The 57,671-nt window shown below is 50.0% G+C and carries 55 protein-coding genes (1 of these 55 running past the window's edge); 31 read left to right on the forward strand and 24 right to left on the reverse strand.

The window, feature by feature from the left end; translation table 11 throughout:
* The coding region (locus F566_RS0110955) for a transposase domain-containing protein (protein ID WP_020407030.1) at positions 1–283 on the forward strand (283 nt) is incomplete at its 5' end.
* A gap of 140 nt (positions 284–423) precedes the next feature.
* On the opposite strand, the gene F566_RS0110960 is transcribed toward F566_RS0110955, so the two are convergent.
* The 3 genes from F566_RS0110960 to F566_RS0110970 all read right to left on the reverse strand — a co-directional run bounded on the left by F566_RS0110960 (position 424) and on the right by F566_RS0110970 (position 2,485).
* Entirely contained in the window at positions 424–1,029 is a 606-nt protein-coding gene (locus F566_RS0110960) for an outer membrane beta-barrel protein (protein ID WP_020407031.1), read from the reverse strand.
* Positions 1,030–1,180: 151 nt separating this feature from the next.
* The gene (locus F566_RS0110965) at positions 1,181–1,513 is read right to left on the reverse strand and encodes a chaperone modulator CbpM (RefSeq protein ID WP_020407032.1); all 333 of its coding nucleotides are present in this window, start codon (positions 1,511–1,513) and stop codon (positions 1,181–1,183) included.
* A gap of 3 nt (positions 1,514–1,516) precedes the next feature.
* Positions 1,517–2,485: a DnaJ C-terminal domain-containing protein gene (locus F566_RS0110970; RefSeq protein WP_020407033.1), complete on the reverse strand. Its 969-nt coding sequence runs from the start codon at positions 2,483–2,485 to the stop codon at positions 1,517–1,519.
* A 264-nt stretch (positions 2,486–2,749) separates the two neighbouring features.
* On the opposite strand from F566_RS0110970, the gene F566_RS0110975 reads away from it, so the two are divergent.
* From F566_RS0110975 to folE, 3 genes are all read left to right on the forward strand, one after another.
* Positions 2,750–3,595: a 23S rRNA (adenine(2030)-N(6))-methyltransferase RlmJ gene (locus F566_RS0110975; RefSeq protein ID WP_020407034.1), complete on the forward strand. Its 846-nt coding sequence runs from the start codon at positions 2,750–2,752 to the stop codon at positions 3,593–3,595.
* A gap of 104 nt (positions 3,596–3,699) precedes the next feature.
* A complete protein-coding gene (gene folM / locus F566_RS0110980) occupies positions 3,700–4,446 on the forward strand; it encodes a dihydromonapterin reductase (protein WP_020407035.1) in 747 nt (248 codons plus the stop codon).
* Positions 4,447–4,459: 13 nt separating this feature from the next.
* Positions 4,460–5,026 (forward strand): GTP cyclohydrolase I FolE, encoded by a 567-nt coding sequence (gene folE / locus F566_RS0110985; protein WP_020407036.1) that lies wholly within the window; start codon positions 4,460–4,462, stop codon positions 5,024–5,026.
* Positions 5,027–5,134: 108 nt separating this feature from the next.
* Here the strand turns inward: folE and F566_RS0110990 are convergent, their stop codons facing one another.
* Positions 5,135–5,809, reverse strand: a complete 675-nt coding sequence (locus F566_RS0110990) for an SIMPL domain-containing protein (RefSeq protein WP_020407037.1) — start codon at positions 5,807–5,809, stop codon at positions 5,135–5,137.
* Positions 5,810–6,621: 812 nt separating this feature from the next.
* Between F566_RS0110990 and F566_RS0111000 the strand changes: the two genes are divergently transcribed.
* Positions 6,622–7,620, forward strand: a complete 999-nt coding sequence (locus F566_RS0111000) for an AraC family transcriptional regulator (RefSeq protein WP_020407039.1) — start codon at positions 6,622–6,624, stop codon at positions 7,618–7,620.
* A gap of 71 nt (positions 7,621–7,691) precedes the next feature.
* Here F566_RS0111000 and F566_RS0111005 read toward each other — a convergent pair whose 3' ends face one another.
* The 4 genes from F566_RS0111005 to F566_RS0111020 all read right to left on the reverse strand — a co-directional run bounded on the left by F566_RS0111005 (position 7,692) and on the right by F566_RS0111020 (position 10,759).
* A complete protein-coding gene (locus F566_RS0111005) occupies positions 7,692–8,618 on the reverse strand; it encodes a hypothetical protein (RefSeq protein WP_020407040.1) in 927 nt (308 codons plus the stop codon).
* Positions 8,619–8,728: 110 nt separating this feature from the next.
* On the reverse strand, positions 8,729–9,526 hold the full coding sequence (gene znuB, locus F566_RS0111010) for a zinc ABC transporter permease subunit ZnuB (RefSeq protein ID WP_020407041.1): 798 nt from the start codon (positions 9,524–9,526) through the stop codon (positions 8,729–8,731).
* The gene (gene znuC / locus F566_RS0111015) at positions 9,519–10,283 is read right to left on the reverse strand and encodes a zinc ABC transporter ATP-binding protein ZnuC (protein ID WP_020407042.1); all 765 of its coding nucleotides are present in this window, start codon (positions 10,281–10,283) and stop codon (positions 9,519–9,521) included. The genes znuB and znuC overlap by 8 nt, the downstream gene beginning before the upstream one ends.
* Positions 10,280–10,759, reverse strand: coding sequence for a Fur family transcriptional regulator (locus tag F566_RS0111020; protein ID WP_026179925.1), 480 nt, complete (start codon positions 10,757–10,759; stop codon positions 10,280–10,282). The genes znuC and F566_RS0111020 overlap by 4 nt, the downstream gene beginning before the upstream one ends.
* A 325-nt stretch (positions 10,760–11,084) precedes the next feature.
* Between F566_RS0111020 and F566_RS0111025 the strand changes: the two genes are divergently transcribed.
* The 5 genes from F566_RS0111025 to malE all read left to right on the forward strand — a co-directional run bounded on the left by F566_RS0111025 (position 11,085) and on the right by malE (position 15,061).
* Positions 11,085–11,513 carry a hypothetical protein gene (locus F566_RS0111025; protein ID WP_020407044.1) on the forward strand — a complete coding sequence of 143 codons (429 nt, stop codon included), beginning with the start codon at positions 11,085–11,087 and terminating at the stop codon, positions 11,511–11,513.
* A gap of 291 nt (positions 11,514–11,804) precedes the next feature.
* The gene (locus F566_RS0111030; protein WP_020407045.1) at positions 11,805–12,278 is read left to right on the forward strand and encodes a helix-turn-helix domain-containing protein; all 474 of its coding nucleotides are present in this window, start codon (positions 11,805–11,807) and stop codon (positions 12,276–12,278) included.
* A gap of 191 nt (positions 12,279–12,469) precedes the next feature.
* A complete protein-coding gene (locus F566_RS0111040; RefSeq protein ID WP_020407047.1) occupies positions 12,470–12,922 on the forward strand; it encodes a hypothetical protein in 453 nt (150 codons plus the stop codon).
* A gap of 116 nt (positions 12,923–13,038) precedes the next feature.
* Positions 13,039–13,491: a GNAT family N-acetyltransferase gene (locus tag F566_RS35405; RefSeq protein ID WP_020407048.1), complete on the forward strand. Its 453-nt coding sequence runs from the start codon at positions 13,039–13,041 to the stop codon at positions 13,489–13,491.
* Positions 13,492–13,825: 334 nt separating this feature from the next.
* Positions 13,826–15,061, forward strand: coding sequence for a maltose/maltodextrin ABC transporter substrate-binding protein MalE (malE, locus tag F566_RS0111050; RefSeq protein ID WP_020407049.1), 1,236 nt, complete (start codon positions 13,826–13,828; stop codon positions 15,059–15,061).
* A gap of 88 nt (positions 15,062–15,149) precedes the next feature.
* Here malE and F566_RS0111055 read toward each other — a convergent pair whose 3' ends face one another.
* The 8 genes from F566_RS0111055 to pilG form a co-directional block, all read right to left on the reverse strand.
* Entirely contained in the window at positions 15,150–15,620 is a 471-nt protein-coding gene (locus tag F566_RS0111055) for a chemotaxis protein CheW (protein ID WP_020407050.1), read from the reverse strand.
* An 87-nt stretch (positions 15,621–15,707) separates the two neighbouring features.
* The gene (locus F566_RS0111060; RefSeq protein WP_020407051.1) at positions 15,708–16,757 is read right to left on the reverse strand and encodes a chemotaxis protein CheB; all 1,050 of its coding nucleotides are present in this window, start codon (positions 16,755–16,757) and stop codon (positions 15,708–15,710) included.
* On the reverse strand, positions 16,757–24,877 hold the full coding sequence (locus tag F566_RS0111065; protein ID WP_020407052.1) for a hybrid sensor histidine kinase/response regulator: 8,121 nt from the start codon (positions 24,875–24,877) through the stop codon (positions 16,757–16,759). The genes F566_RS0111060 and F566_RS0111065 overlap by 1 nt, the downstream gene beginning before the upstream one ends.
* A gap of 11 nt (positions 24,878–24,888) precedes the next feature.
* Positions 24,889–25,782: a CheR family methyltransferase gene (locus tag F566_RS0111070; RefSeq protein ID WP_020407053.1), complete on the reverse strand. Its 894-nt coding sequence runs from the start codon at positions 25,780–25,782 to the stop codon at positions 24,889–24,891.
* A 69-nt stretch (positions 25,783–25,851) separates the two neighbouring features.
* Positions 25,852–27,948 (reverse strand): methyl-accepting chemotaxis protein, encoded by a 2,097-nt coding sequence (locus tag F566_RS0111075; protein ID WP_026179926.1) that lies wholly within the window; start codon positions 27,946–27,948, stop codon positions 25,852–25,854.
* Positions 27,949–28,032: 84 nt separating this feature from the next.
* Positions 28,033–28,575 carry a chemotaxis protein CheW gene (locus F566_RS0111080; RefSeq protein ID WP_020407055.1) on the reverse strand — a complete coding sequence of 181 codons (543 nt, stop codon included), beginning with the start codon at positions 28,573–28,575 and terminating at the stop codon, positions 28,033–28,035.
* A gap of 80 nt (positions 28,576–28,655) precedes the next feature.
* Positions 28,656–29,018 carry a twitching motility response regulator PilH gene (pilH, locus tag F566_RS0111085; RefSeq protein ID WP_020407056.1) on the reverse strand — a complete coding sequence of 121 codons (363 nt, stop codon included), beginning with the start codon at positions 29,016–29,018 and terminating at the stop codon, positions 28,656–28,658.
* 59 nt (positions 29,019–29,077) lie between these two features.
* On the reverse strand, positions 29,078–29,464 hold the full coding sequence (gene pilG / locus F566_RS0111090) for a twitching motility response regulator PilG (protein ID WP_020407057.1): 387 nt from the start codon (positions 29,462–29,464) through the stop codon (positions 29,078–29,080).
* Between the two features lie 604 nt (positions 29,465–30,068).
* Here pilG and gshB point away from each other — a divergent pair.
* The 8 genes from gshB (at position 30,069) to F566_RS35410 (ending at position 36,641) form a co-directional block, all read left to right on the forward strand.
* The gene (gene gshB, locus F566_RS0111095; RefSeq protein WP_020407058.1) at positions 30,069–31,019 is read left to right on the forward strand and encodes a glutathione synthase; all 951 of its coding nucleotides are present in this window, start codon (positions 30,069–30,071) and stop codon (positions 31,017–31,019) included.
* A 207-nt stretch (positions 31,020–31,226) separates the two neighbouring features.
* A complete protein-coding gene (locus F566_RS0111100) occupies positions 31,227–32,129 on the forward strand; it encodes an energy transducer TonB (RefSeq protein WP_020407059.1) in 903 nt (300 codons plus the stop codon).
* Positions 32,130–32,282: 153 nt separating this feature from the next.
* Positions 32,283–32,840 carry a YqgE/AlgH family protein gene (locus F566_RS0111105; RefSeq protein WP_020407060.1) on the forward strand — a complete coding sequence of 186 codons (558 nt, stop codon included), beginning with the start codon at positions 32,283–32,285 and terminating at the stop codon, positions 32,838–32,840.
* 29 nt (positions 32,841–32,869) lie between these two features.
* Positions 32,870–33,304, forward strand: coding sequence for a Holliday junction resolvase RuvX (gene ruvX / locus F566_RS0111110; RefSeq protein WP_020407061.1), 435 nt, complete (start codon positions 32,870–32,872; stop codon positions 33,302–33,304).
* Between the two features lie 8 nt (positions 33,305–33,312).
* Complete coding sequence (pyrR, locus tag F566_RS0111115; RefSeq protein ID WP_020407062.1) at positions 33,313–33,825, forward strand: bifunctional pyr operon transcriptional regulator/uracil phosphoribosyltransferase PyrR; 513 nt, start codon at positions 33,313–33,315, stop codon at positions 33,823–33,825.
* A gap of 93 nt (positions 33,826–33,918) precedes the next feature.
* Positions 33,919–34,923 (forward strand): aspartate carbamoyltransferase catalytic subunit, encoded by a 1,005-nt coding sequence (locus F566_RS0111120; protein WP_020407063.1) that lies wholly within the window; start codon positions 33,919–33,921, stop codon positions 34,921–34,923.
* Positions 34,920–36,212, forward strand: coding sequence for a dihydroorotase (locus F566_RS0111125; RefSeq protein WP_020407064.1), 1,293 nt, complete (start codon positions 34,920–34,922; stop codon positions 36,210–36,212). The genes F566_RS0111120 and F566_RS0111125 overlap by 4 nt, the downstream gene beginning before the upstream one ends.
* A 24-nt stretch (positions 36,213–36,236) precedes the next feature.
* Entirely contained in the window at positions 36,237–36,641 is a 405-nt protein-coding gene (locus F566_RS35410) for a ComEA family DNA-binding protein (RefSeq protein WP_020407065.1), read from the forward strand.
* A gap of 64 nt (positions 36,642–36,705) precedes the next feature.
* On the opposite strand, the gene F566_RS0111135 is transcribed toward F566_RS35410, so the two are convergent.
* Positions 36,706–36,987: an HU family DNA-binding protein gene (locus tag F566_RS0111135; protein WP_483788246.1), complete on the reverse strand. Its 282-nt coding sequence runs from the start codon at positions 36,985–36,987 to the stop codon at positions 36,706–36,708.
* Positions 36,988–37,428: 441 nt separating this feature from the next.
* Between F566_RS0111135 and F566_RS0111140 the strand changes: the two genes are divergently transcribed.
* Positions 37,429–38,442 carry a hypothetical protein gene (locus tag F566_RS0111140; protein WP_245555226.1) on the forward strand — a complete coding sequence of 338 codons (1,014 nt, stop codon included), beginning with the start codon at positions 37,429–37,431 and terminating at the stop codon, positions 38,440–38,442.
* A gap of 118 nt (positions 38,443–38,560) precedes the next feature.
* Positions 38,561–40,645, forward strand: a complete 2,085-nt coding sequence (locus F566_RS0111145) for a TRAP transporter large permease subunit (protein WP_020407068.1) — start codon at positions 38,561–38,563, stop codon at positions 40,643–40,645.
* Between the two features lie 74 nt (positions 40,646–40,719).
* On the opposite strand, the gene F566_RS0111150 is transcribed toward F566_RS0111145, so the two are convergent.
* From F566_RS0111150 to yrfG, 4 genes are all read right to left on the reverse strand, one after another.
* On the reverse strand, positions 40,720–42,255 hold the full coding sequence (locus tag F566_RS0111150; protein ID WP_020407069.1) for a phosphoenolpyruvate carboxykinase: 1,536 nt from the start codon (positions 42,253–42,255) through the stop codon (positions 40,720–40,722).
* Positions 42,256–42,541: 286 nt separating this feature from the next.
* Positions 42,542–43,399, reverse strand: coding sequence for an Hsp33 family molecular chaperone HslO (gene hslO, locus F566_RS0111155; RefSeq protein ID WP_020407070.1), 858 nt, complete (start codon positions 43,397–43,399; stop codon positions 42,542–42,544).
* Between the two features lie 94 nt (positions 43,400–43,493).
* Complete coding sequence (gene hslR, locus F566_RS0111160; protein WP_020407071.1) at positions 43,494–43,910, reverse strand: ribosome-associated heat shock protein Hsp15; 417 nt, start codon at positions 43,908–43,910, stop codon at positions 43,494–43,496.
* 48 nt (positions 43,911–43,958) lie between these two features.
* Entirely contained in the window at positions 43,959–44,639 is a 681-nt protein-coding gene (yrfG, locus tag F566_RS0111165) for a GMP/IMP nucleotidase (RefSeq protein ID WP_020407072.1), read from the reverse strand.
* Between the two features lie 200 nt (positions 44,640–44,839).
* Between yrfG and cysQ the strand changes: the two genes are divergently transcribed.
* Positions 44,840–45,676: a 3'(2'),5'-bisphosphate nucleotidase CysQ gene (gene cysQ, locus F566_RS0111170; protein ID WP_020407073.1), complete on the forward strand. Its 837-nt coding sequence runs from the start codon at positions 44,840–44,842 to the stop codon at positions 45,674–45,676.
* 87 nt (positions 45,677–45,763) lie between these two features.
* Here the strand turns inward: cysQ and F566_RS0111175 are convergent, their stop codons facing one another.
* Both F566_RS0111175 and mutM read right to left on the reverse strand, forming a co-directional pair.
* A complete protein-coding gene (locus F566_RS0111175; protein WP_020407074.1) occupies positions 45,764–46,099 on the reverse strand; it encodes a hypothetical protein in 336 nt (111 codons plus the stop codon).
* Between the two features lie 154 nt (positions 46,100–46,253).
* Positions 46,254–47,072 carry a bifunctional DNA-formamidopyrimidine glycosylase/DNA-(apurinic or apyrimidinic site) lyase gene (gene mutM, locus F566_RS0111180; RefSeq protein ID WP_020407075.1) on the reverse strand — a complete coding sequence of 273 codons (819 nt, stop codon included), beginning with the start codon at positions 47,070–47,072 and terminating at the stop codon, positions 46,254–46,256.
* Between the two features lie 380 nt (positions 47,073–47,452).
* Between mutM and F566_RS0111185 the strand changes: the two genes are divergently transcribed.
* Positions 47,453–48,649 carry a DesA family fatty acid desaturase gene (locus F566_RS0111185; protein WP_020407076.1) on the forward strand — a complete coding sequence of 399 codons (1,197 nt, stop codon included), beginning with the start codon at positions 47,453–47,455 and terminating at the stop codon, positions 48,647–48,649.
* 102 nt (positions 48,650–48,751) lie between these two features.
* Here F566_RS0111185 and rsmD read toward each other — a convergent pair whose 3' ends face one another.
* On the reverse strand, positions 48,752–49,336 hold the full coding sequence (rsmD, locus tag F566_RS0111190) for a 16S rRNA (guanine(966)-N(2))-methyltransferase RsmD (RefSeq protein WP_020407077.1): 585 nt from the start codon (positions 49,334–49,336) through the stop codon (positions 48,752–48,754).
* A 189-nt stretch (positions 49,337–49,525) separates the two neighbouring features.
* Between rsmD and ftsY the strand changes: the two genes are divergently transcribed.
* From ftsY to F566_RS0111235, 9 genes are all read left to right on the forward strand, one after another.
* A complete protein-coding gene (gene ftsY, locus F566_RS0111195; RefSeq protein WP_020407078.1) occupies positions 49,526–50,848 on the forward strand; it encodes a signal recognition particle-docking protein FtsY in 1,323 nt (440 codons plus the stop codon).
* 108 nt (positions 50,849–50,956) lie between these two features.
* Entirely contained in the window at positions 50,957–51,613 is a 657-nt protein-coding gene (gene ftsE, locus F566_RS0111200; protein WP_026179927.1) for a cell division ATP-binding protein FtsE, read from the forward strand.
* 31 nt (positions 51,614–51,644) lie between these two features.
* A complete protein-coding gene (gene ftsX, locus F566_RS0111205) occupies positions 51,645–52,670 on the forward strand; it encodes a permease-like cell division protein FtsX (protein ID WP_020407080.1) in 1,026 nt (341 codons plus the stop codon).
* Positions 52,671–53,056: 386 nt separating this feature from the next.
* Positions 53,057–53,911, forward strand: a complete 855-nt coding sequence (gene rpoH / locus F566_RS0111210; protein ID WP_020407081.1) for an RNA polymerase sigma factor RpoH — start codon at positions 53,057–53,059, stop codon at positions 53,909–53,911.
* 84 nt (positions 53,912–53,995) lie between these two features.
* Complete coding sequence (locus F566_RS0111215) at positions 53,996–54,889, forward strand: NAD(P)-dependent oxidoreductase (protein ID WP_020407082.1); 894 nt, start codon at positions 53,996–53,998, stop codon at positions 54,887–54,889.
* Between the two features lie 69 nt (positions 54,890–54,958).
* Positions 54,959–55,735 carry a hydroxypyruvate isomerase gene (gene hyi, locus F566_RS0111220; protein ID WP_020407083.1) on the forward strand — a complete coding sequence of 259 codons (777 nt, stop codon included), beginning with the start codon at positions 54,959–54,961 and terminating at the stop codon, positions 55,733–55,735.
* A 291-nt stretch (positions 55,736–56,026) separates the two neighbouring features.
* Positions 56,027–56,839 carry a co-chaperone DjlA gene (gene djlA, locus F566_RS0111225; RefSeq protein WP_020407084.1) on the forward strand — a complete coding sequence of 271 codons (813 nt, stop codon included), beginning with the start codon at positions 56,027–56,029 and terminating at the stop codon, positions 56,837–56,839.
* 41 nt (positions 56,840–56,880) lie between these two features.
* Positions 56,881–57,561: a winged helix-turn-helix domain-containing protein gene (locus F566_RS0111230; RefSeq protein WP_026179928.1), complete on the forward strand. Its 681-nt coding sequence runs from the start codon at positions 56,881–56,883 to the stop codon at positions 57,559–57,561.
* On the forward strand, positions 57,548–57,671 hold the beginning of the coding sequence (locus tag F566_RS0111235) for a sensor histidine kinase (protein ID WP_020407086.1). The gene runs 1,322 nt beyond the window's last position; only the first 124 of its 1,446 coding nucleotides appear in the window; the start codon lies at positions 57,548–57,550; its stop codon lies off the right edge, out of view. Before F566_RS0111230 ends, F566_RS0111235 begins: the two co-directional genes overlap by 14 nt.

Raw genomic sequence — 57,671 nt, forward strand, 5'->3', positions numbered from 1 at the left:
ACTGACACGCTACCTGGAGGATGGCGCCGTGCCCATCGACAATAATTGGGTGGAAAACCAGATCCGGCCTTGGGCGCTGGGTCGTTCCAACTGGTTGTTTGCCGGATCGCTGCGCAGTGGTCAGCGGGCAGCGGCAGTAATGAGTCTGATCCAATCGGCCAAACTGAACGGACATGATCCCTATGCTTATCTGAAAGATGTACTGGCGCGTCTGCCGACGCAGAAGAACAGTGCCATTGCTGAATTACTGCCTCACAACTGGAGCGGTCCGGTCAACCTGTGATAGCCGGACGCTTACAGATTAACAGCTAATTCAGAATATGGAACTGTTGAACGTGAAAGGCGGTGGAGGGAAGAGCGTTGTTAAGAGAAGAACATCTAACCACCCTCCCGCCGTGCGGGAGAGTGGCTTGGGATTTTCGATCAGAAGCTCAGTTTTGCTCCGGCGCTGATGAAAAACATATCAGAGGTTCCTGTTTCGTCTTCGTCACCGGCATCCACAACATAGTCCATCTGACCAACCAGGCCAAAGTTGTCGGTCAATGGGACGTGGACTCCGACACTACCGATAGCAGCCAATCCGGTACCACTGTTGCTGACTTTTCTGAATGGGCTTTCTGCGCTGATATCAACTCGAGTCAGTGCAAATCCACCTTTGCCGTAGAATTCGGCATATTGAGTTGGCAGCATGATACCGCCCATGCCATAGAGGGCCGTGACTTCAGCCTTCGCATCAACATAGTCAGAAAAGTCGTAGTTCACCTCACCGAAGTTGATAAACCCTACTTCCAGAAAGCCTTGTTGATTCAACTGGTAGCCGAAAGCCAGGCGAAGGCCGGTATCCTGATCATCACAAATGTCATCACTGACGCCGTCACAACCATCAAGTGCTGTCGCTGAACCAGCGGTTGCTTCGACATAAACGTGAGGCGCGAAGGCCTTAGGGCTTTGTGAGTCGCTGCTCTCGTCAGCGTTTGCATATGGCGTGAGAACGAGGGCCAGAGCGGCCAGGGAAAGATACTTCTTCATTGAATCAACCTTAATACAACCGTGTTTATTTCACTCGGGGAGGACAAAAAGAGACGAGTTGTCTCGTCAAAAAGCGCGCGATTGTACAAAAAACAACACCCGAAGCCTAGCAGTTTTCGTCATAAAACTATCTGGGTGTTTGGGGAGGAGGTTAGGAGGATGGCTTATCCTGGTTGAAGCCCATCAATTGGTGCAGAGTCTCTACCTCACTTCGGAGTTGTTTCACTTCTTCCAGAAGGTCCAGGCACATCGCAACTCCGGGGAGATTGACATCCAGATCCCTGTGCAGTCGCCTGGCGCATTGCAGACGCGTCAGGGATCTGGCCTCAAATTGCATGGGCTTACTTTTTGTCGGCTTTACCGATGGTTCCAGCACGCCCAGGTCAACAAGTTCAAGGATAAACTCCGGGCTGACACCGGCTCGTTCGCTGAGTTCGCCAAGGGTAAAAGAGTAAGTGATGTCGATCGTGATTTCCCTCGCCATGGCTCAGACTCCCATCTTGTTTCTTGGGTTGTAGCTTTTTTCCTGTTCTGCCAGCTTGGCATACAGCTCTTCCGCTTCTTTTGAGTGCTGCGAAGGAACTGAAATCTGGAGAATGACAATCTGGTCTCCCTGCTTACCCCCTTTAAGGCCTCTGCCTTTAAGTCGGAGTTTTTGCCCTTGAGTGGCACCTTTAGGGATTTTGACATTGACTTTGCCCGACAGCGTGGGGACCACAACCTGTGTGCCCAGTGCTGCTTCCCAGGGGGTGATGGGCAAGTTGATCAGAATGTCATTACCTTGAACGCTGAATACGGGGTGCGGCGCTAGCTCAATTTCCAGGAACAGATCTCCACTATCAGCACCTCCGACGCCAGGTGCTCCCTGTCCCCGCAGGCGAATATGCTGACCGGGTGCCATGCCGGCAGGGATTTTGACATTGAGTGTCTTCCGTTTGTGGGCAAGCATTCCCCGTTCGTCCACTTCTGGGATATTCACGGTGATCTGCTTGCTGACCCCAGAGTATACTTCTTCCAGAAACAGCGGCAGTTTATGATGAATATCATCTCCCCGCATCTGGAAGCCATACTGACGTCCTCCGCGACCATACTGCCGGTGGGCGGTACCGCTACGCCCGAAAATCGCTTCGAAGAAATCACTGAAATGCTGTGGATCGGCATCGGTGAAGCCGCCACCAGAAAAGTGTGAAGCTGACTCCCAACCCGGTGGTGGCTGGAAGTGACCGTCACCACTAAACGCCCCCATTTTTCTTAGCTGATCATATTCAGCACGTTTCTCGGGGTCTTTGAGGACCTCATAGGCCTCGCCCAGTTCTTTGAAACTGGCTTCAGCGTCTGCTTCCTTGCTGACATCCGGATGGTATTTACGTGCAAGCTTACGGTAGGACTTTTTTATCTCCTCGGCGCTGGCAGACTCCTTTACGCCCAGGATCTTGTAGTAATCTTTATACTCCATTTGATCTTGGCCCTCTAAAGTGTGGACGCCATCTGTCATTGTGTTCGGTCGAGCAGGTAGTTTTTCAACAGCCAGCTAGTTAACTATAGCGTCAGTACCAACAAGAAAGTTGCTTTGAATCAGATATATTGGCTTTCTCCGTTATTTCAAGCTCGTTGGTGTGGCTACAGGCTTGGTAAACTGGTGATCCGGTCGGGCAGGCCCTACAATGTCGCACTTTATGAGTCCTGACCGCATTATTATTCGCAACGGGAAAACAGATTTATGCTGAGTTACCAGCACGCCTATCATGCAGGGAATTTTGCTGATATCCACAAACACTGGTTGCTGGTGTTGCTGATAGAAGCTTTGAGCCGTAAGGATAAACCCTGGTGTTATCTGGATACACATTCCGGACGGGGTAAGTATCCTCTGGATTCCGATATAGCCAATAAAACCGCTGAATGGCGTGAGGGAGTTGGCCAGATTTGGAAGCACGCTGGAAAGGCGCCGGAAAGCCTGCAATCTTTCATACAGCTACTTGGTGTTTCGGATGGCATCGGAGGGCAAGAGTATCCCGGTTCACCGGAAGTCGTCAAAAAACTGATGAGGCCCAATGATCGGGCGGTGCTTTGTGAGCTTCATCCTCAGGAATTTGAGTGGCTGAAAAAGCACTATCGGCATTGCAGCAATATCCATCTTCATTTTCGCGATGGCTTCGAAGGTGTATTGGGTATGGTGCCACCTCCCGAAAAACGGGGTTTGGTTCTGATTGACCCCAGTTACGAGTTAAAGCAGGATTACCAACGAATACCGGCCTATCTGGAAAAATTGAGAAAGCGCTGGGCGGGTGCCTGCGTGGCAATTTGGTATCCCGTATTGGCTGAAGCACGTCATAACGTACTTCTGGAAGGTGTTCGGAAGAGTTCGGTGCATAACGTGCTGCGCAGCGAAATCCGGAAGAAGAATGTTGCCAAAGGCATGGTAGGAAGCGGAATGCTCATCATGAATCCACCTTGGAAGGTGGATCAGACTATCGAGGCGGGATGGTCCTTTTTGGTGGAAAGTCTTCAACTGGATGACCGTCTCTCTGTGGCTGTCGATTGGCTAAAGCCTGAACAGAATGCGTAATCAGATAACGCATTCTGTTCAGGTCTGAATCGGCAGCAATATCGTAAAACAGCCGTCTTGTGGTAAATCAGTTACTATGTGGTAAAAGATAAGTAGTAGGGAATATGGTGGAAGATAATACGAAGGAACTATGGACCCGGGAGGGAAGAATACTCATCACAGGGGCCGGTCAAAGGGTTGGGCTCCATTGTCTGCGTCGTTTGCTGGAGAGAGGCGAGCGATTGGCCATGACTTATCATACCGAACGTCCGGTAATAGGCGAACTGCGAGAGCAGGGAGTGATTTGTCTCAAGGCTGACTTGTCCCAGGCTGAATCAGTCGAAATGCTCGCGCGTCAGATACATGATGAAGTTGGACCACTGAGAGCCCTGGTTCATAATGCTTCTGCATGGATACGGGATAAAGAGTCAGATACTGAATATGCTGCTGTTATGCAGGATATGATGCAACTCCACATGATGGCACCTTATTTACTGAATATGCGATGCCAGAATCTGCTGCTGAAAGGACGTTCACCGTTGGCAGACATTATTCACATTACAGACTACGTAGTGGAAAAAGGTAGTGACAACCATATTGCCTATGCTGCATCGAAAGCAGGTCTGGCAAATATGACCCGATCTTTCGCCAAACGCTTTTCCCCGGAGATTAAAGTGAATACCATTGCCCCTTCATTGTTGATGTTCAATGAGGGCGACTCGGAAGAGTACCGTCAAAAGACCCTGAAAAAGTCAGTGATGGGTGTGGAGCCTGGCCCGGATGTGGTCTATCAGGCCTTGTGCTTCATAATGGACAATGCCTATATGACCGGGCGTGAAATTAAATTGGATGGCGGTCGCCATATTCGTTAGTTGAGGATAATCGATGTTAGATAAATTGGCCGAACATTACCGGGCGATTATTGAAGGTCTGGGTGAAGATGCCAACCGGGAAGGGTTGGTCGATACACCAATGCGCGCTGCCAAAGCCATGCAGTTTCTGTGCAAAGGTTATGACCAGGATCTGGAAACCATCGTCAACGGGGCAGTGTTTGAGTCTGACACTGACGAAATGGTGATGGTGAAGGATATAGAGTTGTATTCGATGTGTGAGCATCACATGTTGCCCTTTATCGGACGGTGTCATATAGCCTATTTGCCTCGTGGCAAGGTATTGGGGCTTTCCAAGTTTGCCCGGATTGTAGATATGTATGCCCGACGGATGCAGATTCAGGAAAACCTGACCAAGCAGATTGCTGAAGCTGTGCAGTCAGTCACGAATGCACGTGGTGTCGGCGTCATTGTTGAAGCCCGTCATATGTGCATGATGATGCGGGGAGTGGAAAAGCAAAATTCTTCCATGGTGTCGTCAGTGATGCTGGGAAGTATGCGCAACGATATGGCAACTCGTGCAGAATTTTTGAACCTTGCGAAAGGTCACTTCGGACTGTAACCCGGTTCAACTGATGAATTTCGTCAGGGTTGCAGCGATGTGAGGAGGTCGAAGAGGTATTTCGTGAAAATCCGAAATAGCCACTTCGACCTAATCTGATTTAAAAATCTACTTCTGAAGCTCTACTTCGCCACTGACGGTCACAGTGACTGTCTGGGTTCCCGCTTCGACAGCTGCAGGAGCCGCTTGCATGGACATCATGGCGCCACGGGCCATTTCCATGCGTGGATAGTAGCCTGCCTGGTCTGTGGAAATATTGATGTTGGTAATCTTGTAAGCATCAGCTTTCAGCGTCTGGGAAATAATGTCCGCTCGTTTGTTAAATGATGCCAGAGCTTCGACAATCAGCTCATTTTCTTTTTCGTTACGCAGATCATCTGAAGCATCGTAGTTCATTGAATTTACTGACAATCTTTCTTGCAGTTCGCCGGTCAGACTGGCCAGTGCTTCGATATTTTTGCTCTCCAGCTGAACCTGCTGTTCAACTTTCCAGGCGACAATTCTTTGGTCGCGATAAACAGGGTTTGTCCGGTACCCGAGCGTTTGTACTTTTATCCCCTCAACTCTCTTCGCCTTTTTTAGTGCCCACTCCATTGCCTCGTTTACCTGACGGGAAGCGGTCTCAGAGTCCTTTTCCTGCGCATGGGCATAAAGATCGACCATCAAGGTGTCGTTAGCCAGCTCACCTTTGGCGTTAGCGCTGAGATTAATGCGGTTGTAGTGGACTTCGTCAGCCTGTGCAAATGTGGTGACGAGCATCAGTAATACTATCCTGATCAGCATGTCGCTTCTCCTTAAATCAGCTGGAATATCGAGCGATTAAGTTTGCCATGTAAGTTGCCGATGGCAAGAAAGAACATCAGGAATTAAGGCGATTTAATTAAGTAGGAAGGTTGTCTGAAGAAAAAGTGAGGCCCGAAAATAAAAAAACCGCGTTAAAAAACGCGGTAATGTGCACTTTCATCAGGCTGGAGTATTAAGGGATCTCGTCAACAATAGTAGATGTTGTCCAGGTACTCGCTCAACGCAAGAAGATTGGCTTGTTCCTGGTCATCGTGTGGAACACAAACTTTCCATTCGTCATCGTACATCATGTGATTTGCTCCCATTAAACAAAAGGTCTGAAATTAATCAGGGACCTTGGAAAGCCTAAACAGTAGAAGGTCACTGCTTACGATTTAAATTCTAGACCCGGTGAACGAATCAAGCTTGACCCCCTGTGTTAACGTTTTGACAATCTGTTGCAATCTTTGGTCAACAACTGGGGTGGTCTAGTCCATATGGGAGGGGTTAGGGAAATATTTGAGACATTCTGTCATTAAGGTGAATAATGGGTGACTTACCCTGTTTGATACAGCAAGCTATAGTTAAACAGATAGAGTTTTTGCTTCCAGTAGGGAAGGCGGTAAAGCCGATAAATATAAGAAATCTAAGGAACCTCAATAAAAAAGTTGGCGAGACCGACAGAGTCAACTTATGGCATTGCAATGGTCACGCAGGCCGTTTTTTAAAGGTTCACTAATGTTGTTCCTATAACAATAGCCCGGGTGCCAGGTCATTCCTGGTGTTCCCTGCAGTAAATCGAGCCCGAATATATGGATCAACCAACAGTCTCCGGTTCTTCTGTCAAAGCCTTGTGTCATTGGCTGTCTGAACGCAAAGTTCAGGTAGAGCCTATGCTGCGCTCAGAAGATATTGATCCGGCATTACTTGACGAACAGGATACCCGGATCAGCCTGGAATCTTTTAATCATCTCTGGAATGCCGCACGCCAGCAATTGCAAGATCCGGCAGTTGGACTGCATGTGGGAGAGTGTGTCGATTCCAGTCGTATGGGGGTGATCGGCCACATTGTTTTCAATAACCGAACACTGGGGCAGGCTCTGCAACAATATGAGCGACTCTCGGCCCTGGTGAATGAGGGAGTTCTCACCAAAGTAAGAGTCGACGGTGAAGAAGCGGTTATTGAATATTACTGTGATGAGTCACTGTATCATCCGTCCAATATGGAGCGGTTGCTGGCACTGGCGGTGACAAGGGCCAGGAAATATGTCAGCGAAAAGATATACCTCACCAGGGTGGGCTTTTCTCATTCAGCGCCGGACTATCAGCCGGAGTATGAGCGTATTTTTCAGTGCAGCGTCAAGTTTGATCAACCCTACTGCTTTATGGCATTCCATGCGGATTTTCTTGAATTCGAATTACCTCACCGCAATCCCTATCTGCATCAGGCGTTAACTCGTCAGGTCGAGGCATTGCTGCAGAAAATGTCTTTGCGGCGGTCCATCAGTCATAAGGTAAAGGGAATTGTCGCCAAGCGTTTATCCCGCGGAGATATTGATGCCGGCAATGTGGCTGAGAAGCTGAATATGTCCAGGCATACCCTCTACAGAAAGCTGAAGCAGGAAAATAATTCTTTTCAGGAACTGGTGGAACAAGTACGCAAGGAAAAAGCGCTCGACTACCTGCAAAAGAAAAAATACTCCCTCAGCGAAATCGCTTTTCTACTCGGATTTTCAGAGCTCAGCGCATTCAGCCGGGCTTTTAAACGCTGGACAGGTGAGAGTCCGGCGCAATTCAGAAATCCAAAATAGGCCGGATAACAGAAGCCACGCCTAAATCTGGCATTATTCAGGTGGTTGGCGGTTAAGACGTCGGGTGTTCGCTAGTAATTTGCCTGGCGCTGTCGGCGGGAGGCCTCGTGGGATTGCCTCTGTATCAGCAAGCTACTCAGTAGAGCCAGCAAAAGACTTATCAGCGTACCGGAAGCAAAGACAATCAGCGCCATTTGACTGTCAAATCTGCGCTGAAACTTGATAGTTGGCGTCATTCTCAGCATCCAGTCGGCGTCTGGCAATGCAAAAGTGTTCTGGTATTGCCATCGACGATCATCCGCCAGCGGGTTGTTCTGACTCACGGGTTCAGGATTGAGTGTTAAAAAGGGATCGCTGGAAAAACGCTCAAGATCATAAAGGTTTACCGACACTCCCTGTATCCTGGCCTGCTCCCTAACTTCCTGCAGCAATATTCCCAGATCGATGCCAATGGATAAGACATTTTCGCCTTTGGGGATCAGATAAACGGTTTCAGCCTGCCCGGCCTTAAGAGCCTGCTTATTGTAGTGGGGCGACAGCATTTGAGGAGAATGCTCAGTTAATACACCTAACAATCTGTCCTGGGACAGCTCTTCCTTGAGGTAGCTGGATTGAGGTTCCAGGTTTGCCAGAGTTTGTGGGAGTGATATTGCCACAGGCCCGAGAGGCGAAGTCTGTATGAGTTCTATGCTTTTGATTTCCCTGGCCCTCTCCATGAGCAAATCCATAGATGCGGGCTGGTTCAGGGTAAACTCAGCAGCCAGCTGCGCGTGAAATCGAGAAGACTCCAGTGTCTTTTCCAGCTGTCTATGCAGAAAGCCCGCTTCCTGTATAAAGGCGCTGTAGGCAGTGTTCTGGTAGTGTTGAGTGATCAGATAGGTGGCAGAGCCCGTCAGCATCAACCCCACGATTAAAACTGCCAAAGCGGCCCAGGAGGCGATGAAGCCGGCTTGATACCTGCCAGAGCTGTAGGTCTTTGAAGTCTGATGTGCGTTCACTGGGCGACTTATAGTTGTTTTCGAATCAATGTCATATGACCTCAAACTATAGGTCGTTCATCAGGATATTACTAACCTGGTCTGGCTTTTTTGTGGTCAAGGTAACGTCTTTAATGAGCTGGCTGGCGCCATTGTCGATATGAAAAAGAAGCCAGGAACATGATAAAAGCGGAAACGACAACAGAGGGCCCGGTAGGCGTGTCCTGCAACCACGACAACGACAGGCCGGCCAGCACGGCCATAACGCCGATCGCGGCAGCCGACAGGGCCATTCTTTCAGGCGTATTCGAATAAAATCTTGCCGTGGCAGCTGGAATAATCAATAGACTGGTGACAAGTAAAACGCCAACGACTTTCATTGCCAGCGCGATCACCAGAGACATCATCAGCATCAGGGCAATACGTGTTCGCTGAATATTGATGCCCTCTACGGCCGCCAGTTCTTCATGAAGGGTGGTCAGGAGAAGCGCGCGCCAGAGCTTGAATAACACCAGCATGACGGCAATGGCACCCAAATAGATCCAACCCACATCGGTAAATGTCAAAGCCAGCAGATCCCCGAACAGATATCCCATAAGGTCGATCTGAATCCGTGGCATAAAACTGAGTACAACCAGTCCTAACGAAAGTGAACTGTGGGCGAGGATGCCGAGCAAAGTGTCGGTAGCAATCTGCTTCTGGTTTTGCATAAACCCGAGAATCAGTGCCATGAGCGCACAGCCCACCACGATGCCAAGCGTCATATTTATTTCCAGAAGTAATCCAAGAACAACCCCCATCAATGCGGAGTGCGCCAGGGTGTCGCCAAAATAGGACATTCGGCGCCACACAACAAAACAGCCCAGAGGACCGGTGATCAGGGCGAGGCCAATGCCCCCGAGAAGTGCCGGTAAAAGTATCTCAAGCATGATTTTGCCTGGTGCATTCGCTACCTTCGGCTATGGTGCCGTCGGTGTGGTGGTGATGATCATGGTGATGGTGGTAGACCGCCAGCGCGCGTGCGGCCTGGTCTCCGAACAGGTGAATAAATGCCGGATCATTTGACACTGTTTCCGGGTGCCCCGCGCAACAGACATGGCGGTTCAGGCAAAGCACCTGATCGGTAGCGGCCATCACCAGATGCAGGTCATGGGAAATCAGCAGGGTACCGCAACTCAGTTCATCGCGAAGGCTTCTGATAAGCTGGTAAAATTCAGCTTGCCCTGTAACGTCTACACCCTGTGCGGGTTCATCCAGTACCAGCAGCTGTGGCTGGATTTGTATCGCCCTTGCCAACAGGACCCGCTGCATTTCCCCACCGGAGAGTGTGGATAGCGGCTGACTTGCCAAATGAGTGATATCCACCCGCGCAAGCGCCTGCTCCCAGTTTGAGGCATTCTCGGCAAGGCGCAGAAATCGTTTGACGGTCATCGGCAGGGAAGGGTCGACATGAAACTTCTGAGGCACGTAGCCAATACGAAGCTTGGGTTGGTGAATCAGAATTCCCGAGCTTGGTTTCAGCAGGCCTAGAACAAGCTTTGCCAGAGTGGACTTTCCGGCGCCATTGGGGCCGATAACGGTGATAATCTCACCGGGATTGATATCCAACTGGATATTCTCCAGAAGCGTCTGCTCGTTGATGCTGATGGTTACATCCTGTAGCCGGACCAATGGTGTCTGGATCACGCTTCCGCCTTACAGCGGGGACAAACACCGCTGACTTCTAGGGTCATGTTGTCTACGGTAAATCCCTGCTTTCCGGCCAGGGCTTGGATATCTTTCTCCAGTTCTCGCGAAGTCAGCTCCTGGGCTTTAGAGCATTTTTTACAGATCAGAAAACTGCCCTGATGACCATGTTCCGGAGCAATGCATCCGATAAACGCGTTGAGCGAAGCCAGGCGATGGACCAGGTTATTCTCCTGCAAAAATTCCAGTGCCCGATAAACAGTTGGTGGTGCGGAGTTGCGGCCTTCCTCGCTGAACTTTGCCAGGATTTCATAAGCGCCGACAGGTGTATGGGACTGCCAGATAAGCTCCAGAACTCTGAGCCGGGTGTCTGTCAGCCTCAGACCATTGGATTTACAGATTTCTTTGGCAGTATCCAAAGCTTCCTGTATGCAAAGCTGATGATCGTGTTTGGTGAAAACGGTGCTGTCAGTCATATCATTTTTCGGGATCGGCATTGATCTGCGATGTTACATTATAACGTTTGGCCATCCAAGGATTCTCTGGGTCTGTTACTTAATTCTCTCTTCGAGATTTGGCTGACTAGAATGGCTTGGTTTGACGAAGGAGGCCTCCTGAAAAGCAGGGTGATTCAATAGCTTGGATCTAATCTATTGTGATAACAAGGCCCCAAGAAATTGTATAGGGGCACATGATATTTCGTGTATAAGATGCCCGAACTTTCGGGAGGCTTACATTGGAATCAGTGGGCTGAAGGAGCTATCTTCGAAGTATTGAAACGGAAAAGTGCGCATACGAGATATGCATAAAAATATGAGAATTCTAAACGGCGCAAACTATATTGACCTAGAGGTCCAGTTAGAGACAGATAGTAGTCTCCCAAGTTGTGGTGATGCTCTAATTGGTGTTGCAGTTTCTAGTAACGGTTACACTTGCAAGAACCAAGTATGGGTTGCAAAACAAGAGCTAGACTTATTTGCAACTTCTATTCGGGCGCTTGACAAATACCGAAAAGGCGAGGCTGTTTTAAGCTCAATGTCACCAGATGAGCTATTCCTTAAGGTGTATGCTTATGATCGCGTAGGGCATATGGCAATAGTGGGTAAAACAGGCTATCAAGTAACTGGGGCTGTTGGTTTCGACCATTCAATTGAATTTGGTTTTACAATTGAGCCGGAGCAGGTTGTTAAGTTGTCTAAAGCTCAGTGGTTAACTCAAGACGATACATAGCAAGGTGCTCAAGCGAGGACAAAAACCGATGCACGCTTATTGCTGAGTAGTTGGGCGTTATACGCATCTTAATCCGGTAGAAAAATGGTTCTCCCGGGGAGGGGGCATGGTTCTTCCGGCTGGGAGAAAGTAAAGTCTCCCTAATAAGGACGAATCGACAATCAGACGCAACGAACGTAACACCTATACTACTAATAGCCCCCTAGAATTATTTTTCTTCCCCTCAAACTTGGCTTACACCATACGTAGATGGATACTTGAAGCATTCAAGATTTCCCAAGAGTATTTGACATGGCATCCTCAAAAAAACCAACGATTAAAGCCAACGAGCAAAAATGGGGCAAAGAAAACATTGAGGCTGGTTGGACGTTAATACCGAACGCACTTCTTGTTCATCAGGCTTCTTTAGGGCTATCCCCAATGGATTTAAATATTCTCCTGCAGATCGCTCGATACTGGTGGGAGCCGGATAACCATCCATTTCCCGCTAAGAAGACACTGGCAGATTGTATAGGTGTGACCCCTCGGGCTATCCAGAAACGCATTCAAGAAATGGAGAAGGCTCAGTTCATCGAAAGAATCGAACGACGAGAGAGTAAGAGCGGCAGTAAAACCAATATCTATAGACTTACTCCATTGATTAAAGCTTTGCTACCGTATTCGAAGGATATGATTGCAGAGCGCGAAAATAGGAAGCAAGAAGATAAGGAGCGTCCTAATTTAAGAGGAAAGCCAAAACTTAAAGTGGTAGGCGACGATGATTGATAAACTGATCCAGTTTGTAGAGCTTATTAAAAGTATTGATACGTCATTCGCGGCAGTCATAGTTGTTGGGTTGGGCTTTTTGGTGCTGATATTGGCTTTGGTCAAATGAGCAAGCTGACGTATAACAAACAAACTACGCGCCTTTGGAGCCGGGCGCAGAAGCTCTAGAGAACCAGTGGCGATTCAGATTAATGAAAGAATATTATAGACGATTGCTTGAAGGCGCTGATGAAGATGGCTGCTATGAATTCCCATCTGAGTTTAATGGGGGCGATGTAGAAAAGCGGGCCAGAGCTGTGTTCGCCGGAATTCAATCTTTGATGGTAGTGTGTCGATTCGAGGGTTGGATGGATAATCAAGATGCCAGTTTTGGATTAGCTATTATCCTCGATGAGTACTCTAAAGAAATTGAATCAGGCTTAACTGTTGTTCCAATTGTTAGGTTCAGTAATTTTGGTAGTTTGGCAACAATTACTTTTATTGACCAAATTTCTTCTGAATCGTTAGCCAAAATACAGGCTCTTCTAAGCGAATATGGATTCCACTATATTCCAGAGGAAGTAGCGCACACGAAGTATGATGGTGTTATGAAGGGAAATCCAGCTTTTCCTACATGGTGGGTTAGGTACTTTGATTGGATTTAAAGTATAACAAAACAGGACATGGGGCCTGTGCCGACCCTGCTAAGAGCTTTAGGTACGAAGAGAGTGGACATTAAAACAATGCAGATTAACAAGGCGTAGGAAGAATTGATATCGAGATGGATATTCAAGACTTTGACATAAGAAGAGATCTAGATTACTACCTTGAAGGGGGTAAGGTCGCTTTTCAAGAATCATTTCCGGGAGTGGTAATAACTAGTGATTTAGAGCGAGACATGAGAACTGGTATTGCTGGTATAAATGGAAATGAGGATATGGCAGGGTTTACAGCTTTACAGGACAATGTTCCTATAGGCTCGATCTTGGTTTGTTTGCAGTGGTTTTATAACATCCCCCAGGGTTATATAGACTCGATTTATGTAAAGGAAGAGTACCGAAAGTCCGGAGTGGCTAAAGAGCTTTTGGCTGCGGCTGAAAAGTGGGCCTTACGGAAAGGCGCACGCTCTGTTTGCCTGGACGTTTCAAATACAAACAGAAATGCCGTTACTGCATATGAAAAACTTGGTTTCGTAGCTACTCTTACTCAAATGGAACGCGTTATAGAATCCTGACAACTTACTACACCTGGCACATAGCTACGCTCATATTGCGTGTGTCGGTTTCTCCCGACAAAAGTGAAGACGTTCTGATTTTTGTCTCAAATTGTCGGGATCTATGTAAAGTTACCTGTAAAAAGCCTGCAAAATGTCATTAATCGGACTAGAATGTCGGTCAATTAACTAAAATAACAATGCGTTCGTATCTCCTCCGCGGATGGTGGAGGCGGACCTTGAAAATACAACGATGCCGGTTAATTTAATGGATGTATCTGGCGGCAGGGAAATCGTTAGCGCTGAGTCTCATCGTCGAGGGTGATTAATCCCTAAGCGAAACGAGGCTAAAACAATGATAAATACGCTCAAATTCAGTCTGATTTCCTGCGCGTTTCTGTCGGCAATATCTCTTTCAGTCAGTGCAGCCAGTGATCCTGAGCTGTTACTCTGGATTGGCGGTGATAAAGGATTTAAAGGGGTTGCCGAAGTTGGCCGCCGCTTTGAGGCTGATACAGGTATACCGGTAAAAGTGGAAACCCCGGATAGCCTGACCACCAAGTTTGACCGGCTGGCTCCTACCGCCCAGGGACCCGATATCGTCATCTGGGCTCATGACCGGTTTGGTCCCTGGATAAACGAAGGCTTTCTCGAACCTATTACCCCTTCAGCAAAAATGCACAACAGTGTGGCTCCCTTTACCTGGGAGGCATTGACGGTTGGTGACCGAATATACGGCTTCCCTATCGCAATTGAGGCCGTCAGTCTGATCTATAACAAGGCGCTGGTCAGTGATCCCCCAAAATCTCTCAAGGCCGTGGAGCAGCTGGATCGCGAGTTAGCCATGCAAGGCCGTAAAGCCCTGGTCTGGGACTACAATAACACTTACTTTACCTGGCCGATTATTGCGGCAAGCGGCGCCTATAGCTTTGGCAAGGCCAACGGGATTTATGATCTGACAGATGTGGGGTTCGATAACGGCGGCGCTTCTCGTGCCATTGATACGCTTCGGGGGTTAATTGCACGGGAGGTTATTCCAAAAGAAGCCGATTACGGTTCCATGATGGATGGCTTCAAGAACGGTAAAGTCGCCATGATTATCAATGGCCCATGGGCCTGGAATGAAATCAGGGAGTCTGGCGTCGAGTTTGGTATTGGCGACATCCCCTCAGTGGAGGCAAATAAACCCGGAAGACCTTTTGTTGGCGTGATGTCTGCGGCAATCAATGCGGCCAGCCAGGAAAAAGACGCGGCGCAGCGTTTTCTGGAGGATTACCTGCTCACTTATGAGGGGCTCAAACAGGTCAATGCAGATAAACCCCTGGGGGCTGTGGCCAATATCCGGCTCATGAAAGAGCTTTCTGAGGACCCTTTGATTCTGCATACCTTTGAGAGTGCGGAGCGGGGAGAATTAATGCCGGATGTCCCTGAAATGAAGCGTTTCTGGAGTCTGTTCAGTACCAAGCTGCCGCAAATGCTACAAGGTAAGGCTGATATCTCTCCAACGCTGGACGATATGGCAGAGCGTTTACGAAAGTTGGATGAACTCAAGGGGTGGCGGCGTCGCCATTATCTAGCAGATATTGATTAAACGACTGGAAATAGTTTGATGCGTGAAATGAGGGTTGAAAGGGGCGATTGTTCCCTTTCAACCTTTTGGAAAGATATCCGGCAGCCTGCTAGAAACTGGAAACGGCTTTGACCGCAAGTTCTTCAAGCTTTTCCAGTTTTGGGATAAACGCTTCTTCACCACTGATTTTGACGGCTGCCTGATCTGCCAGGCTCAAAGCAACATCATCACGTTCAGTGATTTCCTCTTTGGTCACTTTCATGAGGCGCGGCAAACCTTCGGTTAAGAAGGCGATAAATGGCAGGTTGGTATGGTGCTCACCGATGGTATTGGTCACAGCAATACGCGCAAAGCGTGATGCTTCGGGGACGATGTCCTGGTTATTGGTCGCATCATAGGAGATGACCGGTAGCCTGATTCCCCGCCAGCGAATATAGCCCATAAACCAGTTAGGGCTGCCGGTTGTTTTCTCCGGCTGCTGAAAATCCACAATTTCAGCGACACTGGCGTTAGGTAGCAATAACTGTCTGTCCTTTACAGGAATCAACAGACATGAAATTTGATTTGGTGTTTGCGCCATCTGGATATCCTCGGTCGCAGTTTGGTATTCATTTGTCTTTACCGGGTGGGATGACTATCCAGACCCGGATTGCGCCTGACACTAAGCTTAGCCTATGCCCCGCCTTCGTTTGGACAATTCTTCCAGTTCTATCGTTTTGACCAGTTTGTCCGCCAGTTGTACCGGAGTCCCTCTAAATTCCACACAGCCCGTGTCAGCGACTGAATCCGGCATAGAACTGTTGGCACAAGAGTCGGAAGTCTGTGTCCATATTCTGCTGCCGTAGGCTTTCAATAGCGGGCCGGCGATGGCTCCGTCATTTCCCATGCCACTGAATAAAATGGCATTGGCTTTGGAACCATAAAAATTGGCAACGTTTAACATGACCTGGTCTATGGAAGGTCCGTAAGGACCCGGCCAGGCATGTTCCTGAAAGCTCATGGCACCATCTTCATCAAAAGTGACTTCCTGGTCCACCGGCATAATGACAACTTCACCGTTATGAAGCTTGCCTCCCTGACGGGCCTCAGTCAACGTCACCGTCGCATGGCGTCCCAACACCCTGACCAGGACATTCGCTGAATTCTGGTCGATATGCTGAGCATAGACATAGGCTACAGGAAGGCCTACTGGTAAACAGTCCAGAAAGCTTTTCACTGCAGCGGGGCCGCCCAATGAGGCGCCCAGTATGACCACCCTTTCCACCGGATCCGAGGCTGTTGCCGGGCGGATATGGTGGGGTAGGGGGATTGCCTGGGGATTTCTGTTGACCAGAGTGTCCAGGTCATTCAGGGTTTCAACGTGTTCCGACAGAGTCTCCGGTTCACCGACCAGTTCCACCAGTTTACTGTAGAGACGTCGCTCCCACTTGGCATAATCCGGAGAGTGTTTACCAGGAGCCTCGCCCAACCCGAATAGGATGGGCGCTTCGCTGCTCTCTATCATGACATCCAAAGCGTCGGACCATAGGTCTTCGTCCGCCAGGATGACAATCCAGGTCTGAACCGACGCAAAACGCTCAAGATACTCCTTGTCTATTCGTGCCGGGTCACTGTTAATCGCCACAGTAAAGCCGTAGCCTTCAATGGCGGCCTGCATAATGTGACGTTGCAGCGGGCAGTCTGAAACCAGCCCTATGACTGCTTGTTGCCCCGGCATCAGCGTTTATCCACAAGACTCTCTATTGTGTCGAGAAGAACGCTTTCCTGGAACGGTTTACCCAGGTATTCATTCACGCCAATTGACAGAGCTCGCTCCCGGTGTTTCTGACCGGTACGCGAGGTGATCATGATGATCGGTACTTCTTTCAGGCGTGAGTCATGGCGTACGAGGCTGGCAACCTCGAAGCCGTCCATCCGTGGCATTTCAATATCCAACAGCATAACGTCCGGTTTGTGATCCTGCAGAATGGCAATCGCGTCCACCCCGTCTTTTGCGGTAATAACTTCCATACCATTCCGTTCCAGCAGACGCGTGGTAACTTTTCTTACCGTGACCGAGTCGTCCACCACCATGACTTTGGTTGGGCCGGTGGATCTGCTGGCTTCGACTGGCTGCTCAACTTCTTTATGCAGCTGGGTGGTAATATCAGTACGCAGCAGCGCCGGTAGATCGAGAATGACGACCACGCTACCATCACCGAGGATGGTGGCACCGGATACGCCGCGTACGTTAGAGAACTGAGGCCCAAGGCCTTTAACCACGATCTCGCGGGAGCCCATCAAGCTGTCAACCTGTAGCGCCAGAGGCTGTTCACCGCCGCCGCGAACCAGAATCACCGGAAGAGGCAGTGCCTGGCCCTGAAGTTTTGGATGGTGCTCACTGTTCAGCAGGCTACCGAGGTACTGTAGCCGGTATTTCTGGCCGGCATACTCATATAGTGGCGCTTCTGGTTTATAGAACTCTTCCAGTTCATAGGTGCTGACACGCACGATACCTTCAATGGTATTGAGAGGTATGGCGTAGTAGTCTTCACCGGTGTTGACCATCAGAGCCCGGTTGACCGATACCGTGAACGGCAGGTGCACAATGAAGCGCGTACCCTTGCCTGGTTTGGAGTCGATGGAAACACGTCCTCCAAGCTGTTTGATCTCACTGGCCACAACATCCATCCCGACACCACGACCGGAAATCTGTGTGACTTTTTCAGCGGTACTGAAGCCAGCATGGAAAATAAATTGCAGCACGTCATGGTCGGTCATGGGGACGTCGTCGTCCAGCAAGCCTTGTTTGATCGCTTTCTTGCGGATGGCTTCCACATTGATGCCGCCACCGTCATCAGACAGTATCAGCACCACGTCTCCGCCTTCACGGCCAACAGAGAGCTCGATTCGACCGGTTTCACTCTTGCCGGCTTTAACGCGCTCTTCAGGCATCTCGACACCATGGTCAACGGCATTCCGAAGCATGTGCTCCAGGGGAGCAACCATGCGCTCCAGGACGGTCCGGTCCAGCTCGCCTTCGGGGTTGTAAACTTCAAAGTCGACCTTTTTGCCCAGTTCCGTACTGACCTGACGGATAATCCGACGCAAACGCGGAACCGTGCTGGTGAACGGTACCATGCGGGTTTTCATTAACCCTTCCTGCAACTCGGTATTGATCCTGGATTGTTGCAGCAACAGAGTCTCAGCATCACGAGTCTTGTTCATCAGTGTTTCACGAAGGTCCGTCAAATCCGAAGAGGATTCGCTCAGGGCCCGTGAAAGCTGCTGTATGGAGGAATAACGGTCCATCTCAAGAGGGTCAAAGTCCTCATATTCCGGAACGCCTTCTTTTTCCATCCGGAATAGAACCTGGGCTTCTGTTTCCATGTCCATCCGACGCAACTGCTCACGTTGGCGATCAATGGTGGCTTGCATTTCTTCCAGGGTGTAACCGAAGTCACTGATCTGCTGTTCCAGCAAACCACGTGCAATACTGGTTTCACCTGCCAGGTTTACCAAGCCCTCAAGCAATGGTGAAGAAACCCTGATCGTATCCACCGGAGCCTGGCGTTGTGCCGCAGGAGCTGGTGTGGCCGGTTTTTCTTCTTTCTTGGCTTTTTCTGGCGCGGGAGAAGGTTTCTCACGCTGGAACTGCATCATTTGTTCCGCCAGCTTGTCGTCAGAAGAGATTTCTTCTTCCGCAGCTTGCGGGGCATCAGCCTGGTCGGCTTCCTCCAGGGTGTCGTAAAACGCCTTGACCCGAGTAATCTCCACTTTCAAGCGATTGAAAAGAGTTTCTATCTCTCCTCGGAGAGCATCATCCAGCTCGTGCTTGTTGTTGGATGCATCCAACACTATGGATTCAAGTTCCTGAGTCAGGTCGCCAATATCGGAAAGGGTGGCCAGACGCGCTCCACCTTTCAGAGTGTGTAGGGAGCGGGCCATCGAATCTGCATGGTTGGCATTTCGAGGATCACGGGACCAGTCGCCAAGCTCACGCTCCAACGTCCCCTTTAGCTCATCCGCTTCTTCAATGAATACTTGCAGAATTTCCGGATCGACTTCCAGTTGCAGAGCAGTTTTGACAATCGGCTCACCGCGCTCCAGCTGTTCCAGTTCGTGGATCAGCTCATTGGGAACTTCTGGTTGCTCCAGCTGTTCAATTTGGTCGAGCAGGCGTGAAATATAGCGCATGGAGCGCTCCACCAGACTGATCAGTTCGTCACTGACCTGGTGCTGCCCATCGACAACCGAGTCCATGCATTTGGCCAGAGCCTCTGTCAGCATTGTGACGCTGCCAACGTGAGCCAGCTTGGCGCCACCGTTCAGAGTGGCCAGATCCCGGGTGAGTTCGCGGGCCGGATTGATATTATCCGGATTCTCTTTCCAGCGATCGAAGCAGTCCATCACTGCTTCCATAATATCCCGGGATTCATCCAGGAATATCATTCTCAGTTCATCTTCGCTGGTGTCTCCGGCGAGATTCTGCAGAGACTGCTGTTCTCGTTCAATATCAGAAATGGTGTCGCGAGGCTGCAAGCCACCTTTAGTGTGGTGATTATAGTAATGAGTCACCCGCATGATCAGATCATTGGCAGCAGCAACCGGCTGTTGTGCCGCGACATTCTCTACCATGACGGCCAGTCGGTCGTGACACTGCAGCATCAGTTCCGACAGCGAAGGTTCTGCCTCGAAGCGTCCTTCGACAATACCCTCGAACAGTGTTTCCAGCTCATGGGAAAGATCGCCTATGGGCTTGATCTCAGCCATGCGGGCACCACCTTTGAGGGTGTGCAGGGCGCGCTGCAGTTCTTTAACATGCTCAATGTTGTCCAGTTCAGACAACCAGCTTTGCAGGTTTTGTGCAGTTGTATCGACCAACTCCTGGGCCTCTTCCAGGAAGATGGAAACCAGCTCCTGGTCCAGGTCTGTGGTTTCGTAAGACTCATTTTCAACTGCGCTGACATCTAGCTCTTCGTATGCCGGTGTCGGTACAGGTGCTTCCTCTATTTCGATCGGCTCTTCAGACATCTCGACTTCCGGTAATTCGAGATCTTCTGTCGGCGCATCTGCTTCTTCTGTAACTTCTAGATCTGTTATTTCGAGAGTCGGCGCGTCTTCTTCAGGGAAAGTTTCCTCTGGGGCCGCCTCTTCGATGGTTTGTCCGGAAGCCATCGCCTGGATACGAATGATAAGATTCTGGGCTGGCTGGACCGGGTGCAATTGCGCGACCGAATCGACCATGCCAGCCAGGCTGTCATGGGATTCAGTGGCCAGGCCAACCATCTCAGGAACAGGTTGCAGGCGTCCTTCGGTCAGACGTTCGAATAGTGTCTCCAGCTCGTGGGCAAGATCGCCGATTGGCTTGATCTCTGCCATACGCGCGCCGCCTTTTAAAGTGTGAAGGTCGCGCTGCAACTGGGCCAGGAGTTCGTTGTCTGTCAGATTTTCAGACCAGTTATGGAGTGTCTCGCCTGTCCGGTGAACAATATCCTGAGCTTCCTCAAGGAATATCTCTACCATCTCAGGATCAAGAGGGGCGACTTCTTCCAGTACTGGAATGTCGTCGTCTGCTCCGGTATCGATTCCAGTATCAAGATCCGGCAGTGGCAGCTCTTCTTCCTGCTCACTTGTGTCTTCTTTGCCAGCACCACTGATGTATCCGCGCAGTGCTTCAATCAGATCCGGTGCTTCGGATGCACTTGACGTACTGGCGACGGAGTCCACCATGCCGGCCAGGGTATAATGCGCGAGAAGTGCGAGATTAACCGCTTCTTCATCTGCAACGATCCGGCCTTCGACGATGCCTTCAAACAGGCTTTCCAACTCGTGGGCAAGGTCGCCTATCGGCGGGATGCCTGCCAGGCGAGCGCCTCCTTTGAGAGTATGGAGATCCCTTTGTAATTGCTGGACCAGTTCATTGTCATTAGGGCTGCGGCTCCAGTCCTGAATGACGTCGCCGGAACTGGTCATGATATCGTTGGCTTCTTCGAGGAAAACTTCGGCCAGATCAGGGTCCAGTTGATAGACGCCTTCTGGCGGCATCGATGAGGTCTCGGGTTCTTCCGCTTCCAGGACGGGAATCTCGTCCATGGAGAAGCTGTCCTCTGTCTCATCAGCAGCCTGGGGTTCTTCTGCCTGTTCGCTGACGGACTGAAGAGATACTGCCAGGGAATTCAGTTCGGCAATCAGGTCCTGCTCAGGTTGTGTTGCCAAACCGGCAGCGACCTGATCCATCATGCTGATCAATACTTCATGACCGCGGTTGGCCAAATCGAAGAAATAGTCATCGCCCGGCTCAGACTTCATGGCGCGCTCATACAATCCTTCCAGCGCCTGGGCCAATTCTGCGACATCGTCCAGCCCCGCAACATGTGCTCCGTGAGCGAGAGTTGTCAGTTCGGTCACCAGATTTTCGATATCAATGGTAACCTCAGGATCCTTTCTCCACTCGTTCAGAATGCGTTCTGCATCAAGCAGAATATCCACGCCTTCTGTCAGGAACAGATTGATCAGATGAGGATCTGGTTTATCAACGCTCTGCAGATTGCCGTATCGGTTGTCGTCTGCGAGATACTCCGCACTGAGCTCCTGGAGCTTTTCAAGAAATTCCTGTGTGCCTTCAAGTTCCCGAAGAGGTGTCGTATCCACCTGGTCCAGACCTTCCCGCACGAAACGAGCAGTATCTGCCAACATTTCTGCAATGCGATGGTCCACTTTGACATTGTGAGCCCGGGCTTCTTTTACAAACTTCTCTACCGGTACCACAATGCTGGCGATAGGTTCGATGCCAGCCGTATTGGCGCTACCTTTCAGGGTATGCATGGCCCGGGAAATATCATCTGTCAGGTCGAGAGGTTCGTAAGCGGCTTGCGCTTCCCTTACGAATTCTCCAAGGGTATCCAGGTGACTTTCGGTCTCTGCAAGGAAAATTTCCTTCAGGGCCGGGTCAATATCCAGTGATTCTTCTGCGTCACCTTCTTCAACCACCATTCCTCCAGCGCTAAGTCCGGTGGAATCTACATAATCAGGAAGGTCTTTACCGGCTGGGATGCTGTTTGGAACCTCTCCCTTGGCCAGGGCATGTGCCTGTTCCATCAGACCGTCAGTATTGTGCGACGGGCCTCGTTGCAATTTAAAGTCTTCAACGAGATCGGGGAGTATTCCAACGACTTGATTGACAAGATTGCCAATGACGTCACTCATGAAGATGGTGCCATCGATCACCTTGTTGAACAGGTTCTCGATTGACCAGGAGAGCTCGCCAACCTGCGAGGCTCCTACAAGACGCCCGCTGCCTTTTAGAGTGTGAAAAGCTCTGCGGACTTCTGTGAGTGCTTCGGTATTGTCATAACTGGCCAGATATTGGGGTAAGAACTCTCCAATTGTTTCCAGTACTTCACTGGCTTCTTCGACGAATATCTCAATGATCTCATCATCGATCATATCGTCATCATCATCCGCCGCAGCCACTGGTTCAGAGGCGGGAGTTGCAGTTGCTTCTTCTACAGGCTCCTCTTCGGTTTCCTGTTCCTCTCCTTCTACCGTCGGAAGAGCTCCGCCCGAGTTGAACTCGGAAGGAGTCGCAGGAATTGCCTGTGAGGGTAGATCAAGCTCACTGGCTGGCTCTTGAGTCTCTTCTACTTCAGTGATGTCCTCATCCAGCTCTTCCTGACTGGCGCGTGCCTGCTTTCTGGCAGCGGCTAGTCGTTCTGCTGTCTCAATAAACGACTGGGTGTCAGCAACATCACTGCCGCTTTTGTAGCTGTCAATCAAGGCGGGAAGTCTGGCATTGACCTGCTCAAGCAATTCAAACATCTCAAGGCTGGTCTGAATGGAGCCTTCAATAACCCGGTTGAGCATGTTCTCAACAGCCCAGGCCAGTTCACCGATAGCAGTTGCTCCAACCAGACGACCACTGCCTTTCAGGGTATGGTAAGCCCTGCGCAGTTCTGTCAGTGCATTCTGGTCTTCCGGGTTAGACTGGAAGCTTGGGTAATACTGTTTAATAGTGTCCAGAACTTCAGCGGCCTCTTCGACGAATATCTCGATGATTTCATCGTCGATCAGTTCCTGATCGGTGGCTTTCTCACTGGAGGATTCTGGTGCGGCAGTTGGTGCGGCAGGTTGTTGTGGCGCTGCGGTAACCTGAGCCTTACCGGCTGCTTCGCCAACGGGATAGCCCAGTTGCGCGAGACTCTGTTCAGCGACTTCCAGGATCATATCATTATCACGGCTGCCTTCACTCAGGCGTTCGAGATAATACTCGATACTGGTAATGGCATCTGCCAGTGTGTCCAGTTGACTCCAGTCGGGAGCCTGGTCCTTTTGCAGCAACTGCTGGTCAATATAACTGGCGCAGGCTTCAAGCAGGTCGGCTGCCTGGGTCAACGGAATAATTTTCAGGCCGCCCCGAATACTTTGCAGCAGTGAGGGAACGCCTTCTATTTCGGATTTATCCCAATGCGAAGCAATAAACTCCACAATATCGGTCTTGGCTTGCTCCAGACCATTTCTTGCTTCACGAATAACGGCCTCGTGGGCATTCTGAATCTGGTCTTTGGGAACTTCAGATGGAGACGCGGAGGTCGTTTCTCGATGTTCCTCGCCACCAAAGCCACTCAGAGTCGCTTCGATATAAAGTAATGCTCCGGCAATATCCATTAGAACATCGTCTTCAGGAACTTCGCCAGAATTAACAAGCTTCTCAATGATCTCGATCTGCTCGCCAATGACCTTGCGTGGGATGCCGAGTCCCAATACCGCCATGGTATTGGATACTTGCTGCAGACCAGGAATCAGTTCCTGGAGATCAGAAGCATTTTTGTATTCGCCACGAACGAAAAGGTCCAGTTGGTCCTTCACTCGCGCCAGTTCTTCATTCAGGGCATCGACTACAGAATCAATGGCTCCGCGATCGGGGCCTGTCATCCGTTGACGTTCCTCGTCTACTTCCTGTTCGCTGGGCAGTGCCTGAGCGAGTCGGTAGTCCTTGCGAATGCTGTCCAACATGGAGTTGGAGCCGTCACAGCGTGCTATGTAGTACAGCAAGTGCTTGGCCAGATCTTCCGGCGCTGGTTGACCGAGGATATCAACATATTCCTCAATCATTCGTTTCAGGTTCGCATCAAGGTAACGTAAAACGTTTTTTGTCCCTGAAGACAACTCAATGGATTTTCCCTGCAGACCGGAGACAAAACCGGCACTTAGGCGCCAAAGTTGGCTGAAAGGCGAGTCCTGGCATATGGATTCAAGGCGCTTAAACACCTTGAGCATATAATTGTAGTTTGCTTCCAGGTCCGCTTCCCGGATGACTCCGGCAAGGGCAAACTGGAACATCTGACGAAGCTTGCGCAGCTGGGACACCATTTTGTCATTCTGCAGGCGCTGACGAACTTCGTCAGATGCAGGAATGCGCAGAATGGATAAATCCGGTGTAAACAGAGAGGTGTCAGAAAGTAGAGACTCCCCCCTTGATGCTCGCAAATCATTGAGCAGAGGAAGCAGTACAACGGGAAGGTCACGTTGGCTGCTTTGTAGTCGACTGAGGTAGTTGGGCAACTGCAGGATAGCCTGCATGAGAACTTCAATCGCTTCAGTCGGATTGGCCACTTTTTCCTGCAGCAAGGCTTTGGCCAGTTGCTCCATTTCTTCGGCGAGCAAAGCTGCGCCGTAGAATTCCACCATCTGCAGGGTGCCGTGTACTTGGTGAATATAATTCAGACAGAATCGGAGCTTTGCACTGTCCTCAGTGTTATTCACATAGTCCTCAAGCGCGAGTTGCGCTTGATTCAGTGTGCTGTCAATTTCGCCCTTAACCCACTCAAGAGCTACGTAGTCATGGTTGCCCGCCATAACTTCTCCAGTTAGTTATCCCGCTCGTTGTGCCTGATAAATGCCAGTGTATTGTCATTGGGTATGCGCTCCAGAAGAGGGCTTTGCCAATCAACAATCTCCCCTTGTCCCAGGACCAGAAGGCCCCCGGGAACCAGGCGTTCAGCAAGGCGATTCAAAATTTCTTTACGCCGCCAGCGTTTGAAATAAATCAACAGGTTCTGACAAAAAATAATGGTCATGCCATGCATCGGAGCATCTTTCAGTTCAAGAACATTAACCCTCGAAAAGCAAACTCGCTCTTTCAGTTTTGGCATGACGGCAAACTCATTGTCCGACAGTTGCTTAAAATACTTATCTTTCCGCTCCTGGCTCAAAGTGACCAGTTTGCGGGCCGGATATACCGCTGCCCGGGCTTTTGCCAGCGCCGGGATACTGATGTCAGTGCCGGTGACGCCGTAATACCCTTTCAGTTTTTCAGCTTCCAGGGTTTCTTCAATGATCATGGCCAGAGTGTAGGGTTCTTCCCCTGTGGAGCAGCCGACACTCCAGGCCTCAATACTTTTTTGGGTTAATGCATGGGGTGGTCGGGTGCAGAGATAGTCTCTAACGAGATTAAAGGCATCTGCATCCCTGTAGAACCTTGTTTCCTGCACTGTCAACCGGTCCACCAGGACAGTCCATTCCACCATGGCTTTAGCGCCCTTTGCGACCATGTCGAAGTAAGCCTGGTATGAGGGACAACCTATCTCCCTCATACGAATCCCCAGGCTTGTCTGCAAAAACACCTTGCGTTCCAGCGGGAGGTTCATTCCCGTCCGCTTTTCCAGCAAGTCCTGCCAGCGAATGAACTCTTTATCGTCCATTGATGGCAGGCTTTTCAGGCTCCAAAGTCGATCTGACTCTTGACCATTATTGTTCGCCATGGAGGCGCCCTAACATAATCTTGGTCCGCATTAACCCCTGATCACCCCCGGTGACCAGCTATCGCTGGATTAAGCTGCATCCATATCAGCATCTGCGTCGTCGATATCAATCTCGTCGCTATCGCCCATATCGTGGCCAAGCTGGTCAGGCAGCTTGAAGCCCGCAACTGAATTACGCAGCTGGTTGGCCAGTTCCGCAAGTTTACCGATCGACTTCGCAGTCGCGTTGGTACCGGCAGATGTCTGCGAGGTGATTTCCTGGATGACGTTCATCGTATTGGAAATGTGACCTGCGGAAGAAGACTGCTGACGTGCAGCGTTTGAAATGTTCTGGATCAAGTCCGCAAGGTTTTTCGATACGTTCTCGATTTCTTCCAGGGCTACACCAGCGTCCTGGGCGAATCGTGCTCCACGTACCACCTCGGCGGTGGTTTGTTCCATTGAGATTACCGCTTCGTTGGTATCTGTCTGGATGGTTTTTACCAGTGCTTCAATCTGCTTGGTTGCAGCAGAGGAACGTTCCGCAAGGCGCTGTACCTCGTCCGCAACAACCGCGAAGCCCCGACCTGCGTCACCGGCCATAGATGCCTGGATCGCAGCGTTAAGAGACAGGATGTTGGTTTGGTCGGCAATGTCGTTAATCAAGGATACGATGTCACCGATCTCCTGGGATGATTCACCCAGACGCTTGATCCGTTTGGACGTTTCCTGGATCTGTTCACGGATGTTGTCCATCCCGCGAATAGTAGACTGTACGATTTCGGCACCTTTCTTCGCGATCGCAACCGACCGCTCCGCAACCGCTGCTGATTCGGCAGCGTTAGAAGATACCTGGTCGATAGAGACCGCCATTTCGTTGATCGCAGCAGAAGCTCCGGCAATTTCCTGCGCCTGGTGCTCGGAAGCATCGGCAAGGTGCATGGCCGTGGCCTGGGTTTCCTGGGCAGCGCCTGCAACCCGTACCGCAGTTTCGTTAATGGAGGTTACCAGCTGACGCATTTGGTCGATCGCGAAGTTGATGGAGTCGGCGATCGCACCGGTGAAGTCCTCGGTTACCGTTGCCTCTGTGGTCAGGTCACCATCTGCGAGGTCGGCAAGTTCGTCAAGCAGACGCAGGATCGCGTTCTGGTTCTGTTCGTTCTGGGAAGCCTCTTTCTCATACCGTTTTTTCGATTCCTGGTTACCCACGACACCGATAATACCGATGGCGACGATAATCACGAACAGCAACAGGTAGCCCAATTCGTCACTGACGATCCGGGTTTCGGCCTGAGTCTGGAAGGTGTTGTTCAGTTCTGATGTTTCAGACAGCAGAGACTGGGATTTTTCAAAGATGTTGTTGGCAGCTTCCCGTACCCGGAAGAGTTCAGGGGAAGTTTCCAGAATGGTGTCGACGTTTTCGTTAACGAATTCGAAAAGCTCGGCGATGGCTTCCAGGCCGAAGATCGCGTCTTCGTCTTCTACCTTACTGATACCCATGACCTGGTTACCTTCCACCATGCCGTTGAGTACCCGTCCGAAGAGGTTTACGTCCCGTCCGAAACGGTCAGCAGCTGTTACAGCGTCTTCGCCACCAGCCAATACTTTGTTAACACTACGTACAATACGTTCCGCCAGCAGAGCCTGACGCTGAGCAACCGCGACCTGGTCAGCGGGAGCATCATTTTCCAGAAGAATCTGAACAACATCATCATATTCAACCTGCAGCTGGGGGATAGTGTCGTTGAGGGTGATGGCAACCTGGTGAAGGCCCAGTACGGTATCTTTGGAGTTCAGGATCTGGTCAGCGTTGGCCCGTACTTCTTCCCACAGGGTTCCAACGTTGGACATTTGTACCATTTCAACTGGAGGCAGGTTCTGTTCGGGATTCCCCTTGTCCAGAACATCCCACAGGCCCTGGAAGTCATCACGTGAACGACGTAACTGGTTAAAGGCTTCGCCCTTACCATCAGCCGCTTCCGATGAGTTTTTTGCAATCTCCTGGGAAAGTACCCTCAGCTCCGATGCGTAACTGATGTAGGTCTTATCCCGGCTTGCATCCAGGTTTACCGTAAATATTACATAGAGCAGGGCGATAACCGCGACCACTACGATGCCATACATGGCCATCTGTAGCGGGTTTGTAGTCCCCTGTCCGGATGTTGATTTTCCAGCTTTTGATATCATTGCTATGGCTCCCCAGCCGTTTCAACTCGTACCTGTTAAGCGTAGCAGACGCAGGTTACAGGCGCCGTAATCACTGCGCAGCGATCACTGCGCCACGTTTAAAAAATTCGGGTTATCGATCAGATTGTCGGTATTGAACACGTTCCAGCGGTCCTGGCTTCGGGCATAGTAGCCGCTGACAAAGTCTTGAATTTTATCAGGAACGTCAGATTTGCCTTCCTGAAAACTGTCAACTGGGAAGTACTGCATGCCCAGTACACCGTCGACAATCAGGCCGCTGAATATATCACCTTTCTCAATGACCAGAACCCGCCGGTCGCGGGTACTTCTGGTTTTGTGATCCAGGCCAAAGAATTCCGACAGGTCCATGATGGGCAACAACCGTCCCCGGACATTGGCAATGCCTTCCATCCAGCCTTTAACACCAGGTATTTGTGTAAAGCGTGGAACAGGAAGTATCTCTACCACTTCACCCATCGCGGCCACAAACTTGTGGCCAGCCAGCGAAAAACCGATGCCATTCCATAACTCGATGACATCTTCCTGGGCGGGTAGACCCTCAGCTAAGGCCCGGCTTTTGTTCTCTATGTCGACAAGAACGCTAAACGGGTCTGTCTTTGTTGGCATGACTTATGGCGGCTCCTTCGGATGACAATCTTGGACGTCTCCGATGCTTTTCTAACTAGTGAATACCGAAAGGTCGTCAATTAACCGATAAGATCATTGATCGTTTTGATCAAATCTCCTTCGTTAACCGGTTTTACCAGGTAACCTTTGGCACCTTGTCTTGTGCCCCAAACACGGTCGGTTTCCTGATCCTTGGTAGTGACAATCACTACCGGGATATTGGCAGTATCCTCACCACGGGTAAGCTGACGAGTAGCCTGAAAACCGTTCAGGCCAGGCATGACCACATCCATCAGGACAAGGTCCGGCTTTTCGGCGCGAGCCAAAGCTACGCCGTCAGCGCCATTGTCAGCGGTCAATATTTCATGCTTGTGTTTCTCAAGAATGCTGCTGATTTTTCGTACTTCAGTAGGCGAGTCATCTACAATCAGTATGCGAGCCATAATTCCCCCAACAAAAGAATGATAAGCTTGTAGTCCTAGTTTAGCTTATTTAATCGATGCTATTTGTTCGCAACGTGGTTCCGAATAGTGCCCAGCAACTCGTCCTTGCTGAACGGTTTGGTTAGATACTGATCGGAGCCAACGATTCGGCCTTTGGCCTTATCGAACAAGCCATCCTTACTGGACAGCATAATGACAGGCGTGCTTTTAAATGCGCTATTGTTCTTGATTAGTGCGCAAGTCTGATACCCATCAAGGCGCGGCATCATGATGTCCACGAAGATGATATCCGGGTGTGAGTCAGCAATCTTTGCTAAGGCATCGAAGCCATCCGTTGCAGTGATAACGGTACAACCGACTTTCTTCAGCAAAGTCTCGGCCGTTCGACGAATCGTCTTGCTATCGTCAATGACCATGATCTTGAGGTTCTCAAAGTTATCTTCCATCTCAATACGGCCCTGATATAAAGGTCACCTTGTAATAGTTTTGGTTAGTAGTAATGGTTGTAATTCAGTCAATATTTGGCTGGCTTTGGTTGCGTTGGAAAGTGGCAGTAGGCAAGTTAATGGCCTTTTTTAACATAGAATTACAACGCAATCTATATGTAAATACTATTTATAGTGCATGTCCGTAAATAGACAAAGAAAATCTTTGTGTATAAATGTCACCGACACCACGGCGCCGGCTTACTTCCGATAGATGACACATAATTAATGGTGGATTGTTGATCAGATCCACAATGCTCAGTGTCTCACCGGCAACCTCCATGATTTGCAGCATTATAAAAGAAAAACAGGTCATTATCGCAGTTCAAGGTGACGGAAGACAAACTGCGTTAAGTATTGTTTTCCCAGTATTTTGGAGAATAGTACAGATATGGGAAATCTGCCTCCTTCATGGCATTATTAGCGCCCATTGTTCATATCGATAATTTGCTAGTGCGATGGTAATAAGTCTTATGCCCTATAAACGTACTCGTTAGCATCTCGGTATGATGAAACGTTTGTGGCGAATAATTGTTCAGCATTAAAGAGTGTTGGGTGTGAAGGTATGAGTATTAAAATTGGTGTGGTGATGGACCCGATTTCCTCCATCAATGTCAAGAAAGACAGCACTCTGGCTATGTTGCTGGCCGCGCAGCGAAAGGGCTGGCAAATCTTTTACATGGAGCAGGGGGATCTGTACCTGGATCAAGGTTTGCCCTATGCCCGAATGCGTTCACTTAAAGTGGCTGACGACCCTCAGAACTGGTTTGAAATGACGGGTGAATTTACAGAAGCACTGGATTCGCTCGATATTATTCTGATGAGGAAAGACCCGCCAGTCGACAGCGAGTTTATTTTTGCCACACATATCATGGAGGCAGCTGAGCGTCGTGGAACTCTGGTAGTGAACAAAACCCAGAGTTTGAGAGATTGCAATGAAAAACTGTTTGCCACCCAATTTGCTGATCTCTGCCCTCCTGTATTGGTCAGTCGGGACAACGATAGATTGCGGCGTTTTTTCGCTGAGCAGCAGGATGTGATCTACAAGCCTCTTGATGGTATGGGGGGGCGTTCAATCTTCAGAGTCAAAAGTGGCGACTCGAATCTGGGAGTGATTCTGGAAACTCTGACAGACAATGGCCGCAGGCAAATCATGGCGCAACGCTATCTGCCGGAAATCAAAGATGGTGACAAGCGTATTCTGTTGATTGACGGAGAACCTGTTCCTTACGCCTTGGCCCGCATTCCATCACAAGGGGAGAATCGTGGCAATCTGGCGGCAGGTGGTCGAGGAGAGGGCAGGCCGCTGACTGAAAGGGATCGTGAAATATGCGAGCGTGTAGCGCCAGTCCTGAAAGAGAAAGGGCTATACTTCGTGGGTCTGGATGTCATTGGCGATTATCTGACAGAAATCAATGTCACCAGCCCTACCTGTATTAGGGAGCTGGATAAGCAGTTTGGTTTGGATATTGCGGGCCAGTTGATGGATTTCCTGGAAAAGAAAGCGGGTAAATAACAGGGATTCAGCAGGGTCCCTGAATTTGCAATTGAATTATCGTGAGAGTTGTTTGGTATAAAATGCACGAGTTGAAACATTGTGGCGGAGCGCTGCCGGAAAGGGTATTTCCGGAAATGTCGGCGGCAGATTGGGTCTTGTATAGGAAGAAGTTCGCTGTTAGCCGAAACGCTGTTTTAATAATTCCAGGGAAACGGTAGATAAGGTATGGCGATAGAGGAAGGCTACCCTGAGGAGTTAAGCCGCGGGGCATCTAAGGTTTCTGCCGGAGACAGGCTGGGATTCACCATTTTTATGGCATTGGCTTTACATGCCACGATTGTCTTCGGTGTGTCATTCGCAATAGAAGAAAGGCAACCGGCGCCTCGCACAGTCGAGGTGACTCTGGCCCAGTATGATGATCAGGAAGAGCCGGAAGATGCTGATTTCGTGGCTCAAACTAATCAGAAGGGAAGTGGTACTTTAGAAGAAAAGTCTGAGTTGACCACAATAGAAAAAGCTGATTTTCGTGACACTGAGGCGCGTAAAGTGGCTCAGGTTGAGCCTGATACGGTTGCGACCAAAAAGGAGCGTCAGGCCAAGGACGTCGTCGTCACGACAGATCAGTCCCCAAAAGATGTTGCGCCTACCGGTAAAACAGAAAAGGAAACGCCAGCTGAAGAGAAGCCACAAAAACGTTCGTTGTTGCAGAGAAGTATTGAGATCGCCAGCCTAGAGGCAAAGCTTGCCGAGCAGCAGAACGCCTATGCCAAGCGTCCAAGGGTGACCAGGCTGACAGCGGTATCTGCACGTCAGTCCAGTAGTGCCTTTTATATGGATAATTGGCGCAGAAAGGTGGAGCGTGTCGGAAATCTCAACTATCCGGATGAAGCCAGGCGTCGCGAATTGCACGGCCAGGTGCGCGTGGCTGTGAAGATCCAGCCAGATGGCCGGGTGCTCGAAATATCAATATTGGAGAGTTCGGGTTACAAGATTCTCGATGATGCGGTTGTCAGGATTATTCGTCTGGCGGAACCCTTTGCCCCATTCACAGAAGCGATGCGCAAAGAAGCTGATATTTTTGAAATTATCCGGACATTTGATTTTGATCGGCGTATTTCCAGTTATTGATTGCTATAGCTGCTGCATACTGCCGTGTCCTGGAGTGTTGGTATCGGGGCGAGTCGAAAATTGTGTTAACAATTCGAATCTGACTTTGCCGCACCCCCTACAAGTGGTTTATGCTTATAGACACCAATCGGTGTTTCAAGAGGAAGTTTCCTCATGACTGAGTCCATGTCTACCCTTCGTAATCAGTTTTTGATTGCGATGCCTCACCTAAAAGACCCCAACTTCGAAGGGACTATCAGTTACATCTGTGATCATAATGATGAAGGAGCTATGGGGATTGTCATTAATCGCCCGCTGGAAATCTGCATCAGTGATATGTTGGAGCAACTGGATATTGAAGGTGATGAGTTGCCTACTCCCGTCTACAGTGGCGGCCCTGTCCAGAACGAAAGAGGGTTCGTATTGCATTCGCCTCTGGGAGGTTGGCAGTCCTCCATGGCCATAAGCTCGGATATATGTATTACCACCTCCAAGGATATATTACAGGCAATGGCAGAAGGGCATGGCCCGAATTCCAGCCTGGTTGCTCTTGGATATGCTGGATGGGGGGCTGGGCAGCTTGAGAAGGAAATTGCGAATAATTTCTGGATAACCTGCCCGGCCAATGCAGAGATACTCTTTCATACTCCTGATGCCCAGAAAGTGGCTTCTGCGCTGGGCCTTATTGGCATAGACTATAACCGGCTGAGTACCCATTCCGGGCACGCTTGAAGTTGTTGGAAAAAGGTGTTCGCTGATTCATGACCACAGTTTTAGGATTTGATTTCGGTTTAAAAAGGATCGGCGTTGCCAGTGGACAGTCCATAACAGGGACCGCTTCCCCCTTGCCGGAAATACCTGCCCGAGACGGCATTCCTGACTGGAATGTCATTGCCAGATTGATTGATGAGTGGCAACCAGCCCGAGTGCTGGTTGGTGAACCGTCCAATATGGATGGAACTGACAGCGATATGGCTCGAAGGGCACGAAAGTTTGCCAATCGAATACATGGCCGTTTCGGTGTTCCGATTGTCCTGGTTGACGAAAGATTGACCAGCTTTGAAGCTAAGCAATTGGTAAAGGATCGCTACGGACATCAGGACTTTGGCCAGTACGCTGTAGATTCCATTGCTGCAGTTCTAATTATCGAGCATTGGTTTGCCTCGACGGATTCCCCGTTACAAAAGTCTGAATAAGGATCGGAATGACCTCAATTATTCATGTAGAGAATACTGTTGCGACCATGGCGGCTGAATTGAAGACCATGATCGCCAAACGGCAAATAGATAATCCTGTCATTGTAGGTATCAGAACCGGTGGTGTCTGGATCGCGAAGCGGTTGCAGGAACATCTGGAGTTGGCTGACGCGGTGGGTGAACTGGATATTTCATTTTACCGTGACGACTTTACTCGGATCGGGCTGAACCCCAGTGTAAAGGCCTCATCCCTGCCGATAGAGACGGAAAATCGGCACCTAATCTTAGTGGATGATGTTATCATGAGCGGCCGAACCATTCGGGCGGCTATGAATGAACTATTCGATTATGGTCGGCCGGCCAGCATCGTATTGGCGGCACTGATAGATGTCGGTGCCCGGGAACTCCCGATACAGCCCGATGTCATCGGCCACCAGGCTCATCTGGAGTCTGATGAACGGGTAAAACTGGTAGGTCCGGATCCCCTGCAGGTGGAACTCAGAAAAAAAGGTCAATCCTGATCGGTCCGGTTGTTACCCTGGATCTGTGGTGACTCAGATCTCTAAGAAGCCTCTAATAAAATCAGATCAAACAGCAAAGCCTAGAGTTAATACATGCCAGAACTCGACGAACACACACCTGTATTGCAATTAAACCGATTTGATCAACTTCGACATTTCCTCACTATTGATGGACTCAGCTGCCAGCATCTCACCGATATTCTGGATACCGCTGATACCTTTATAGAAGTGGGAAGTCGTTCAATCAAAAAAGTACCGTTACTGAGAGGTAAAACGGTCGCCAACCTCTTCTTTGAAGCCAGTACGCGAACCCGTACAACGTTCGAACTGGCGGCAAAGCGTCTATCTGCAGATGTTTTGAATATTAATATCAGCACCTCAGCTACCAGCAAGGGTGAATCTTTATCGGATATGCTGCAGAACCTGGAAGCCATGGCGGTTGATATGTTCGTCGTGCGCCATGCCCAGAGTGGAGCTCCCCACTTCATTGCGGAGTCGGTCACTCCCAGAGTATCAGTAATTAACGCTGGAGACGGGCGGCATGCTCATCCTACTCAGGCAATGCTCGATATGCTGACAATCCGCCAGCATAAGGGGCAGTTTAATGGACTGACGGTGGCCATTGTCGGAGATATTCTGCATTCGCGAGTGGCCCGCTCTCAGATACGGGCTCTGAATGTGCTTGGCGCCAGGGAAGTGAGAGTCATCGCACCTGATACATTGCTGCCGGTTGATGTAGAAAGCTTTGGGGTCAAGGTATTCAACGATATGAGTCAGGGCCTTGAAGGGGTGGATGTTGTGATTATGCTGCGATTGCAGAAGGAGCGAATGGAGGGAGCGCTGTTGCCCAGTGAGAGCGAGTTTTTCAGGCTGTATGGGCTCTCCGAGAAAAAGCTGAAGTTGGCTAAGCCTGACGCCATTGTCATGCACCCAGGGCCCATTAATCGTGGTGTTGAGATTGACTCAGCTGTTGCGGACGGACCTCAGTCGGTGATACTGAATGAGGTGACCAATGGTATTGCGGTGCGCATGGCAGTGCTGTCGATGGCCATGAGTGGACAGATAGCTGAACTTGCTGCAGATGAGGAGGTGATATGAGTTCACGTCTGTTAATCAAAGGTGGGCGAATTGTCAGTCCGGGGCCGTTATGTGATCAGGTTGCGGATATTGCGGTGGCCGATGGGCGAATTCTGGCTGCTGGGGATATTCCTCAGGACTTTACACCGGATCAAGTCATTGATGCTGTGGGACATTGGGTCAGTGCTGGATTTATTGATTTGAGCCATACGCTGCGACAACCCGGTCTGGAGCATAAAGCAACCATCGCCAGTGAGTGCGCTGCTGCAGCTCGCGGAGGCTTCACCACGCTCTGTACGCCGCCGTCAACATCACCTGTAAATGACAGTGCGCCAGTGACCAATCTGATTTTTGATCAGGCTCTGGGAGCAGCCAAAGCCAAAGTTCTGCCAATTGGAGCGATGACCAAGGGGCTAAAAGGTGAGCAGCTCAGTGAAATGTATGCTCTCAAGCAGGCTGGTTGTGTTGCTGTGACCAATATGCGTCATCCTTTTCGCAATAATCAGGTGTTGAAGCGCTGTCTGGAGTACGCTTGTTCTCAGGACATCCTGGCATTTGTGTGCCCCCAGGATTCGGCTTTGGCGAAAGATGGTTGTGCTCATGACGGGGCAATTGCAAGTAAGTTGGGGCTTGTTGGTATTCCCACTATTGCTGAGGTTTTATCTGTAGCTCAATGGCTGATCCTGGCTGAGGAAACTGAGGCGCAGGTGCACTTCTCACAGATTTCCTGTGCCCGGAGTGTTTCAATGATCGCGGAGGCGAAAGCCCGTGGTCTGAAAGTGACGGCAGATGTGGCTATTGCTAACCTTTTATATACCGATTCGGTAATTTCCGGATATAACCCCATGTTTCATGTTGAGCCTCCTTTGCGCAGTGAGAACGATAGGCAAGCTCTGTTGGATGGTGTGAACAGTGGTGTGATAGATGCCATCTGCTCGAATCATGAGCCACATGAAAGCGCCGCGAAGCAAGCGCCTTTCGCGGAAACGGCTTCCGGTATGAGTCAGGCTGAGTTGCTTTGTTCCCATATCGTTGAGTTGATTGGTGGCGGTGAGTTGGATCAGGCGGCAGCAATTCGTGCTTTGACGACCGGGCCTGCGGCAGTGCTTGGCATTGAAGCCGGGACGCTCGAGTCAGGCGCGGCCGGCGATATCGCCGTGATTGACTCAGAGTCTCGCTGGACGGTTTCAGAGGGAAGCTTGGTTTCACGGGGTAAGAATACACCCTCTCTAGGCAAGTCTCTGCCAGGACGTTCGCTTTACACGATATTGGATGGCGCTATAGTTTATTCAGCTGAGAACGACATCTGATAAAAGGCAAAACGGAGAACAGGAATGGGATTTATCGGCTTCTTGGTACTACTTGTTGCAATCTGGTTGTTGTGGAGCATCTCACGTAATACTGCTGATGCACTGGATAAACAGACCGCGTTACAGTACGAAATCGTTGCGCTGGAAAAGCGTCTTGATGAGATGAATGACTTATTAAAAGCCTCTTTGGGAGCTTCATCTGCAGCACCTGGTTCAAGTCAGGCGGAAGATATTTCTGGGTCGTCAGGACAAAAAGTTAATCTCAATACTTCCTCCGCGAATGCCTTGACCCATCTTCCCAAGATCGGGCGTGCGATGGCGCAGAGAATTGTTGATGGCCGTCCGTATGGTTCTGTAGAGGAGTTATCGCGGGTACAGGGAATTTCGTCCGAGATGATTTCTGAAATCAAAGATCTGGTAGAAATTTAAGTCTGCAGAATCGCAGGCAGCGTTTTTACGGTGTTGCTGCCTGCCATTTCCAAACCCTGAGCTGTTACTTATTGACGGCGTCTTTCAGTGCTTTTCCAGGTTTAAAGCCGACGCTCCTGCTGGCAGGTATTTTGATGCTGGCTCCGGTCTGAGGGTTTTTACCTGTTCGGGCACTTCTCTCCCGTTGTGAAAATGTTCCAAATCCGATGAGGGATACAGAGTCGTTTCTTGAGATCGCGTCCGTGATCTCGTCTGTCAGTGCGTTTATCACTTCTGTGGCTTTTGCTTTGGATAGACCCACTTTGACTGCAATGGCTTCGGCCAGTTCCGGTTTGCGCATTGTTATCTCCTGATGCTTGAGAGGTTTTGCTGATTCCTCGGGACAAAAAGCGACATTCGTCCCAGGATGGCACTAATTGTTTTGTCTGCTTTTTTGCTGCCTCAGAGAGAAAGGCAACATTCTAGTTATAGTGCCAATAGCGGGGCTGTCAACTCGAAACCGGGCACTTTTTGAGAATCTGGAATTGATCACCAATGCAAGAAACGCCTGTTAAATAATGCAACTTATAATTGCTTTTTGTGTGTTGATTGTTGCGCTTTGTGTATTTCATCTCACAAAAGCCCCGGGGTTTTCGAGATAATCCTTCGTCATAACTAAAACATCTGGCTCAAAAAAGCCCTGCTACCTGGGGTAAAAAATTCTAAGAGCCTGAAAGACTGGATAAAGCGAAGCAACCGGGAGGTTTCTGTGATTGTGCACAGAATTAGGCGGGCATCTGTGTCTTCCATGATAAAGACAATGTTCGTTGGTCTTGTGGTAACCGGGCTGTCAGCCTGTGGAGCCGTTCAGCATATGATGTACAAGACAACGGGGGATGTGATGGTTAATTTCGCCTCGGATCATCAGGTGCCTTTTACCCTGGGAACAGAAGACATGGGCATTAACTGTGCTATGTCAGAAGCTCTGACTCCTATGCTGATGTCGTTTGGGCGTGTACGCGACGAACCCCACAAGCTGGCAGTGATTACCTATGGTTCCGCCGGACTTTGTGCGGAGGCGATGTCCTGGGAGGAAGAATTGCGCTACATGCGGGCTATCAAGGGCCAGAATGCCAATGAAGCCGAAGATGCTCTTATCGCCCAGAAACGGCTCAATGTTGTCGCGGCCAAGCGAAACTATATTGCCTACCAACATCTTGTTGCTGCCTATGGTGAGCCGGGTGGTGAGTGCCCTGATCTGGATGAAGAGCTTGATGAGTTTATCTGGATGATGGGAATGGTGTCGGGGCTTCAGGCTCTCAACAACGAGATCACGTCAACCTCCGGCTTGGGTGTGCCAAAGAATATCGCCGCGAAAGTGGAACGGGCAGCGACCTGCGTTGATGATGATCGCTGGTGGGGAGTCCCTATGGCCCTACGTGCCACTATATGGGCTATGTTACCTGGGGCTGAACCTCAGGGCGAAGATGCCATGAAGCGGTTGAAAATGGCAGCGAAGAAAGGTGAGCGAGCCGGTGTCAGGCTGGCACATGTATTCCAGGCTTTGGCTTACTTCGGTAAAGGCGATACGGAAAACGTCAAGCAAGTGATTCGAGACCATGTTAAAGCCAAGAAAAAGAAGGATGCGAACCCAGATTACAAGCTGCTCGATGAGCTCTCTACAACGCTGCTAATGGCAATGTCGGACCGTATGTGGACTGATGCGAAAGGATATCGGACGCCTATCGGAGGGCTGGGAACATTCTGGGACGATCAGAAAGCGTCAGCGGCAGATACCATCGACCTGGACGATATTCTCTGAACTACGGTGGGAGAGATATAGACTCACCGTCAAATTATAAAACTAATAAATTGAAATCAGGGGCAGGTCGTATGATGTCAGGCATAGACCTGGCGCCCGCCGGAGTGGATGTTTAATCGTGGAAGGCGTTAATTCATATTCAGTTGCACCTCAAAGGGTCGCCGGACGTACAGCCAGAGAATGGTTGTCATCGTTACCAGCATGTTTGCTTTTGCTGTCCGTTGTCATATTCAGTACCAGCAGTGATATTCATAACAAGATTCTCAAGCTTGGGCAGTATGGATGGGATGGATACTACGAGCTGAGGACTGATCCCGTTGTACCGGAATGTAATCCCAGCATTGATGTTGATCAGGAGCTCGCCAGGTTGGTTGAGGCTCAGTCGCAGGAGGTAGACGATTTTGATCTGTTTGAGGCTGATCCGGTCGATCCTGAGATTCTGAGAGCCTCGCTGCTGAATGCCCAGACTGCCTGTCAGGAAAAATTTGCCAAGTATGAGAACACCAAAGATCGCATTACACCTGGGCTGAGAGCTTTCCGCAGTGTGGAGCTCTTCATCGGTGAGCTCATCGCTTTTGGTCTTACCTCGCAACGTTTTATTCTTGCGCTTTTGGTCATCACTTGTGCTGCAACGGCTACCTTCACCCGCCATCACATTTCCATGCGTCCTATGGAAACCCGGCTGGACCATCGGTTATCTGCGTTTTTACAGATGGTGGCCAATGGATTCCTGTTTTTGTCTTCGTTCTCATTTTTAAAGCTGACTCACGCCCATGGCGGAGAAGTGGCACTGGAAAAAGATGTGCTGCACTACCTGTGGATAATCGGGTTTGGCTTTTTGACTTTGGTGAGTGCATGGCAGGTATTGAATATACCCGCAGACGCGAAACCGGGAGGCAGACTGGGTCATGCTTTATTGAGTGTTCCACTTTACACGACGATGTGTCTGATATCTGGCACCTACTTCACGCTGGGGCAGCATGTCGCCGGCGTTGGGATCTATCTCGATAAGATGATGGATTTGTCCGACATGTTTTTGAACGTTGGTCTCTACGTGTGGATTGGGATGATGCTCAAGGAAACACGCCTTGCGGAGTTGGTGTTCAAGATCTTTCAGCCATGGAAGATGCCGCCCGAGCTGCTGGCAGTGGCCGCGATAGCAATTGCTGCGATTCCAACGGCTTATACTGGGGGGTCCGGTATCTTTGTTATCGCCGCAGGCTCAGTCATCTATATGGAGCTTCGTCGTGCCGGAGCGCGACGTCAATTGGCGTTGGCTGCGACGGCAATGTCCGGAAGCTTGGGGGTTGTGCTGCGTCCCTGTCTGTTGGTCGTCATCATTGCTTATCTCAATCGCGAAGTCACCACGGATCAACTGTTTGGCTGGGGGCAGTATGTACTGCTGTTAACTGTGTCTTTGTTCGCCTTGGTCGGGCTGACCCTGAACCGGCAATCGTCCTTTAATCTGGCGCCTGCAGGGGAGGCGTTTCCAGCAATGCTTCAGGCCTGTCGTCCGCTGATTCCTTATGTGATCGTCATTACAGCCGTTACTTTGTTCTATCGCTATGCTCTGGATGTCTCATTGAATGAGTTCAGTGCTGCCAGGATATTGCCGGTAATGATGCTGTCTATCCTGGTTTACGAACATTTCACCAGGAAAAAACAACAGGGAGGAGAGTCTGCCTCAAATGGTGGTGTGGAGCGGGCGCTCAGAGTGGCGACAAATGAGACCACGACCCATATTGGTGCGCTGCTATTCCTGATGGGGCTCTCCGTCAGTATTGGGGGAGTCATTGAACGTTCAGGGTTAATGGAGATGTTTCCGCAAAGCTTTACCAGTGTGTGGACGGTAATGGCCTTGTTGGTTGGTATCCTGGTCATCATCGGCATGGTGATGGATCCCTACGGCGCGGTGATTCTGGTCAGTATTACGATAGCCAAGGTGGCTTATCAGAATGGGATCGACCCGGTGCATTTCTGGATGGTGACTCTGGTTGCATTTGAATTGGGATACCTGAGTCCGCCGGTTGCGCTAAATCACCTGTTGACGCGACAGGTCATCGGGGAAGAGGAAGTGCGTCTGGCTCAGCAGGAGGGAGGCACTTTCTATCAGCGCCACGAGCGTATCATCATGCCTTTGATTGTGATGGGAACAGCTTTGTTATTGGTGGCGTTTGTGCCGTTGATGGTTGGTTATCGATAAGGGTATTCAGGCAAAATAAAAAAGGCGACTCTGAGGAGAGTCGCCTTTCGTTGTTTTGAAGCTCACTTAGATGTTTATGCGAGCTTAGGGCCTGCGTTCACAATGGCTTCAGATACATCAAACTTTTTGAAGTTTTCGACAAACTGACCGATCAGGTCTTTTGCTTTTGCATCGTAAGCTGCTTTATCAGCCCAGGTGTTACGTGGATTCAGTAATACTGTGTCCACACCTGCGACAGATTTGGGAACATCAAGGTTCAGAAGGTCCAGATGTTCAACTTCAGCGTCAACCAAAGCGCCACTTTGAATGGCAGAAATAACTGCGCGGGTGGTCGGAATACTGAAACGCTTGCCTTCTCCGTAAGAACCGCCAGTCCATCCGGTGTTGACCAGATAAACTTTGCTGCCGAATTCTTCCATACGCTTCATTAACAATTCTGCGTACACGCCGGCAGGGCGAGGGAAGAATGGCGCCCCAAAGCAGGTAGAGAAAGTAGACTTCAGTTTGGAGCCTGAGCCCATTTCAGTGCTTCCCACCAGAGCGGTATACCCACTCAGGAAGTGATAGGCAGCCGCTTCTTTGCTCAGTATGGATACGGGAGGCAGAACCCCGGTCATATCACAGGTCAGGAAGACGATGGCAGAAGGCTCTCCAGCGCGATTCTCCGGTACTCGTTTTTCAACGTGTTCAAGAGGGTAGGCGCAGCGTGAGTTCTCAGTCAGAGACACATCTGTGTAGTCTGGTTGCCGGGTCTCGTCATCGATCATGACGTTCTCAACAATGGCGCCGAAGCGAATGGCGTCCCAGATGACCGGTTCGTTTTCCTTGCTCAGATCGATACACTTGGCGTAGCAGCCGCCTTCAATGTTAAAGACGGTACCCCGGCCCCAGCCATGCTCATCATCTCCAATAAGATATCGGGACTGGTCGGCTGACAGAGTGGTCTTACCGGTACCCGACAAGCCGAAGAACAGGCAGGTTTGTCCATCTTCGCCAACGTTGGCGGAGCAGTGCATTGGCAGGACGTCTTTTTCCGGCAGAAGGAAGTTCTGCACAGAGAACATGGCTTTTTTCATTTCGCCGGCATATTGCATGCCTGCCAGAAGCACTTTGCGACGGGCAAAATTGATGATAACAGTGCCGTCACTATTGGTGCCATCGCGTTCAGGGTCACAGACGAAATGCGGTGCATTCAGGATCTGCCATTCCTGTTTATCAGAGGCGTTGTAGCGTTCCGGTTTGATGAACAGGTTGCGGCCGAACAGATTATGCCAGGCTGTTTCAGTGGTCACCTTGATGGGGAGATAATGATCGGGATCTGCGCCGACGTGAAGGTTGGAGACAAAGCGATCGCGTTCTGCGATGTAGTCTTCCACCCGTTCCCAGAGCGCATCGAACTTGTCTGCATCAAAAGGTCTGTTAATCGGGCCCCAGTGAATCGCGTCTGCGGTACTGGGTTCCTGGACGATAAAACGGTCCATGGGCGAGCGCCCGGTCCGCTTACCTGTGGTGACAACAAGAGAGCCATTATCGGCCACCCTTCCTTCACCATGTTGTATTGCCAGCTCAACCAACTGAGCTGGACTGAGATCTGTGTATGTATGGCTCACTTCGACCTGCCCTCATTCGCAATCATAAGTACAGACATCGCCAATTGTTTAATTAGTTTTATCGATGGCTGGCGAGGCTGTGTTGGTAAAAAGTGGGGCGCCATTATGCCAGAAGCCTGCTTAAAAGACGATCTTTTAAGCAGGCTTAAGAATAATAGCCACTATTCATGAATTTTATTTATATAGCTTCCCGATACTGGGGCTGACATTCAATCCCTAAATACCGAAATAGACCTTTGGCTAGCCAGGGTAAGGTGTTTTCCGTAGGCTGGATGGTTACTGAGCTCTAGTGAACGGTTGGATCGGCAAATAATTGCTCAATCCGTTCCCTTTCAAAACTATAGTGCTGGTAGCAAAACTGGCAATCGATATCGATTTTTCCTACTTCGTCGAGGATAGAAAAAACTTCCTCTTGTCCAAGGGACTTTATCACTTCCAGGGTTCGCTCCTCAGAACAGCTGCACCAGAATGCCGTGGGCTCGTCTTCCAGCACTCTGACAGTTTCTTCATGGAAGAGACGGTGCAGAACGGTTTCTGCCTCAAGACCCAGCAGTTCTTCTGCAGTCAGGGTTGCTGCCAGCGCGCATACTCGTTCCCAGTCTTCCTGATGCTGCTCAGTATCCTGTTGGTGAGGAAGCTGTTGCAATAACAGGCCACCCCACACTTCATCTGTCTGGAACAACCAGAGTCTGGTGGCCAATTGTTCCGAATGGGCAAAGTAATCCTCGATGCAGCCCGCCAGATTATCCTGCGTAAGCTCTACGATACCCTGATATCTCTGACCCTTTACAGGCGTGATCGTCATCACGAGAGTGGCCTGATTGCCCAGGATGGCTTTCAGGCTTTCTCCTTCAGGGGGAGCATTGTAGCGCGCGATACCTCGACAGGTTCTCTTATGCGTGGCTTCCGCCATGATAGCTGTGACCGGACCTGATCCGGACGCCTGAATACTGATACTTCCCTGGATTTTCAGGGTAGCGCTCAATAACAGACTGCTACAGGCCAACTGGCCCAGCAATTGTTTGATTTCTGCAGGGTATTGATGCTTGCTGAACATGTCCTGCGTGGTTTTTCCCAATACGACGAGCTCGCCACGGATATTGAGGTTATCAAAGATAAATCGTTTGAGGTTGTCTGTGCTCATGTTCGGCCAACGTTAAATGTCGAATGACATGCGGATTAATCCCCATGTAGGTTGATGATGTCAGGTTATTTCCATTGCAATCTGTCTTTGCTGATTACCCGGACTGATCCGAGCTTTCCTTGAAGCGGTGAATCTGACGGCGTTGTTTTTTGGTTGGTCGCCTGGGGGGCGGCAATTGTGCTGTTTGCAGCTGCTTGCGTTGCCAGGCTATTTCTTCCCGATGCTTTATGCTTTCCTGAGTTTCCTCATAAAGCTTTTGCGCTTCAGGAGCCGGGCCACGACGCTCTGAAAGCCCCAAGACTTTGACGACTTTCTCGCTCCAACCCTGACGAATCTTTATTTCAGCACCTAAATCCACTGCGCGACCGGGTTTGGTTCGCGAGCCGTTGTAGTGTACTTTTCCGCCGTCAATGGCATCTTTTGCCAGGGAGCGGGTTTTGAAGAAGCGTGCGGCCCAAAGCCACTTGTCCAAGCGGATTTTATGTTCTTCTTTGGCTGAATTATCTGTCATTCAACGCCTGTAGGTTCTGTATTAAGAGTGGATGATACATAGCAGCACTTAGATCCGTTTATCGTTGCTGGGAAAGATCTCGTTAAAGTGATCAATCTCTTTGATATCCTGGTCCGCGTCCTGCCTGTTACGGCGAGGCTTTTGGCTGTCGGGGAGTAAAATTGTCAATAAATGCTTAATGCCAAACGCTTTCGCAGAGCGCAATACAGGCTCACTGTCATCGATCAATAGTGTTGTTTCCGGGTCAAAGGGCTCAATCTCCTGCACATGGCGCCAAAAGTCCGGGTTCTCTTTTGGCAGTTTGAAATCATGGGAGCTGATGATTCTGTCCAGATATTTGGCCAGATGAACCTGTTCAAGCTTAAGGTCGAGGCTACCCCGGTGGGCATTAGTGACCAGAACCACCCGGTGATCAGTGGCCTGAAGTTCCTCAAGAAAGCTCTCTACATGTGGTCTAAACTTGATCAGATGCTTTATTTCCCGTTTCAGGGCGGTGATGTCCAGGGAAAGCTCCTGACTCCAGTAGTCAAGACAATACCAGTTGAGGTGCCCCTGCTGAGCCTCAGTTTTTTGCATGAGTGAAGATTGCGCTTCGGTTTCGGGGATATCGTTGAGCTCTGCAAATCTGCGCGGCAGGTGTTCCAGCCAGAAGTAGTTGTCAAAGTGCAGATCAAGCAAAGTTCCATCCATATCAAGGAGGACGGTTTTGATTTCTCGCCAATTGATCATTCGTGGTGGTTAGCCTTCGATTACCTTTGTGAGTATTTATTACCGGCAGAAGCCGAATCTGGTTTTTGCTTTTCAAGCCTGTTTATGGGATTTTACCGCCTTACGTTCTTCGGCGATACCGCCTCGTTCGTCAAATGAGGTGTCGCCAGGTAATCGAACGATCCGAATTTCCCGGTTTTTAAACAATTTAGGTTAAACCAATGCCAGAAAATGGAATCCCTGCACAATACCACCAATCCCTGAGAGCCATTATGCACCGGGCTGGAGATGCAATATTGGAGGTCTACTCTGCGGCTGAAGGCGTCGAAGTAATGACCAAAGATGATGACTCTCCTTTGACCATTGCCGATCAGCGTGCCCACAAGATCATCGTAGAGGGGCTGCGTGAGCTTGACAGCAGCATTCCGGTGCTTTCAGAAGAATCCGATTTACAGGACTATGAAATCCGCCGTCAATGGCAGCGTTACTGGCTGGTTGATCCGCTGGACGGTACCAAGGAGTTCATTAACCGCAATGGGGAATTCACGGTCAATATTGCTTTGATTGAAAGTGGTCGGCCTGTTGCTGGGTGGGTTTATGTCCCGGTGAAGGAAAAGCTTTACTATGGCTGGAGCCATGATGGTCAGCATGAAGCCTTTCTGGAGGAGAGCGACAAAGTTGAGACAATCAGTCGTCGTCGTCTCAACCCCGAAGGCAAGGTCGTGGTTGTGGCTAGTCGCCGCCATGGAGGAGAAGCTTTACAGGGAATGCTGGAAAAAGCTCAGCAAGTGTTTTCCGAGGTGGATCTCCAGAGCATCGGCAGCTCTTTGAAAATCTGTCTGGTGGCTGAAGGTAAGGCTGACTGGTATCCCCGACTGGCACCCACTTCAGAATGGGATACTGCGGCAGCGCATGCCGTGTTGTTAGGGGCTGGTGGTGTGATGGTTGATACTGAACTGGCATCGCTTGAGTACAATCAGAAGGAATCCATACTGAACCCGTTCTTCCATGCTCTGGGAGAGACAAACGAAATCTGGCAGTCTCTGCTGAAAGAGTAAATAGCGGGAACCAACAAAAAAGGCACCATTGGGTGCCTTTTTTGTTGGTAGTCGGCCTCTAGCAAAGAGAATGCAGAGGCCTTGGTATCAATATTCTTCTTCCAGAACCACTACTTCTTCTTTTTTACCTACGCGGGTACATCCCAGGCAGCGCACAAAAGTGGCTTTGGCTGGACCCATCACCAGAATTTCGCCAGCTTCCTGCATATTGCCTCCCAACGCTGAGAAAGGCAGGGAAACCACATAAACCGCTGCACCAACGACAGTCATGCCGAAAAGGACGGGGCGGGCAAAAATGGCGTCACCGGTCATTGCGAGAGCACTTGGCTTTTCTTCGATGGTCTGACTGTAACCTGCTGTTGGCAGGGTCAGGGCCATCACGGCGGTAACAATACTAATCCAACGTAAGAGCGACTGGCGCATGGGTGAGTTCTCCCAACAAAATCTTTTCCACTGATCCTATAAATATAACAGGGAATTGAGAAGTTTCTAAAAAGAATCAGAAGTTTTCCGTAAATATTTGTATTTTATAGACCAAGGCCTAATCCAATTGGCAATAAATTGTCTGTTTTGTGATCTATTTCTGACAATTTGTGCAGTAAACCGTAGATCGTTGTCCAAGTCGAATTTCCTTCAGAATTTTTTTGCAGGTTAGGCAAGGCTCCCCTCCACGCCCATAGACCATAAGTGTCTGCTGGAAGTAACCGGGTTTTCCGTCTCCTCCGACAAAATCTCTTAGGGTTGTCCCTCCCATGTTGATTGCTGCCTTGAGTACTGTCTTAATTTCTTCGGCCAGGACTCTGTAGCGTTTAAGGCTAATCTGTCCCGCAGCCCTGGCTGGGCTGATACCTGCCTTGAACAAGGCTTCGTTGGCATAGATATTCCCAACGCCAACGACGATCGCCTGATCCATGACGAAAGTCTTAATGGAAGAACGGCGCCCTCTTGATAAACGGTGCAGATAGTCACCGTTAAATGACTCTCCCAGAGGTTCAGGGCCGAGATTGGCCAGCAGTGGATGTGAAGAGTCTGTTTGCCCGGTGATCGGCAGAAAACAGCCAAATCTGCGAGGATCGTTAAAGCGCAGCCGTGTGCCGTCGGTGAAGTCCACGTCGATGTGGTCATGTTTTAGCTTGGGTTCATTGTCGTTTAATATCCGCAAGCTTCCAGACATCCCAAGATGGATGATCAGAGAGCATGATAAAAAACGGATCAATATATACTTTGCTCGGCGCTCGACGGCTAATACTTTCAGGCCAGAAAGCTGCTCGTTAAGGTTGTTGGGCACAGGCCAGCGCAGGTGAGGTTGGTAAACCCTAACTTCTCTGATCTTCTTGTTAATAATGTGTGGCTCAATACCTTTTCGGGTGGTTTCAACTTCAGGTAGTTCCGGCACGATTTTTCTCAGTAGTAGTTCTTGGTAAAGGCGGTATTTTATCTGTCATTCATGGTCCTGAGTAGGGCCCACTGCCAGTGGGATGGCCTATGTTTTGGTTTGCGAAGGCTGACAGATTCTTATGTGTGAAGGTCACAAAATCACGTGCAAAGTTACATTTTTCATATGCGCAAACCATCATTTTAGCGTACACTTGTACGCTGAAATTTTAGATGCCTCATGCAAGCTGCCCCGGCTAAATATCAGTGAGGTGTCAATGTAGTATCAGATGATAACGGGTAACAATAATAACGACAGAATCCGTTACTGGGGCAGGATAAACAACATAGTGGGAAAATCCCGCTAGCAGACTACAACAGCTACAACCGGAGAGATCATTAATGTGGTATGAAGGCCTGCTGCAGTTATCGGCTTGGCAAATCGTTGTCGTTACCCTCGTGCTGACCCAGATAACCATCGTCAGTGTCACGGTCTACCTTCACCGTCACTCAGCTCATAATTCCGTGGATCTGCATCCCGCATTGGCCCACTTCTTCCGTTTCTGGCTATGGCTGACTACCGGCATGGTCACTAAAGAGTGGACGGCCATCCACCGGAAGCATCATGCCAAATGTGAAACTGCTGAAGATCCACATTCTCCTGTCCAGAAAGGGTTCAATACCGTTATGTGGCGTGGCGCTGAGCTATACCGCGAGGCTGCAACTCCTGAGACTCTGGAACGCTACGGCCAACGTTGTCCCGAAGACTGGCTGGAGCACAATGTTTATATGAAGAACTGGCTGGGCATCAGCATCATGGCGGTCATCGATCTCCTGTTATTTGGTGTACTGGGGATTACCGTCTGGGCTGTACAGATGATCTGGATACCTTTCTTCGCAGCAGGGGTCATTAACGGCATTGGCCATCATTGGGGATACCGTAACTTTGAATGTACTGATAATGCTCGTAATCTGGTCCCCTGGGGACTGATTATCGGCGGTGAAGAGCTGCATAATAACCATCATACCTACCCGAATTCACCGAAGCTTTCGGTAAAGAAATGGGAGTTCGATATCGGTTGGTTCTGGATTAAGCTGTTTGAGTTTTTCCGTCTTGCCAAGCCCAAGCGTGTTGGTCCAATTGCTCATCAGGTGCCGGGAAAGGCCATGTTGGATTTAGATACGTTGATGGCGATTGCCAACAATCGTTTTCAGGTGATGGTTCAGTATCGTAAACGTGTTCTGCAGCCCATCCTTAAGGAACAGCAGAAGGCGCAGAACTGTAAGAGTGAGTCTTCCATGCTCAAGCGTGTGAAAAAACTCATGTACCGAGAAGAGTCGTTGATTGCTCCAGGAGAAAAAGAGCAATTGGAGGCTGTACTGGAAAAGCATGAAATGCTGAAGGTGATTTACGAAAAAAGTAAGGAGCTACAGGCATTGTGGCGCCGCCAGCCCGGCATTAGGTATCAGGATAAGTTGCACGAGCTGATTGAGTGGTGTCACCAGGCAGAGCAAAGTGGCGTAAAGTCTTTGGAAGAATTTTCGGCTTGGCTGAAAACCTTCTCGCTGGCTCCAGCACCGGCTATGGCAAGAGCCTAGATAGTCCGGTCAAGATAGCCTGATCAAAAAGGTTTGTTGTAAAAAGCGGGTTTAAGCCCGCTTTTTTTATGGTAAAGATACTGTCGATTCACGCAATTGTTTCTATCCGCGCACACATAAGTGATATTGGACCTGTCCAGCCTGCTTTTGCCTGATGGTTTGCCAATTGGGCGGTAAGGGTAAGCTGGAGAGAGATGATTCCGCCTCAATATAAATACGGCTGCCCGGTTTTAGGAAGTTGTTATCTTCCAGCAGTTCACAGGTTTCCTTCAATAGTCCCTTGTTGAAAGGAGGGTCTAGGAAAACGATGTCAAAAGGTTGATCGGGGAGGGAGCTTTTCAACCATTTTAATGCATCTGCGTGAATAACTCGGGCGTTTTCTTCACGCAATGTCGTCAAATGGTTTTTAAGTGCTGTCACGATGTCGGTCGCGGAGTCAACAAACCAGACTTCTCGGGCATCCCTGGAAATAGCTTCCAATCCCAATGCGCCGCTGCCAGCGAAAACATCGAGACATCGTGAACCTGGAAGGTATGCTGTCAGCCAGTTGAAAAGTGTTTCTCGTACTCTGTCTGGAGTGGGGCGAACGCCTTCGAGGGCTGGAAACTGCAGCTTTCGGCCTCTGTGTCGGCCGCCGATGATGCGCAGGGTTCCCTGTTCAGTTTGGGGCTTGCTCGTTTTTCTCATGGGAATTATTCGATTCGGGGTTGGGTTGGATCATTGTTCAGGGATAGAATAGGCGCCCATCGTAGCGCGGTTAGGTGGCCTCTTTGAAGGTGTTTTTCTCTGGACTCGGCAAATTCTGTAGTTTCACCGCCGAAACCTTTGTAGCCTGACTGCTCGCAATCCTGCTTATTATTACCCTTTGGATTCACTATGGATTCTATGATCAGTACTGTCTTTTATTTTCTACTTGGCGCTCTGGCTCTTGCTTGGATATGGGATGGCATCAAGCGTAAAAGCTCGCGGCCGAAACCTGTTTCTTTTGAGTTAAAGCCCGAAAGCCAGCAATCACCGTCGATTCATCCCGTTAATCGGGATCGTTTGGCAGAAAAGGACCTTGATAAGTCTTCGGAGCCGGTAGCAGAAGTCGCACCGGAAGCGACATCAGAGCCAGCGATCGATGAAGCCGAGCCCGTCCGCGAAGTAGCCGAAGCGGAAGCCGTCAGCGAGCCTGTGCCAGAGGTCGTAGAGGCAAAAGCGGAGCCGGAAGAGGTTTCAGCACCCGTAGATTTGGCGCCTGTTGCCGAAGTGGCACCGACAGAAACAGAAGAGGAGAAAAAGGCCAGTTGGTTTGCACGTGTCAAAAGTGGATTAGGCAAGACGCGCACCCAGCTGACTGAAAATCTGGCCAGTCTGTTTGCCGGGGCCAAGACTATTGATGATGAACTGCTGGAGGAAATCGAAACGCTGCTGCTGACCGCAGATGTTGGCATTGAAGCGACCACTCAGATCATCAGTTCTATCACGGAAAAGATGGCCCGCAAGGAGCTAAAGGATGCAGAAGCTCTCCATACTGCACTTAAGGCGGAGTTGGCTGCACTACTCGAGCCCTGTACCGGAGAACTGCTACTGGAGGAAAGATCTCCATATGTGATCTTGGTTGTGGGTGTTAACGGTGTAGGGAAAACGACCACGATAGGGAAACTGGCCAACCGTTTCAAACAGCAGGGTAAATCTGTCATGCTGGCGGCCGGTGATACTTTCCGTGCAGCAGCCGTGGAGCAATTACAGGTGTGGGGGGAGCGCAATGATGTGCCTGTTGTTGCCCAACATACTGGTGCTGACAGCGCATCTGTCATATTTGATGCTGTTCAGGCGGCCAAGTCCCGCGGTGTGGATGTGGTCATAGCCGACACAGCGGGTCGTCTGCAAAACAAAGAAAACCTGATGGCTGAACTGGAAAAAGTGGTTCGTGTCATTAAGAAGCAAGATGAGGATGCTCCTCATGAGGTACTCCTGGTGCTTGATGCCGGGACCGGACAGAATGCTCTAAGTCAGGCGCAATTGTTCCGTCAGGCCGTTGGCGTCAGCGGTATTGCGATTACCAAACTGGATGGCACAGCCAAAGGCGGTATCCTTTTCGCTATTGCCAAACAGCATCAGTTGCCAATTCGCTACATCGGTGTGGGCGAGGGAATTGAGGATTTGCGTCCGTTTGCGGCGAAAGATTTTGTTGACGCTTTGTTCGATGTTTAAACAGCACTAGTGAAGTGGGGTTTTGCGGGATGATCCTTCCGATCATTTCCGCAAAGAGAGGCTGTAACCCATGATTGAATCTGGAAATGTTCAATGAGTAACGATCCAATGATCCATTTTGACCGGGTAACCAAGCGGTATCCCGGTGGTTTTGAGGCGTTGACTGAAGTCAGCTTCAAACTTGGCCGTGGCGAAATGGCGTTTCTTACCGGGCATTCCGGGGCAGGAAAGAGTACTCTACTCAAGCTGATTATGCTGATGGAGCGCCCAAATAAGGGACAGATATTTGTCGGCGGTCAGAACCTGGATCGTTTTTCCCGGGGACAGATTCCATACTTCAGACGCCATGTCGGTGTGGTCTTCCAGAATCATCAGTTACTGTTCGATCGTACTGTTTTTGACAATGTGGCGTTGCCTCTGGAAATTGCCGGGGTTGCTCCCCGGGAAATCGGTCGTCGTGTCCGGGCTGCGCTGGACAAAGTTGGGCTGTTAAAGAAAGAAAAAGTGTTTCCGATCACACTTTCAGGTGGAGAGCAGCAGCGTGTGGGGATTGCCCGCGCCGTAGTAAACAAACCCCCGGTATTGCTGGCTGACGAGCCCACTGGGAACCTGGACCCTGAATTGTCAGAGGAAATCATGAAGTTGTTCCAGCAGTTTAATCAGGTGGGGGTCACCGTTTTAATCGCCTCTCACGATCTGGCATTGATTTCTCATATGCACCATCGAGTTATTCGACTCGATCATGGTCAGTTGCAACTCGGGTAGGTGGAAAGGTGATGCGTGGAGGCTTAGCGGTATGAAAGATGTTGGTCAACGTGGTGCCATGCCTGCGCAAAATAATCGACGTCAGCCACAGGGAGAGATACCTTCCCGTCAAGGTGCTTCCGCCGGATTGGAACAAAGCAGTCTGGAGGCTTATTTCAGTCACCATCGTCAAACGGCTAAGAGCAGTCTGCTGAGGTTATTCAAAACGCCCTTATCTAGTCTGATGACCTGGCTGGTGATTGCCGTTGCCCTGGCTCTGCCTATGGGCTTGCTGGTGCTGCTGAGCAATGTGACAGGGATTACCGCTGACCTTGAAGGGAGTTCCCGAATTTCTCTTTATATGAAATTGGACGTTGAGGATCAGGCGGCTTTTCAATTATCCCAGGAGATCCAGAAAAGAGCTGATGTTGAGTCAGTGCACTTCATCAACCGGGTAGAAGCACTGGAAGAGTTTAAGGCGATATCAGGATGGGGAGATGTTCTGGCCTACCTTGATAATAATCCCTTACCCTCAGTGATCGTTGTTCAGCCTGCTCCCATGGTTAACAATGCTCAGCAAATGGAGATATTGTCCAGTGCATTGGGGGAAAACCCAGGGGTTGAAAATGTCCAGGTTGATCTTCAGTGGGTTAAGCGGCTGAACGCCTTGTTTGAAGTCTTGGGACGCGCAACTCTGGCAATTGCGTTATTGCTGGGAGTGGCGGTTATTCTGATTATTGGGAATACCATTCGCCTGGCGATTGAAAACCGGCGTGATGAGATTCTGGTGGTCAAGTTGGTGGGGGGGACTGACCCCTACGTTCGTCGGCCTTTCCTATATACCGGATTCTGGTATGGGGTAGTGGGAGCTATCATGGCCTGGTTGCTGGTCAATATCGCATTGTGGTGGTTATCCGGACCTGTAAACCAAATGGCTTCCCTGTATTACAGCCGTTTTCAGTTGTCCGGCCTGTCAATTGAAGCGACCGGAATGCTACTTGTTGCCGGAGCATTTCTTGGTTGTGCTGGTGCCTGGATGGCCGTAAAGCGCCATCTTGATGAAATAGAACCCAGATAGCGCTCAATCTATGAGGTATTTCAGGCGTCTTTGAGAGCCTCAGCCGTTCAGGGGTTGATGAAAGTTTAGTAATAAGTCTTGAAAAGGAGCGGCATTAGTACAATATTTTGTGAAGTTTGGATATCAGTGCGAAGGTATTCCTGTGCCTATGGACCATCGTACTTAACAGGTGATCTACCAAAAATAGCGTGGTGGAAGTGCTAACACACTGAAAAACAAACAAATCAGGTTTTTAAGCCAGCGAGGCAAGCTGTAGCTTGAGTCTCTGGTCCCAGGTGGCCGAGAAAGTTAGGTTACAAATTGTTACATAGGGAACTTTTGGGCTCGTTGGCAGTCCAATATACAGATGATATATTTCTGTCCCTTGCTAATTAGTGGAGAATTAAATGGGTACAAGTTTACGGCCAATTGAAATGCTAGCTCCGGTAGGTAACCTGGAGGGGTACATTCATGCAGTAAACTCCATTCCGGTACTGACTGCTGAAGAAGAGCGTGAGCTGGCTGAGCGCTATCATCAGGAGGAAGACCTGTATGCGGCCCGTCAGTTGGTTATGGCCCATCTGCGGTTCGTTGTCCATATTGCAAAGAGTTATTCCGGCTATGGGTTGTCCCAGGCTGATCTGGTTCAGGAAGGCAATATCGGCCTGATGAAAGCAGTGAAGCGCTTCAATCCAGAATATGGTGTTCGCCTGGTATCTTTTGCTGTGCATTGGATCAAGGCGGAGATCCACGAGTTCATTTTACGCAACTGGCGTATCGTGAAAGTGGCGACGACCAAGGCGCAACGCAAACTATTCTTCAATTTGCGTTCCGCTAAGAAGAAGCTGGCCTGGTTGACGAATGATGAAGCGAATGCTGTCGCGGCGGACTTGGGTGTAGAAGCCAAAGTTGTTCGCGAAATGGAAAGTCGTCTGGCTGGTCAGGATACGCCCTTTGATGCGGCGACTGATGACGATGACGATAAGGCCTATCAAGCGCCTGCCAACTTTTTGGAAGATCGTCGGGCTGACCCTGCGGTGATGTTGGAAAATGAGAATTGGGAAGAAGATTCCAGTTCTCGGTTGCACGAAGCGCTGACACAGTTGGATGAGCGCAGTAAAGACATCATTCGTAAGCGCTGGCTGGGGGAAGAGAAAGCAACCCTTCACGAGCTGGCGGCTGAGTATGGCGTATCTGCGGAGCGTATCCGTCAGTTGGAGAAAAACGCCATGAAGAAAGTGAAGAACATGCTTGCTGCCTAAAGACAGGCCGCTGATCGGAAATTAAAAAACCGCCCAAGAAGGCGGTTTTTTTATGTGCAAAATAAACCAGATTAAGGTGCAACGATGAAGCCTACGTTAGCGTTTTTGGGAATAGGTTTGATGGGCAAGCCGATGGCTGACAATCTACTCAAGGCTGGCTATCCCATGAAACTTTGGAACCGGACACAAAGCAAGGCTGAAGTCTTCTCTGATCGGGCCGAGATCGCTGCAACCCCACAAGAGGCTGTAGAGGGTGCGGACTTCATCGTTCTCATGCTTGAAAATGGTGCCATCGTCAATGATGTTCTGATCAGTCAGGGGACTCTGGATAGGATCAGCCAGGGCGCGATGATCATAGATATGAGTTCAATTCCTCCTGCGACTGCCCGAAAGCATGCGGATTTGGCCCGAAAGCAGGGCGTTGCCTATCTGGATGCGCCTGTATCAGGTGGAACGGTAGGCGCGGAGAAAGCGCAACTGTCCATTATGGCTGGCGGTCAGGAAGACGACTTTATTCGTGCCCAGGAAATCTTTGCTGTGCTGGGACGGTCAACTTATATAGGTCCGGCCGGCGCCGGGCAGCTCGCGAAACTGGCTAATCAGGCAATCGTGGGGATAACGATTGGCGCGGTATCTGAAGCATTACTTCTGGCAGCGAAAGGTGGGGCCAATCCTGTTGCTGTGCGGGAGGCGCTCATGGGGGGCTTTGCGTCAAGCCGAATACTGGAGCTGCATGGAGAGCGAATGTTAAAGAGGGAGTTTCACCCTGGAGCCACTGCCAGGGTGCAGCATAAGGATATGAAGATGATTCTGGATGAGGCGAAGGAGTCTGGATTGCAGTTACCATTAGCCGAACAGGTTTTTGCAGAATACGATGACATGCTGTCTGAGGGGCTGGAGAATGTTGATCACAGTGGCCTTTTACTTCACCTGGAGCGCTTGAACAATACACGACTGACCGTCGACGAGGATCTCTAATCCAGATATCTTTCTAGCAAAGATATCCCAGGGGATCTTTGCTCTTTTATATCTATTAAGGTTCATACTGTGCCCAAGTTTGCTGCCAATCTATCAATGCTCTATACAGAACTGGATTTCCTGCACAGATTCGAAGCTGCTGCACAGGCTGGTTTCAAAGGGGTTGAATACTTATTTCCCTATGACTATTCGTTGCAGGATTTGCAGAGCGCTCTGCAGCAATCCGGCTTGAAACAGGTTTTGCATAATCTGCCTGCGGGCGATTGGGCCGCTGGAGACCGGGGAATTGCCTGCCATCCTGCACGGAGGGAGGAGTTCAAACGGAGTGTTGAGCAGGGTATTTACTACGCAGAGGGCCTGGGTTGCCCAAGGGTAAACTGTCTCGCCGGAATCAAGCCCGAGGGAGTAGCCGTGGAAGAAGCCTGGGACACAATGCTTGAAAATGTGGATTACGCCGCCCGCCAGTTTGAAATGCACGGGCTGAATCTGCTGGTGGAAGCAATTAATAGCCGGGTCGATATGCCGGGATTTCTGCTTGATTCCAGTGATCGGGCATTGACTCTGCTCAATACCCTGGAACGCCCCAATCTCTATTTTCAGTACGATATCTACCATATGCAGATCATGGAAGGGGATCTGGTAGCAACGATGAAGCGTCTGTTGCCGCGCATCGGCCACATACAGTTTGCTGACAACCCTGGAAGGCATGAACCCGGTACGGGCGAGATTCATTTTTCAAATGTCTTTCTGGCATTGGACGATATGGATTATCAGGGGTGGGTCAGTGCTGAGTATCGTCCTCTTGACAGCACGCTGTCATCATTGGACTGGTTCACAAGTTGTTGACTATGGGATCCTCAATTTTTCGATGTGATTTACTGAAGGCTGAGCGAAATAAATACGCTCCCTTGTATCCTCAGTGAATACCCATATGTAATGACATGTTAATAATTCTTAACTGGGCACCGTAGTGTGCCTTTCCTAGACTATTTTGCTTGGTGTCAATAGCAGGTTGTATTTTGGGGCAGGAATAGCCCCGGAGCTGGAGATACGGCCTACCTGCGGCAAAGGGTGGTACTGCGTTAATTGCACAGATATTGCCGGGTCAGGCGAACAACAGGGGAATCTACGAATTAAATGAGTTGGTGGGGAAAACTAATCGGTGGCGCATTCGGGTTTGTCCTCGGTGGTCCTCTGGGGGCGTTGCTTGGTGCGGCTCTTGGTCACTCTTTGGATTCCGGAATCAAAAACCTCCATGTCGATGGCGTAGACTGGTCTGGTGGTGACACTGAAAGAGTGCAGGCGGCCTTTTTTACGGCAGTGTTCAGTGTCATGGGACATTTGGCCAAGGCGGACGGTCGAGTGTCGGAAAGTGAGATTCAGGCGGCTCGGCAGATTATGGACCGCATGCAGCTTGACGATGATCAGAAACGTCTGGCGATGGGGTTGTTCAATCAGGGTAAACAGCCTGATTTTGATCTTGAATCCGTGCTCGACCAATTTCGCAAAGAATGTCATCGCCGTACTAATCTACTGCAGATGTTCCTGGAAATCCTGATTGTCACTGCACTGGCTGATCTTGAGCTGCATGAGAGTGAGCAGAAAGTATTGTTCCAGGTGGCTGACAGGATTGGTTTTCACCGTAGACAATTCGAACAGTTGCTGGCTATGGCGGCTGCTCAGCAGCGCTACGCAGGACAGCACCGTCAGCAGATGCCCCAGCAGCCGAAAGGACCAACTCTGGAAGAGGCCTATCAGGCTCTCGGAGTTGAGCCATCGGCAACGGATGGAGAATTGAAGAAAGCCTACCGCCGTCTGATGAGCCAGCACCATCCAGATAAACTGGTTGCCAAAGGGCTTCCGGAAGAAATGATTAAAATGGCCACTGAGAAAACTCAGGAAATCAGGGCTGCGTATGAACAGATTAAACGTGCCAGAGAGGCTGCCTGATGTCAGTTGAAGGCAGAGGTATGTCAATGAAGGAGGTTTCAATGCGAATTTTGGTGATTGAGGACGATAAGGAGGTTGCGTCTTACTTAAGTAAGGGGCTCAAGGAGAGTGGATATGTCGTCGATGTGACTGACAATGGTAAAACCGGCCTGCATATGGCAACCAATGAGAGCTATGACTTGCTCCTGGTAGATAGGATGCTGCCCGAAATGGATGGGTTGTCCGTGATTAAAATGCTTCGCGCCGGCGGTTCCAAAGTGCCGGTATTGGTACTGAGTGCCCTGGGAGAAGTAGACGATCGGGTTCAGGGTCTGCGTGCAGGTGGCGATGATTACCTGGTCAAACCTTTTTCATTCAGTGAACTTCTGGCCCGTATAGAGGCCCTGGAGCGTCGCACTCAGCAACAGCAGGAAGTGGTCACGGCACTGAAAGTGGCTGATCTTGAAATGGATCTGCTGGCACGTACTGTCCGCCGGGATGGTCAGAGTATAGACCTGCAACCCCGGGAATTCCGACTGCTTGAATATTTTATGCGTAATCCTGGTCAAGTATTGACCCGTACCATGCTGCTGGAAAAAGTATGGGATTACCACTTCGATCCGCAAACGAACGTTATCGATGTGCATATCAGCCGTCTTCGCGCCAAAATAGACAAGGACTTTGAGGTGCCGCTGCTGCACACGATTCGTGGTGCAGGGTACGTACTGCGTGAAACTGCCTAAAATCTTCCGAAATTCTGCCTTTCAACTGGCGCTGCTCTACACCTTCCTGTTTGCAGCGTCAGTACTCTTTCTGCTGGGATTCATCTACTGGGCGACTGTCGGCTTTATGT

It is taken from the genome of Hahella ganghwensis DSM 17046 (assembly GCF_000376785.1).
Taxonomy (GTDB): Bacteria; Pseudomonadota; Gammaproteobacteria; order Pseudomonadales; family Oleiphilaceae; genus Hahella; species Hahella ganghwensis.

Bases quoted from the DNA above. Each gene is read 5' to 3' on its own strand.
- F566_RS0110960 (WP_020407031.1), bottom strand. From the start codon at position 1,029: ATGAAGAAGTATCTTTCCCTGGCCGCTCTGGCCCTCGTTCTCACGCCA.
- F566_RS0110965 (WP_020407032.1), bottom strand. From the start codon at position 1,513: ATGGCGAGGGAAATCACGATCGACATCACTTACTCTTTTACCCTTGGC.
- F566_RS0110970 (WP_020407033.1), bottom strand. From the start codon at position 2,485: ATGGAGTATAAAGATTACTACAAGATCCTGGGCGTAAAGGAGTCTGCC.
- F566_RS0110975 (WP_020407034.1), top strand. From the start codon at position 2,750: ATGCTGAGTTACCAGCACGCCTATCATGCAGGGAATTTTGCTGATATC.
- folM (WP_020407035.1), top strand. From the start codon at position 3,700: ATGGTGGAAGATAATACGAAGGAACTATGGACCCGGGAGGGAAGAATA.
- folE (WP_020407036.1), top strand. From the start codon at position 4,460: ATGTTAGATAAATTGGCCGAACATTACCGGGCGATTATTGAAGGTCTG.
- F566_RS0110990 (WP_020407037.1), bottom strand. From the start codon at position 5,809: ATGCTGATCAGGATAGTATTACTGATGCTCGTCACCACATTTGCACAG.
- F566_RS0111000 (WP_020407039.1), top strand. From the start codon at position 6,622: ATGGATCAACCAACAGTCTCCGGTTCTTCTGTCAAAGCCTTGTGTCAT.
- znuB (WP_020407041.1), bottom strand. From the start codon at position 9,526: ATGCTTGAGATACTTTTACCGGCACTTCTCGGGGGCATTGGCCTCGCC.
- F566_RS0111020 (WP_026179925.1), bottom strand. From the start codon at position 10,759: ATGACTGACAGCACCGTTTTCACCAAACACGATCATCAGCTTTGCATA.
- F566_RS0111025 (WP_020407044.1), top strand. From the start codon at position 11,085: ATGCATAAAAATATGAGAATTCTAAACGGCGCAAACTATATTGACCTA.
- F566_RS0111030 (WP_020407045.1), top strand. From the start codon at position 11,805: ATGGCATCCTCAAAAAAACCAACGATTAAAGCCAACGAGCAAAAATGG.
- F566_RS0111040 (WP_020407047.1), top strand. From the start codon at position 12,470: ATGAAAGAATATTATAGACGATTGCTTGAAGGCGCTGATGAAGATGGC.
- F566_RS35405 (WP_020407048.1), top strand. From the start codon at position 13,039: ATGGATATTCAAGACTTTGACATAAGAAGAGATCTAGATTACTACCTT.
- malE (WP_020407049.1), top strand. From the start codon at position 13,826: ATGATAAATACGCTCAAATTCAGTCTGATTTCCTGCGCGTTTCTGTCG.
- F566_RS0111055 (WP_020407050.1), bottom strand. From the start codon at position 15,620: ATGGCGCAAACACCAAATCAAATTTCATGTCTGTTGATTCCTGTAAAG.
- F566_RS0111060 (WP_020407051.1), bottom strand. From the start codon at position 16,757: ATGCCGGGGCAACAAGCAGTCATAGGGCTGGTTTCAGACTGCCCGCTG.
- F566_RS0111065 (WP_020407052.1), bottom strand. From the start codon at position 24,877: ATGGCGGGCAACCATGACTACGTAGCTCTTGAGTGGGTTAAGGGCGAA.
- F566_RS0111070 (WP_020407053.1), bottom strand. From the start codon at position 25,782: ATGGCGAACAATAATGGTCAAGAGTCAGATCGACTTTGGAGCCTGAAA.
- F566_RS0111075 (WP_026179926.1), bottom strand. From the start codon at position 27,948: ATGATATCAAAAGCTGGAAAATCAACATCCGGACAGGGGACTACAAAC.
- F566_RS0111080 (WP_020407055.1), bottom strand. From the start codon at position 28,575: ATGCCAACAAAGACAGACCCGTTTAGCGTTCTTGTCGACATAGAGAAC.
- pilH (WP_020407056.1), bottom strand. From the start codon at position 29,018: ATGGCTCGCATACTGATTGTAGATGACTCGCCTACTGAAGTACGAAAA.
- pilG (WP_020407057.1), bottom strand. From the start codon at position 29,464: ATGGAAGATAACTTTGAGAACCTCAAGATCATGGTCATTGACGATAGC.
- gshB (WP_020407058.1), top strand. From the start codon at position 30,069: ATGAGTATTAAAATTGGTGTGGTGATGGACCCGATTTCCTCCATCAAT.
- F566_RS0111100 (WP_020407059.1), top strand. From the start codon at position 31,227: ATGGCGATAGAGGAAGGCTACCCTGAGGAGTTAAGCCGCGGGGCATCT.
- F566_RS0111105 (WP_020407060.1), top strand. From the start codon at position 32,283: ATGACTGAGTCCATGTCTACCCTTCGTAATCAGTTTTTGATTGCGATG.
- ruvX (WP_020407061.1), top strand. From the start codon at position 32,870: ATGACCACAGTTTTAGGATTTGATTTCGGTTTAAAAAGGATCGGCGTT.
- pyrR (WP_020407062.1), top strand. From the start codon at position 33,313: ATGACCTCAATTATTCATGTAGAGAATACTGTTGCGACCATGGCGGCT.
- F566_RS0111120 (WP_020407063.1), top strand. From the start codon at position 33,919: ATGCCAGAACTCGACGAACACACACCTGTATTGCAATTAAACCGATTT.
- F566_RS0111125 (WP_020407064.1), top strand. From the start codon at position 34,920: ATGAGTTCACGTCTGTTAATCAAAGGTGGGCGAATTGTCAGTCCGGGG.
- F566_RS35410 (WP_020407065.1), top strand. From the start codon at position 36,237: ATGGGATTTATCGGCTTCTTGGTACTACTTGTTGCAATCTGGTTGTTG.
- F566_RS0111140 (WP_245555226.1), top strand. From the start codon at position 37,429: ATGATAAAGACAATGTTCGTTGGTCTTGTGGTAACCGGGCTGTCAGCC.
- hslO (WP_020407070.1), bottom strand. From the start codon at position 43,399: ATGAGCACAGACAACCTCAAACGATTTATCTTTGATAACCTCAATATC.
- hslR (WP_020407071.1), bottom strand. From the start codon at position 43,910: ATGACAGATAATTCAGCCAAAGAAGAACATAAAATCCGCTTGGACAAG.
- yrfG (WP_020407072.1), bottom strand. From the start codon at position 44,639: ATGATCAATTGGCGAGAAATCAAAACCGTCCTCCTTGATATGGATGGA.
- cysQ (WP_020407073.1), top strand. From the start codon at position 44,840: ATGCCAGAAAATGGAATCCCTGCACAATACCACCAATCCCTGAGAGCC.
- F566_RS0111175 (WP_020407074.1), bottom strand. From the start codon at position 46,099: ATGCGCCAGTCGCTCTTACGTTGGATTAGTATTGTTACCGCCGTGATG.
- F566_RS0111185 (WP_020407076.1), top strand. From the start codon at position 47,453: ATGTGGTATGAAGGCCTGCTGCAGTTATCGGCTTGGCAAATCGTTGTC.
- rsmD (WP_020407077.1), bottom strand. From the start codon at position 49,336: ATGAGAAAAACGAGCAAGCCCCAAACTGAACAGGGAACCCTGCGCATC.
- ftsY (WP_020407078.1), top strand. From the start codon at position 49,526: ATGGATTCTATGATCAGTACTGTCTTTTATTTTCTACTTGGCGCTCTG.
- ftsE (WP_026179927.1), top strand. From the start codon at position 50,957: ATGATCCATTTTGACCGGGTAACCAAGCGGTATCCCGGTGGTTTTGAG.
- ftsX (WP_020407080.1), top strand. From the start codon at position 51,645: ATGAAAGATGTTGGTCAACGTGGTGCCATGCCTGCGCAAAATAATCGA.
- rpoH (WP_020407081.1), top strand. From the start codon at position 53,057: ATGGGTACAAGTTTACGGCCAATTGAAATGCTAGCTCCGGTAGGTAAC.
- F566_RS0111215 (WP_020407082.1), top strand. From the start codon at position 53,996: ATGAAGCCTACGTTAGCGTTTTTGGGAATAGGTTTGATGGGCAAGCCG.
- djlA (WP_020407084.1), top strand. From the start codon at position 56,027: ATGAGTTGGTGGGGAAAACTAATCGGTGGCGCATTCGGGTTTGTCCTC.
- F566_RS0111230 (WP_026179928.1), top strand. From the start codon at position 56,881: ATGCGAATTTTGGTGATTGAGGACGATAAGGAGGTTGCGTCTTACTTA.